Here is a 52,312-nt window from a genome sequence, read left to right on the forward strand (position 1 = left end):
TGTGGCTGAAGCCGCGCACTCGCTCCAAGGCGACTGAAGTCGCTAATCGGCTAGACCCCAGCCTTAAAAGGACGGGGCTTGCGCCTCGTTTTTCGGTCATTTTCAGTGTAACCTCCGACTCGGAAAAAAAGTCCGCCTTTTGACCCCCCGATCGCCTGGAGGATCAGATTAGGCTTTGAAGAACTGAGTTTGACGCCGTTCGATCGTCGGTTGTCAGTTGCAGTTTTTTTGCAGTTTTGGGCATTGAAACTGGTTTTTTAAATCTCCATATTTCCTTCAAACCGTTTGGGAGACTCGGAACGGTGAGTAAAAGAAGAGCAAGAAGACTTTCGTTATCTATCGCGATGAAGTCAGAAGACATACACAGCAAGCTCGATCGCGATTCATATTTTACGTCAAGTAAAGGTGGATTTACTGACAAGACTATTTTTGATTGGTGATTCGGGAGCAATGCTGCTACTTTGAGGGTTTGGCCGACTGACTTTGGCGCAATCCGGCGGCTTCGACGAGTAGTGATTCGGCAAAGGCGATCGCCTCATGGGCCGATCGACCGCTGGCGAGTTGGGCGAGCTCTTCCCGGCGCTGCTGGCTGTTGAGGACTGCAACTCTGACTACAGTTCGTTCGCCCGGTTCGGAGTTGGCTGCTTCGCCGATACTTGATTCTGCTGCGATCGTCTGTTTGTTGACGCGAAAATGACAATCAGCCATCGCGGCGATTAGCGGCTGGTGGGTGACGCACAAAACTTGGTGTTTGTCGGAGAGTTGATAGAGCTTTTTGGCGATCGCACCGGCGACTCTCCCGGAGACTCCGGCATCGATTTCGTCAAAAATTAGGGTTCCGGCGCTTTCAATTTGGGAAAAACAGGCTTTGATGGCGAGTAGAAAGCGGCTCATTTCTCCCCCGGAGGCGATCGCCCCTAAAGGTTGCAGCGGTTCCCCCGGGTTGGGGCTGAAACAAAAGGCAATTTGGTCAGCACCGGTGGCGGTTGGGCTACAGGGCGAGATCTCGACTTGAAATTGGACTTTTTCCATAGCTAAGGGCTTAAGTTCTCCCACGAGGTGGGTTTCGAGTTTCAGGGCTGCGGAGCGCCGCAGGATGGTGAGGTGGCTGCAAGCGTCTTTTAATTGCTCTAGAGCAGTCTGATATGCGAGTTCTAAGGCTTCCATTGACTCGCCTCCTTCTAAAAGTTCGTTTAGTTCGTTTTGGATGCTGTGGTAGTAGGCGATCGCTTCTGAGAGCTGCCCGTATTTGCGGCAAATTTGTTTGAGTTCGCGAATCCGATCTTCTACTTCTTCGAGTCTTTCGGGATCTGCTTCTAATTGTTCGCCGTAGCTGCTAATTTGGCTGCTGGCTTCTGTGGCTTGAGCTAGGGCGTCGCTGACCATTTCTAAAATTGGTTGCAACTGGACATCGTAGACTACCATGTCGTTTAAAATTTCCTCGGCTTTGCTCAACAAGTCGGCGGCTGAGGCGCTATCGCCGTCGTTTTGGTAAAGGGCCTGGTGAACTCGGTAACTCTGCTGCTGCAATTCGACGACGTGGCCGAGGCGGATTGATTCTTGTTCTAGCTGTTCGAGTTCCCCGCCGTCTTCGATGTGGGCTTCGCTAAGTTCTCGGACTTGGTATTCTAATAAATCCAGTCTTTGCAGCCGCTGTTGTTCCGACTGACGCCTGCGGTTGAGGGCTGTTTTGGCGCTGGCAGCCCCCAGCCACGCGGTGCTGGTTGTCGATCGCGCTTGAGTGAGTTTTTTACCACCGTACAAATCCAGCCATTCTCGCTGGAGAGTTTCTTGGCCGAGGTGGACGGTTTGGCCTTGGGCCGTAATTTCCACAAGCCGATCGCGCAGTTGCTCCATTAACTGGCGGTTGACGAGAATTCCGTTCAAACGCGATCGACTCCGCAAAGCACCGCTAGATACGTTAATTTCCCGGCTGCAAACGGCTAAATTGCCATCTATGGGTTCGATTTCTTGCTCGAAGAGCCACTTGGCGGCGGATGAGTCTAATTCAAAGGTAGCTTCCAATATTGCCCGCGTTGCTCCGGTGCGAATCGATCGGCGATCGACTTTCCCGCCCAAAACTACATCGATCGCATCTAAGATAATCGATTTTCCAGCCCCGGTTTCCCCTGTAAATACGTTCAAACTCGGGCCAAAGTCTAGATCCAGGCGGTCAATTAGGGCAAAGTTTTCTATTCTGAGGGATAGTAACATGGGGAATTGGGAATGGGGAATTGGGAATGGGGAATGGGGCATAGGGAATGGGGAATGGGGCATTGGGAATGGGGCCCGCGCAGGGCATTGACTCCTCCCCTATCGGGCGCGTCGAATTTCCCGAGTCTTCTTTTGATTTTCAACTACAATACTTGTAATTTTGCCATTATCGATCGAGTCTCAACATCAATGCAAAGTAAATTACTGCTGCCCGTTGCTCTCTTAAGCTTTGTCCTGATTGGAGCTTTTGGCTGGAAGCTTCACCAAGACAAGGAGCGAGTCTATCAATTAACACTGGCCACGGGAACAAAAACTGGGAATTATTACCCTTTCGGACAGGCACTTGCTGATGTCGTCGTGAAACACAATCCGCGCATCCGCATTCAAGTTATTGAAACTCAAGGTGCTGAGGAAAATATGCGGAAGCTTGAGTCGAATGAGGCTCAGTTAGCGATCGTACAAAACGATACGGCTGCGGTACCTTCTGCTCGGGTAATAGCTTCGTTGTTTAAGGAAGTTTTTCATTTAATTGTTTCCGAACAGTCGGGGATTAAAAGTATTTCGGATTTAAAAGGCAAACATATTGCACTGATGGCAAGAGGCAGTGGTTCTTACAGTTCTTTTTGGTTGATGAGCGAACATTATGGTTTAAAAGAAACCGATTTTATGTTTACTCCAAATTCTTGGACAGAGGCTAGTAAATTATTTAGTAATGGGGAGGTTGATGCTATTTTCAGGGTACTGCCTCCCGGCAGCGATCTGGTTAGAAACTTGCTGCAAAATACGCAGGGAAAGCTAGTACAGATCGACCAAGGATCTGCCATGAAAATAAAGTTGCCTTATTTGGAAGCCGATATGATTCCTAAGGGTACTTACAAAGCCGATCCGGCTGTTCCCGATGCAGATTTGGCGACCGTGGGAGTGCAGGCTACTCTGTTGGCCCGGAAGGATGTCGATCCGGAGATCGTGCGGGAAATTACGCGGATTGTGTTCGAGTACCGCCGCAATTTGGTAGCTGCTAATTCGCTGGCGGCAATGATTAGTCAGCCTGGAGGAAATGGGGGTTTGGCTTTGCCCCTACATGAGGGCGCTCAGGCTTATTACGATCGCGAAAAGCCGGATTTTTGGGCTGCTAATTCCGATCTTATGGCTTTATATTTATCTATCGGAACGCTTTTCGCCTCTTGGGTTTGGCAGTTGCGCTCGCGCTTTGTAGAAAAACAAAAAAATCAAGCCGATCAGTTTAATTTGGCGATTTTAAGTTTGATTCAAAAAATTCGTCAAGCGAAAACTTCGCATGAAATTCATTTCTTGCAAGAAGAGTTATTTGAGATTTTTAACCAGGTGATTGTAGATTTGGACGAAGATCGGATTGATTCTGATTCTTTTCAATCTTTTACTTTTACTTGGGAAACTGCTATAAGAATTGCGCGCGAGCGAGAAAAGATGTTGCGGGAGTTGCGTCTGGCTTCGGATAGTGTGTGATTGATTGTGATAGACATATAGCCTTTACCAAAAAGATGAGGTATGTTGTTGGGATGCGAGCCCCAAGAGCGCTTGCATCGCAACTACGTACCAAGAAAGGTATGTTGTTGGGATGCGAGCCCCAAGAGCGCTTGCATTCGCAACTACGTACCAAGAAAGGTATGTTGTTGGGATGCGAGCCCTCTTAAAATTTGTTAGATAGCAAGTTATATCAATTTCGGTTGTACTGTCAGGTGATGTTGAATGTTAACTGTTGACTGCTAATTGTTTACGTTTTAAAGAATACCGATGCAACCGGAAACGATATAATGTATCAATCAACAACATGATGAGTTTCGTGCAGGGCTTTGTGATAGAATTTTCAGTGATGATTGAGAATTGCCTTTCCTGATGCACTGTAGCGCTGTTTGTCAGGTGCGTCGCTGTAAGATTATCGATATTTCTTTGGGAATTTTCGAGGGCGACGCACCCTACGACTGTTCCATCGCAATTATTTAAGCACGCTCCATCTAACGCACCCTACAATAATTTAGGTGAGACAAAACCTAGGTGTTTCCAAGCAGCGGCTGTGGCAATTCTACCCCGACTTGTTCGCTGCAAAAATCCGATTTGCATTAAATAAGGTTCGTACACATCCTCAATTGTTTGAGTGTCTTCTCCTGTAGAAGCTGCGAGGGTTTCTAAACCCACGGGGCCGCCGTTAAAGTTTTCGATCATTGCTGTCAAAAGAGACCGATCTGTCCAATCCAAACCTAGCGGATCGACGTTGAACAATTCGAGGGCGACGGAGGCAACTTCGGCGTTGATTGGCTTTAAATTTTTGACTTCGCTGTAGTCTCTGACTCGGCGCAGCAAACGGTTGGCAATCCGGGGTGTTCCGCGAGCGCGGCGGGCAATTTCTTCGGCTCCTTCTGGGGTAATTTTAGTGTCGAGAACTTGGGCGGTTCTTTGGACAATTAGACTAAGTTCGTCTATTTCGTAATATCGCAGTCTTTGGATCAAGCCGAAGCGATCGCGCAATGGAGATGTCAGTGACCCAACTTTGGTGGTGGCGCCTACTAAGGTAAAGGGTTTCAGCGGAATGCTGCGGATTTTGGCGCTTTTTCCTTGACCGATCGTAATATCTAAGCGGCAGTCTTCCATCGCCGGATACAGGATTTCTTCTGTAACTTTCGATAATCGGTGAATTTCGTCGATAAACAGCACGTCGCCTGCTTTCAGGTTGATTAGCAATCCGACAATATCTCGCGGTTTTTCTAGGGCTGGGGCTGTGGTGATTTTGCATTCTACTTCCATTTCTGCGGCTAGAATTAGCGACATTGTGGTTTTGCCCAATCCCGGCGGGCCGTAGAGTAACAGGTGATCCATCGGTTCGCCGCGGGATTTGGCTGCTGCAATTGCGATCGCCAAAACTTCTCTCAAGTCTTTTTGCCCGATATATTCAGCTAACCGCTGGGGCCGGATTTTGTCTTCTTGTTTGCTGTTGATTTCGTCGGGTAGTTCTTGCGATTCTAGTAGCGATTCCGTCTCGGGTTTGGCGGCTTTTTTCCGGGGTGCCGGGGCTATGTCTTCGGGTAGATTTGGGTCGGGTGGTTGTTGTTTGGAGGAGATAATTGCCATAGTTATTTGCGATCGGGCAATGGGAATTGTTTACAATTGTGAGCGGAATCATTACCAGTATTGAGTTCGCTATGAGTATTCCATCTTCTTTATTAGCGTCGGAAAGCATAACTTTTGAGGGGGCGATCGAGCTGACTCAATCTTTATTGCCCCAAATTGAGGGTTCACGACTTTCAGAGGCCCAGATCGAGCAAGCAGTGGCCTCTCTGGTGAAAACTAAGAACGGTGCTCGGGGTTTTTTTGTTACTTATCTGACGGACGAGGGACAGGTGGCAGACCGGCCTTCACCCGGAGTTATCGAGGCGCTGCGATCGGCTCCTGAGATCGTAGCAGAACTGCTGGTGAAAAATTTAGCGATGTCGTCGGCGATGGTTGTGTATCATTCGCGCCATCAAAGCGAGGAAAGAGCCGCGGGTTCTGCTAGAGTGCAGGGGCGATCGCACAATTTGATTCAAATCCTGCAAATGCCCGCCTGTAAAGCTGTAGCGTCCGAAATGCTGGAAAGTTTGCAGAATGCTAGCGGCGAGTACGAGGAATTTTTTGAACGGTGGGGCTACGACGACGAGCAAAAACTGGCGATACGTTCAGCAGTGAGTCAGGCGATCGGGTAAAGTAGACCTCTAGCAAAAATAGCTAGGATGGGCTACAGTCCCGCTCAAAAAATTGATTAAAAGGACTTTTGCAATTTTGTCTCTTATTTTCTTCAGTCTGCGGAGGCAGACTTCGTTTGTCTAGACGCGGTTTCAACCGCCGAGTCCGATCTTTGCCAGCAGATGCTTGATCAAAGCGGCGGGGCTGTGGAATAATTGCGGTTTAGCAAAAGCTGCACAATCGTAGCTGGAGTTGATTTAGGTGTGAAGGTTAGTGAACGAGGGCGAAAAAATTGCTGAGAACGGTGAAAGGAGTTGCCCAAAAAGCCCGATCGGCTCGCGGCAGGATGCCCGCAAGCAGCCAACGGTGGACGAAGCTGCATCTACTGACAACATTGGTGCGCCGGGACTTGGAAGCTCAATACAAAGGTTCGATTCTGGGCAATTTGTGGCCGCTGCTGAATCAGCTATCGCAATTGGTGATTTACACTTATGTATTCTCGATCGTCCTCAAGGTCAAGCTCCAACTTGCAGGGTTCCCCGAAAACAGTGACATTACCTTTGGAGTCTGGCTGTTTGCAGGTTTATTGCCTTGGAGTGCCTTCACCAGCGGTTTGATTAAATCGGGAGTATCCGTGGTTGGGCAGCCAAATTTAGTCAAAAAAGTGGTATTTCCCCTCGGTTTGCTGCCGCTAGTGCCGATTTTGACCGCTTTTATTGAAAGTTCTCTCGGTTTAGCAGCTTTGATTCTGATCGTAGCAGTGTCCACGCAAAAGCTCAACGCTACTTTATGCTTGCTGCCACTGGTTTGGGCGCCTCAGTTGCTGCTAACAGCGGGCTTGGGATATTTGACAGCGGGCTTGACAGTGTTTTTGCGAGACATTCCTCAGACATTAGGTGTTATTCTAAATTTTTGGTTTTATTTGACGCCGATCGTCTATCCAGCATCAATCATCCCCGAAGAATGGCGAGCGTGGATATTTTGGCTCAATCCAATGGCCGCCATCTCCGAGATTTACCGAGATCTGATACTGCTTGGAGAAGTCAAGCATTGGGGTGAATGGGGTGTCGCCACCCTGATTTCTGCTGCTATATTTTGTGCAGGTTTTGCAGTTTACCGCCGTTTGCGCCCCGCTTTTGCTGACGTGCTTTGACAGTTGACAGTTGACAGTTGACAGTTGACAGTTGAGGGCGACCTCTACCTGGAAGTCCGAGGATTCGAGTAATGAATCGTCTTTTTTTGATTTCTCCCTACAAGGGTTCCGGCTTTAAACCAATTTCTCCTGGTAAACTTATTTGAGATCGCAAGTCAATCTAAAATCTAAAATTCCAATAAAGGTTTGTAGTGAGGACTCGCATTCCTCATAAAAATCTGAGGACTAAAGTCCTCACTACAAACCTATTTTTAGTGAGATCGGACATAATATCAATCTAAAATCTAAAATCTAAAATCTAAAATCGGATGACAGAAAATGTAATTTCACTAAAAAATGTTTCTAAATGCTTTAAGCGATACGATCGTCCAGGAGACCGCTTAAAAGAAATTATTTACCCCAGCAAAAAACTCGCTGACGAATTTTGGGCTCTCCACGACATCAATCTGGAAATTCCTCAAGGACAAACTCTAGGAATTGTCGGCCGCAACGGTTCGGGAAAAAGCACTCTTTTGCAAATAATTGTGGGGACGCTGACGCCCACCACCGGCAGCGTGGATGTGAAAGGACGAATTTCCGCTTTGTTGGAACTTGGAAGCGGATTTAACCCGGAATTTACCGGGCGGCAAAATGTATTCTTCAACGCTCAAATACTGGGATTCAGTCAAAAAGAAACTGAAGCAAAGTTTGACGAAATAGCTGCTTTTGCTGATATTGGAGATTTCATCGAACAGCCAGTCAAAACTTATTCCAGCGGTATGTTTGTCAGGCTGGCTTTTGCTGTTGCGACTAGCGTCGAACCGGATATTTTGGTGGTTGACGAAGCACTTTCGGTAGGCGACGAAGCTTTTCAGCGCAAGTGTTTTGCCCGCTTGCAAAGCATTCAAGAAGGTGGCGGCACGATTTTATTTGTCTCTCACGCTGCTACTTCGGTGGTGCAACTTTGTACGTCAGCAATTTTAATGGATAGCGGAGAATTGCTGCTCGCTCACACGCCGAAGGTGGTAATTTCTAAGTATCAAAAGTTGATCTATGCAGATCCAGATAAAGTATTGGGGCTGAAGTCAGATATTCGATCGCTAAATCAACTCACAAAGCAAGAAAGTGACAACAATCTTCAGGATGCTAATTTAGAAAGCACAAAGACGGAGGTGAAACCCGAGCAATATCACTCGAAATCCCAGGAACATTATGATGAATTTTACGATCCGGGGATGATACCGTCGAATACGGTGAGGTATCCGTCTCGCGGAGCGGAAATTATCAACCCCCACATCGAGACTCGGTCGGGAACTGTGGTAAATCACTTGATTGGTCGTCAAGATTATGTTTACACTTACTCTGTCACTTTCTCGCGGTCAACTTCCAAGGTGAGGTTTGGAATGTTGATTAAAACGATTAGCGGTTTTGAGTTAGCTGGTGCTTCTTTAAAGGCTTCCAGTCAGTCCGTTAGGTATGTGGAAGCGGGAACGACAATTGTCGTGAAGTTTCAGTTTAAATGTTTGCTAAATCCTGGGGTTTATTTTTTGAATGCGGGGGTTGTGGGAACGGTAGATGAGGATTTAACTTATCTGGATCGCTGCGTTGATGTGGCGATGTTTAGAGTTCAGTCTTGTACTGAGTCCTGCGGTAACGGCATCGTTGACTTGCTGATCGAACCGTGTTTAACTGTTGTTAATTCTGATTCTCTGGTGAAAAAGGCGTCAACCGAAGTCATCTAAAATTCTGTGAAAACAATGAGCGAGAGCAATTTAGATTTAGTCCAAAATCCGGTAATCGAAGCATTTATTCGAGAGCAAACTAAGTTTCCCGAAGATTTTAAACTAAATATCTGCGAAAACGATGAAATGTATTTGTTTGCGTTGAGCAATGTCAAGGACGATCGCGATCGGGCTTTGGTGCGCTATTATTCGCTGGGGCGCCGCATCTTGGATACTGTTAAACAGGTTGTGGATTGGCATTTTGGCAGTTTTGAGAATGTACCGTCTTTTCTAGATTTTGCCTGCGGTTACGGTAGATTTACACGGTTTTTGATTCAGGAAATACCGCCGGAACAAGTTTGGGTTTCTGATATTTATGCTAATGCGGTTAAGTTTCAAACTGAATACTTCGGCGTTAGCGGTATTGTTTCGACTGGAAAACCAGAAAATTATTTAATCGATCGCAAATTTGACTGCATTCTGGCTAATTCTTTTTTCAGCCATATGCCGGAAAGAACTTTTACAAGTTGGTTGCAAAATTTGTACGATTTGTTGACTCCTAACGGTATTTTGATGTTCAGCGTTCACGATGAGTGTTTGCGAGCTCCTAATGTAGAAATGCCTGCTAATGGTATTTTGTTCAGCGCCCTCAGCGAAAGTCAGTCTTTAGATAAGGAGGAATACGGCACAACTTATGTAACTGAAAAGTTTGTCAGAGAAGTTGTCGATAAAGTTAGCGCAGGTAAGGCTTTTGTTCACCGCATCGAAAAAGGTATATGCAGGTTTCAGGATTTGTATGTTGTCACAAATCAACTATCTAGAGATTTTTCGGAGTTGAAATTCAATCAGCACCCGGAAGGATATGTTGATGTTGCTGCTTTTACAAATAAGGAGAATTTGTATCTGGAAGGATGGGCGGCAGATCTGAATGGCGGCGGTAAAATTGAGGATTTGCAAGTGCTGGTAAACGGTGAGTTTGTGCAGAGGTGCGAGCCTTTTTACGATCGCCCGGATGTGGCCGGACACTTTGAAACTGATGTGGCTTTGCAGTCGGGTTGGAACTGTTATTTACCGAAAAACTCTGTGGCGCCGCAGGATGTGTTAACCGTTAAAGCAATCAATAACTACGGTTTGACATGGATTTTGGAAACTTGCACTGTGCAATCGCTGGTAAGGCAAAAGCAATCGCGGTCTTTGTTGGGGTCTACTCAACTCAAACTTCAATTGGTTGAAACTCAGCTAGCTGGGGCTAAGATAGAATGGGAGCAAAGTCAAAGTAAGTTAATGATTACTGAAACTCAGTTAGAAGAATCTCATACTAAGTTGGAAGAAACTCAAAATCAATTAATTTCAGTTCACTCGCAGTTGGAACAAACTCAAAGTCAGTTAGTGTCTCTGCAAATGCAGTTGGAGAAGACTGAAAATCAGTTGATGAATGTCAAGCAAGAACTAGAGAAATCGCAATGTCGAGTTGTGGCGATGGAAAGTAGCAAGTTCTGGAAGCTGAGAAGCACGTGGTTTCAAGTCAGGCGAGCGCTCGGTTTAGCGGGAGAATAAGACAAGACCATTTTAGATTTTGGATTTTGGATTTTGGATTTTAGATTGTGGATTGGAGATTGGAGATTGGGAGAGATGAGGGACTAAGTGTTGGGATATTACCTATAAGTTGCATTTTGGGCTAAATCGTGTAGCGAGTAAAAATGGTGTGGGAATTAGGGCGAGGGAGAGAAATTGTGAATATGAATGACAGCAAACCGTCGGTTTTTATTGTTACTGGAATGCACCGTTCCGGTACATCTTTAACGGCTTCTTTGTTTCAGAAAGTCGGAGTTGATATTGGCAAACAGTTGGTGGGCCCGGCGGTGGGAAATGTGAAAGGTCATTTCGAGAATGTTGATTTTGTTGAGTTTCACAAGAGTGTTTTACGATCGCACGGCATAGATGAACTCGGCTGTACGTTTGAACAAACGATTTCGGTAGCAGCGGAATATGTGGAAATTGCCAAACGGGCGATCGACCAAAACCAACAAACTCACAACCATTGGGGCTGGAAAGACCCGCGAACCGCCCTGTTTTGGGATTTTTGGCTAAATTTGCTACCGCAAGCCAATTTCATCTGCGTTTATCGATCGCCCTGGGAAGTCGTCGATTCGCTGTACCGCCGGGGAACCGATGTCAGCTTGCTGCAAAACCCCGAAATGGCAGTAAAAATGTGGATTCACTACAACCAAAAAGTCTTAGAATTGTCCGAACGTTTTCCCGATCGCTGTCTGTTGGCCAACGTTTACCCGATCGGCAACACTCCGGAATTTTTTATCGATCGAGTCAACGACAAATTTAACGTTAATTTAGGGGCGATACCTGCCGACAATTTTGAAGAATCTTTATTAGTCAACGATATTGTCAAAAGTCACAGACCAAGTTTAATAGAACAATATTTTCCCGAAGCCTTAGAACTATATCAAGTTTTGGAAACCCAAGCTGGCAATCTGGGCAGCGAATCGAATTCTGCCAGCGATAAAATTATTCATTTTCCAGCATCTTCTGTCGGGCCTTTTGAAGATTGGCTAAAAATCCGCTTGCTGGAAAAACAGCAAAAAACCAGCAATTCCGAAATCAAACAGTGGCAAGAAGAATTTCACCAAGCCCAGGCGAAAGTGTTGGGATTGGAGGCAGAATTAGGAGAAACTCAAGTACAACTTGCAGGCAAAGAATCAAATTTTCAAGAAGCTTTAGCAAAACTGCTCGGATTAGAAACAGAATTAGGACAAACTCAGGCACAGCTTGCCGGTCAAGAATCGCAATTTCAAGAAGCTTTAGCAAAAGTCCTGAAGTTAGAAACAGAATTAGGACAAACTCAGGTACAACTTGCAGGCAAAGAATCACAATTTCAAACAGCTTTAGCAAAAGTCTTGGAATTAGAAGCAGAATTAGGACAAACTCAGGTACAGCTTGCCGGCAAAGAATCGCAATTTCAAACAGCTTTAGCAAAAGTCTTGGAATTAGAAGCAGAATTAGGGAAGAGTCAGGTAAAATACGAAGAAAAAGAATTCAAATTGGAGCAAAAGTTAGCTGAGTTACTGTGGTTGGAAACAATACAGAGTCAAACTCAGGAAAAATTAAATGAAAGTCGGGAAGACTTAGAAAAATCGCGCCAGGAAACAGAAAGAGTGCGGGCAGAAATTGAGGCAATCAAGTCTTCTGACTGGTGGCAAATCCGAGAAAATTTGTGGGGTTTTAGGCGCCGAATCCGTGACCTCTTCCCGAAATATATTTTTTCGTTAGACCAACCCACTACTTGGCAAATTAGCGATTCTAATTTACTAATCGTGGGCTGGGTATTTAACACAAAAATTGAGATTAAAGCAGTGCGCGCCCGAATTGATGACAAAATATTTTCGGGCGTTTACGGCATAGAAAGAAGCGATATAGCGATAGCACATTCTAATATTCCGGCTGCGAGGAAAGCGGGTTTTACTATTGAATTGCAAGCGCCTGCCGGACGGCACGAAGTGGTACTAGAAGCCCAAGAAGCAGGCGGAAATTGGCATCTCTTGGCAACTTATCCGCTGTTGGTTTCAACAATTCAAGCATCGTTAGATGTACCCGTAGTGTGGGAACAGCGTCAGGGTCAAATTTTGTTCGCAGGTTGGTGCTGTCACCACGATCGCAAAATTGCTAAATTAAGCTTTGTGTGCGGAGATATTTCTGTAGAATGCGCCTACGGTTTGCGGAGAAAAGATGTCGGCGAAGTGTTTCCCGACTGGGTTAACAGTTCGGAAAGCGGCTTTGAGGCACTTGTCGATTTGCCGCCAGGGGAATGGCAAGTTTCGCTGCAAGCTGAGTTAGATACCGAGGAAATTTTGTATTTTCAAGCGCCACAAATATTGACTGTGCGGCGCTACCATATTTGGCAGCGAAGTGCTGATAAATTTGAGGAGTTTTCGAGTTTTGTAGAGGCAATCCGGCAGCGGGCTAGGGAGAGAAAACAGCGTCTGGGCAGAATTGTGCCGATGCCTTGGGAAATTGTCAAGGTGATGCGCCAGTTGGGGAAGATTTACCAACAGCAAAAACAGTTGACTGCGCCGGGGGATTTGCTACCGCCTGCGGGTTTTGTGGTGCCGAAACCGATTGATAGGTATGACGCTTGGTTGGAGGTGAATCAGTGGAATAGTCGATCGCGCGATTACTTGATTTCTCGGTTAAAATCCTGTGGGGAAGCGCTGCCCAAGATTTCGGTGGTCATGCCAGTGTACAATCCGCAGATAGATTTTCTCGAAAGTGCGATCGACAGTGTAATCAATCAAGTCTATCAAAACTGGGAACTCTGCATCGCTGACGACTATAGTACCGACGCCACGGTTGCTGACACCTTGAAAAATTGGGCCGAAAAGGACGATCGTATCTGCATACAATTTCGCACAGAAAACGGCAACATCAGCGCCGCAACTAACAGCGCAGCCGCCCTCGCCACAGGCGACATCATCCTATTTTTAGACAACGACGACGAACTAACTCCCGACGCCCTAGGCGAAGTAGCGCTATATTTTGCCACCCATCCAACCACCGATTTTCTCTACTCAGACGACGACAAAATCGACACCAAAGGTCGCCGTTTCGCCCCACAATTCAAACCGCAATGGTCGCCAGAACTGCTGCTTTCCTATATGTATCTCGGTCATTTGTGCGCCGTCAGAAAACAGATTTTTGAAGAAATAGGTGGCTTGCGCCTCGGTTTTGAAGGCTCGCAAGATTACGATTTTGCCTTAAGAGCAACCGAAATTTGTCGCCACGTCGCGCACCTGCCTCTAGTGCTGTATCATTGGCGAACTGCACCCGGTTCTACAGCCATATCTGGGGCCGCAAAACCCGCCAGTTTTGGCGCAGGTCAAAAAGCAATCCAAGATGCACTAAACCGCCGACAAATTAATGGCAATGTCGCTCAGCACGCCTGGGCTACCAAAGAAAATTTGGGCATCTTTGCCCAAGATTTCCCGGATGACGGCCCGTCAGTAACGGTAATTATTCCTACTAAAAATCAGGTGAAATTGCTGAAAGCCTGTCTAGATTCTCTGGAAACTACAACCTACAAAAACTTTCAAATTGCTGTCATAGATAATGAAAGCGACGATCCGAAAACTCTAGAATATTTAAAGCAATTAACTTGCCAAGTTTTGCGAATCAAAAATCCTGGTGGCAAGTTTAGTTTTGCAGCAATCAACAACCGCGCCGTCGAGAAAGTTGACAGCGAATATGTATTGTTTTTGAACAACGATACTGAAGCAATCAACCCGCGCTGGCTGAGTCAAATGGTGGGATACGCTCAAATTCGCGGCGTTGGTGCAGTCGGCGCGCGACTGTTATATCCCGACGGTAGAATTCAGCACGCGGGAGTAATTCACGGCCTCCATCACGGTTTGGCCGGTCACGCTTTTAAGCTGATGGATAAGGAGAATCGAGGCTATCTTTCTCAAGCGATGGTAACGCGAAATTACTCGGCAGTAACTGCTGCTTGCACGATTACTCCCCGTCAATTGTTCTTAGAATTGGGCGGCTTTGATGAGGATGATTTTGCTGTTGCTTACAATGATGTCGATTACGGATATCGATTGTTAGAACGGGGTTATCGGTGCGTGTATTGTCCCGATGCGGAGTTGTTGCACAAGGAGGGAACTTCGAGAGGTTTTACTGACAATCCTCAAGAAGTTGCGGCTTTTCGGCGCAAGTATGCGGGGAAAAATGACAGCTTTTACAGTCCTCATTTGTCTTTAGAAGATGAGTATTTTCATATTCAACCCCGACGGGTTTTTATGAAAGGAGAGGGAAAGAAGAAGGAAGAAGGAAGAGGGAAGAAGGAAGAAGAAAGAGGGAAAAAGGAAGAGGGTTATACATTGGAAGTTTCGGATTCTGGTTTGTTGGTAGCCAATACAAACAATTCTATTCATCCTCTTAAGGTTTTGATGTGCAGCAATTCGCTGGATTTTACGGGGGCACCGCTGCATCAGTACGAAATTGCGGTGAAATTGGCGGCTGAGGGTGTGATTTTGCCGATCGTACTTTGCACGACAGACGGCCCCCTGCGCCAAGCTTACGAACAACAGGGAATTGAAGTCATTGTACGCGACAATCCCCTCGAACACATCTACCAGCGCGATGCTTACGATGAAGCTATCCGGAGTTTTAGTAAGGAAATTGAAAGTTTAAAAGTAGATGCAATTTATGCCAATACTTTAGAAAACTTCTTTGTAGTTGATGCGGCGCGAGAAATCGGAGTTCCGGCGGTGTGGAACGTGCACGAAAGCGAACCTTGGCAAACTTATTTTAACAGGTTTGGCTCGGAGATTGCGGCGAGAGCTTTGGAGTGTTTCCGCTTTCCTTACAAGGTGATTTTTGTGGCGGATGCAACGCGTGACAGGTATTTGCCTCTCAACAGCCACCACAATTTTACAGTGATTCACAACGGCTTAGATTTGAGCAAACTGGAAAATTCCGAGAATTCTGAAGACGCTAGAAACACTTTAGGTGTGGCAGCGGAAGATGTGGTATTGTTGCTGCTGGGAACCGTCTGCGAACGTAAAGGCCAGCAAGATTTAGTTCAAGCACTTTCACTTTTGCCTGAAAAATGGCACAATAAGATTAGGTGTTTCATTGTGGGCGATCGGCCGAGTATTTACAGCAATAAATTAGCCGATATGGTGAACGCATTGCCGGAAGAGTTGCGACAAAGGGTGACAGTAGTCCCGGAAACCGGGGAACCAGGAAAATATTACAAAGCGGCGGATATTTTTGTTTGCACTTCTCGTGTCGAAAGTTTTCCGCGAGTGATTTTGGAAGCGATGGCCTGCGATTTACCAATTATTACATCGCCAGTCTTTGGAATTAAGGAACAAGTGAGGCCGGGAATTAACGGTTTGTTTTATACGCCGGATCGTCCGGATCAATTACTTGCAGCTTTGATTAGTTTGTTGGAGGATAAATCTTTGCGCCAGCAGTTAGCTGGAAATGCTAAATATGTCTTGGATTCACTCAATACTTTTGAGGAGATGACTCAAGCTTATGCAGACATTTTCTGCGAAGCATATTTCAGCAGTCATTAATCATGGGCCAAACAGGTCATTGGCCAAACAGGTCATTGGCCAAACAGGTCATTGGGCAAACAGGGCATTGGTAGAACAGGTAATTGGTAATATCAAATCTGGCTGTACCGGAATTATTAAACCGCAGAGAACACAGAGGACACAGAGGAAGAGAATGGAGAGATGAATCATTCCAATGAAGACCGGATTTGATATAATTGGTAGCACAGGGCAAGGAGAAACGAAGACTTGCGGAACATATTCAAAATCCAGACATCTATACTATAAAATAATCAAAAATGAACGATGAAAAAATGACCGATCGCCCAAGAGTAGATTATGAAACAGCCTGGGACAGTTACGCCCAACAGTGGGAAGAAACTAATCCCGAACTTTCCCATATTGGGGACGAATGGATAGGTAAAGCTGCTGGTGCGGCCAACTCCTTAGCCGAATACGAAGCACTGATAGAACAGGAGTTTGTTGCACCGTACATCAAAAAAGAACATACGGTTTTAGAAATTGGTATCGGTGGCGGAAAAACTGGTTCGCTGTTGCTGAAATATTGCGATCGCCTAATTTGCGCCGATATTTCCAGTCAAATGCTGCAAGCCGCGCGATCGCGCTTGGGAGTCGATCGCGTTTCCTACGTCAAACTCGACGGTTTAACATTAGACGGCATCGCCGAGGGTGCAGCCGATGTCTGCTTTTGCTACGATACCATGGTACACGTAGAAGCCGTAGACATATTCAACTACCTAACTCGCATTCCAAAACTGCTGCGGGGCGATCGCATTTGCGTCTTCCACCACGGCAATATTCTCAGCGAATTAGGGTGGCAAAAATTCGCCGGCGAGTGGGACAAAAACTTGCTGGGACGCAGAGATGGCACTGCATTCTCAATAATGACAGATACAATTATGGAAAAATTTCTCAACCATTTAAACTATGAAATCCTCCTGAAAAATACATCTTCAGTACCGCGAGATTGCGTCTGGATTTGCAAAGCACCATTAAACAGTTGACAGTTGACAGTTGACAGTTGACAGCGATGTTTTTAAAGCAGTCTCACACCTGCTGGAATTATAACTAATCGATCGAACATCATGTAAATCCTGTTCATCTTCCTTCCTTTTTCCTTCTTCCTTCTAAAATGAAAGCATTATTTCTCCACCCCAACTTCCCCGCCCAATACCGCCACATTATCACGGCTTTAGGCGCCAATCCCAAAAATCAAATTGTTTTCGGCACTAAAAACGAGCGTCCAGAATGGGACATTCCCGGAGTTCGCAAAGCAGCATTTACCCCCAGCCGCGAACCCCACGCCCAGACTCACCAATACGTGCGCCCTTTAGAAAGTGCCGTCATCTACGGACAAGCCGTATTTAGAATGGCCGAACAACTCAAAGCTGACGGTTTTGTACCCGATGTGATCTGCGGACATTCAGGTTGGGGGCCGACACTATTTGTCAAAGAAGCTTTTCCAAATACGCCACTTTTGTGTTATTTCGAGTGGTTTTATCACGCCATTGGTTCCGACGCAGATTTCGATCCGGCGGAACCTTTAAGTGTTGACGATATGGCGAGAATTAGAATCAAAAATGCGCCGATTCTGATCGATTTATATTCTTGCGATTGGGGTTTGTCGCCGACTTATTGGCAGCGATCGCAATTTCCGCCAGAATTACAACAAAAATTATCCGTACTCCACGACGGCGTAGACACCGATTATTTTAAACCAGATCCCGGTGCTAAACTAATTTTACCGAACTTAGATTTGTCCGGCGTTGATGAAATTGTCACCTACGTATCGCGGGGAATGGAACCTTACCGTGGTTTTCCAGAGTTCATTGAGTCGATCGCCTACGTGCAAGAACGCCGCCCCAACTGTCACGTTGTAATTGTTGGTTCAGACAGAGTTTGTTACGGCCGTTCTTTACCAAATGGCGAGTCTTACAAAGACCATATGCTCAAAAAAGTGCCGCTAGATATGTCGCGAGTACACTTTGTCGGGCCGCTACCTTACGGACTGTATTTAAAAGTAATTCAAGCATCCGACGTACACGTTTATTTAACCAGACCTTTCGTGCTATCTTGGTCGATGATTGAATCTCTATCGGCAGGATGTTTAGTAATCGGTTCCGATACGGGCCCGGTGAGAGAAGTTATCCGCGATGGAGAAAACGGTTTAATCGTCGATTACTTCTCGCCGAAACAAGTAGCCGATCGCATTGACGAAGTTTTAGACCATCCTACCCGCATGGCAGAAATTCGGGTCAAGGCCCGTCAAACCGCCCTAGAACGCTACAGTTTAGCTAATATGTTACCGCAGCAATTACAACTAATCGAGCAGGTTGCAAGTCGATCGATGCCGCCGACAGTTGGTATGCAGCCAGAACGGGAATTGGCCGCATCTTTTGGAGTGAGAATTTAGTGCGATCGTAAGGTACGCCACAAGCACCCTTAGGTACGTTGTTGGGCTTCAGCCCTCTTTCCTAATATTATAAAGAGCGCTGAAGCGCAACTACGTACCTAATTTGTCTGACGACAATAAAACCACCCTGCTGATTAAGGGGGGTTAGGGCGATCGAGTCAGGTACACAGCGGAAATTCTACATAATCTTAGGCACTTTAAAAAACTCCCCATCGCGATCGGGAGCACCCGCCAAAATACTCTCGCCGTTAGCAAACGGTTGCAAATCGTCCGATCGCATAACATTGCTAACATCGATCGCCCGAGTTGTCGGTTTTACCTTACTCGTATCCAGTTCGCTCAACTGCTCAAAATAATCCAAAATACCGTTCAGTTGACCAGTAAACTGCTCTTCTTCTTCCGGCGTTAATTCCAATCGGGCTAAATTCGCTACTTTCCGAACTTCTTCTTTGTCAATCATAAAAATTGGGAATTGGGAATTGGGAATTGGGCATAGGGCATAGGGCATAGGGCATGGGGCATGGGGCATGGGGCATGGGGCATGGGGCAAAGAGGCCAAACAAGTTATGTGTTATTTGTTATTTGTTATTTGTTATTAGAGAAACTACTAACTATTAACTACTAACTATTAACTATGCCCGATGCCCCATTCCCTATTCCCCATTCCCTATTCCCCATTCCCATCATAGTTAAAAATACACATCAATTTGCGATCGCCCTGTCGTCTTCAGCCAATTCTGCACCTCAATGTAATTGTTCGGCGCCAAACGAATAGCCTCCTTCCAGTAATCCGCAGCTTTATCAAACAGCCCTTCCGCCCCTTCAACATTGCCAGCTTCCTTTTCCCTTTCCCCTTGATAGTGGTAAATCACAGCAATATTGTTCAGCGCTTGCGGCATTCTGGGATTCAGTTCAAGCGCTTCGCTGTAATACTCCAAAGCTTTATCGTGTTCGCCGTTGCTAGTATGGATCAGACCCATATTGTACAATACATAACTGCGATCGTAAGGATCTTCTTCCAGCTTCAGCGCTTCAGTATAATTGTCCAGCGCTTCAGCATATTCGCCATCAGCTTGAGCCGACATACCATCCCGATAATAAGCAAAAGCTTCCTTCGCCTTCTTTTTCGCGGGCATAATCTTCAGGATGATATCAGCCATTACCGTGAAACTTTTGTCAATAAAGTTATCGTTGCGTTGAGTTCTTGGCATATGCGATTCTTTTGGTTAGTGGCTAATCTCAAAAATTAGCGGGTAAAGTTTTCCTATGAATACTTGCACAACAATTTTAGTTGAGAGTTGTGCTGAGAATGCGAAAAAGACTTGTGAGACACAAGGACAAACTTGACAACACGCGCAAGTCCTATCTATTGTAGATAACTATTGCAAGACTTGCAAAAAAAACATATTTTTTTTACATATTTAAACTTTTATTAAGTTTTCAAAGTTCAGCCAACACTGAAAAGCTTTTGGGAAAAAAGTAGGGTACGGTTCAATTGAGGGTAACAGTTTGCGAGCGATCGGTGTAAGGTGAAGGCTGTCGCCTTAGTCCTAATTCGCCCCCCAAAGCATGAGTCCGAGCCAATCAGTCTTGGGGTTGGCATTTGCTAGATGCGATGGCGCAGGGGTTTCAGCCAGATTTCACCATTGCTGATGTCGGGACGGGATTGAGAGCAGGTCAGAAAGAAGTCCTGCCTGATACTCCTTGTCATGGAGATATTTTTCAGCTCCAACAACAATTTGAGACAGTTGTTGACAATTGCTAATTAGCATGGTAATGTCAGACTATTCCAGCGTAAAAAATGTTAATTTTTCAAGCAGGACTAAGCAGTCGGGGTAATTGTATTCATTTGTAGTAAAAATAAGTTGGAAGTATTAATTAGGTAATGTCGTATCGTATTGTTGCTTATATCACTGCCTATTCAGATAAAACTGCCCTTGAGCGGTGTATCGCTTCTCTTAAGTGTCAAACTTATTCGATCGAGAAAATCTTAATAGTCGATAACTCGCCTCATGTGTTGTTGTCTCCTGAAGAATTAGACGAATCTATTATCGTCAAATCTTATCCCCAAAACATCGGCATTTCTGGCGGTTTACGAGTGGGTATTGAATGGTCTATTAAAAATGAATTTGATTTTATTTGGACTTTCGATCAAGATACTGAACCTTCACCAGATGCTTTAAAAAGATTAATTGAAACCTATGATAATCTCAAAGAAGCTCATCAAAAAATTGGAATTATTGCTCCACTTCCTGTTGATAGAGTCACAGGACAACAATGGAATGGAATGATCTTAGATAAGTATCAACTAAAACAATTTCTTATAAACGATCAAATCCCTGAAATTTATAAATGTGATGCCGTTATTACAGCAGGTTCTCTTATTTCCATTCAAGCCGCTTACAATACTCCCTTTCCTAATGAAAATTTATTTATTGAAGCAGTTGATTGGGAATATTGTCTAAAATTAAAGAAACAAAATTATTCTATATTTGTCAATAGAAATATTGTTCTAAAACAACGATTTGGAGAGACTCAAGAAGTTAATTTATTTTATCCTAAAATAAAAATAATGCGATTGAATTGTTCTCCGTTGCGTTACTACTACCGATGCAGGAATAACACCTTTGTCGAACTTAGTCTCGCTATGGAGAACAAACTATTGATTATGTTTAGTATTCATAGAATTAAAATTATGATTAATTTAGTTATTAAAATCTTGCTATTAGAAAACTTATCAAGAAGATTGAAAATTTGGGCTTGTCTGCGCGGAACTTATGATGGTTTCAGAGGGAACTTAGGAAAAACCTGGGTATAATCTACAAGAATGAGTCCGAGCCAATCAGTCGCAGCCAGTTTACCGCTTGATGCTCGCCAGAAAATAGCGATCGTGATATTGGCAAAGACAAAGTACGCACCCACACTATTAGTAGCGTTGGCGATCGGTTACCAGAGGTAACGCACCCTACAGATAGATTCTTTGCGTAAGTCCTGTACTCTTTACCCCTTCCCCCTTCCCCTTCCCCCTTCCCCCAACAGCAGTAACAAAAATACGTGGGGCAATGCGTGAGATATGTTATAGTAAACAGTCAGCCTAAATAGTTAGGTTTCAAATTGTTGTCTATTATCTCAGGAAACCGAAATGCTCAGAACCGATGTAATTCAAAAAATAATCGACAAGAAAAAAGCCCTGAGGTATTTAGAAATCGGCGTAAATAATGGCGATAGTTTTTTCCCGATCGAGATCGCTCAAAAGGTGGGAGTAGATCCTAGTTTTGCATTTTCTGAAGAACGTAAATTGGAATGGGCTAGTAAAAATCTATGTAATGCAACAGCGGAATATATAGACGCCACTAGCGATGCTTTTTTTGCAAGTGCCAATCCGATCGAACGGTTTGATGTAGCATTTATCGATGGATTGCATACCTACGAACAATCATTGCAAGATGTCCTGAATACCTTGGACAACCTCAATGAAAATGGCGTAATAGTCATGCATGATTGCAAACCACCCCATGTCCTCGCAGCCTGTCCAGCTCAGTCTCTGCAAGCTGCGATCGACATGAATTTACCTGGATGGGATGGCAACTGGTGTGGTGATGTCTGGAAAACGATTTGTTATCTAAGAAGTAATCGCAAAGATTTGCGAGTCTTTGTGTTGGATTGCGATTTTGGCTTAGGCATAGTTATGAAAGGAAAGCCTGATATCGATCTCAACCTGAGCAAAGATGAATTGGATAAAATGACTTATGAAGATGTTCTCAATGGTAAAGAAAATTTTCTTAACTTAAAAGATGAAAACTATTTGTTTGAGTTCTTAGAAACAATCTAATTCACTATCCACTATCCACTACTCACTATTCACTAATTTAATTATGCAAGCTGATATTTTTTATTAAGATGGCATTCGTCGCAGGTGGTTATATTCCGACACCCCCTGTATCTAGTTCAATTTTGACTCTGATCCAAGAATACAAATACCACTCAGAAACAAATGAGAATCAAGTAGATGTTTTCAATTGATCGACGCGACGAATTACTGGCGATCGCCGGTATTCTCGACCCAAAGCTGACAGCAATCGCTATCAGCTTTGATGTACCTTTAATGATGGCAGAATTTGCCGTGCAGTGCTACCTTAAAACTGCCATTTTTGAACCATGCCAAAAGTAGCAATGTTTTGCCCCAAAATCAAGGTCAGCCACAAAAAAAGCCTAAATTCTCCAGGTCTAAACCAGCTTTAATGCCCGCAACCTATAATTAAAAATAACCGCGTAATTTTCACAAAGAGAAACACATGGCTCCAAATCCCGGGATTATGCAAGCCGTCGAGCAACTTGGCTACCGCGTTACGGTTGGAGACGTGGCGGCAAAAGCTGGACTAGATGTCAATTTTGCCCAGCGAGAACTGTTAACGCTGGCCTCCGAAGCAGGCGGCAACCTGCAAGTAGCAGAATCCGGCGACATTGCCTACATATTTCCCAACAACTTTCGAGATATTTTGCGAAACAAATTCTTGCGCTTGCAGTTGCAGGAATGGTGGCAAAAAATCTGGCGAGTTCTATTTTACTTGATTAGAATATCTTTTGGCTTAGTGCTGGTAGCTTCCATCCTTTTAATTGTTGTTGCTATTACGCTTTTACTCTCCAGCATGAACAGCGACAATAACGGTGGAGGAGGCGGAAGCGGAGGCGAAAGTGGAGGTGGCGGCGGAGGCTTTTTCTTTTTTCCCTACTTCTGGAACGACTTAATCTGGATCTTTTACTGGAACCATGATGAACCATACTACCAGCAGCGATCGCGCGATCGCGGTCAAAAACCCCAAATGAGTTTTCTGGAAGCAGTTTTCTCCTTTATATTTGGAGACGGGAATCCCAATAAAAATCTAGAAGAGCGCAAGTGGAGCGATATAGCCACCGCAATTCGCAACAACCGAGGCGCAGTCGCAGCCGAACAAATTGCGCCCTATCTCGACAATCTCGGACAGGGATACGCCCGAGAATACGAAGAATATATGTTACCAGCCCTGGCCCGTTTTGACGGCCGCCCCGAAGTCAGTCCCGAAGGGCAAATCATCTATCATTTTCCGCAATTGCAAACCACAGCCCTCCTGCAAAATCCTCAACCAACAGGAACTTATTTGCGAGAAATGCTGTGGCGTTTCAGTCACGCCGACTCCGGCCAAATCATGCTCGCAGCAGGTTTAGGAGCCGTCAATCTTGTCGGTGCGCTGGTTTTGGGGAATTTATTAACGAAAAGTGCGATCGCAGGTGGATTCATCGGCTTCGTCAGCGGTATTTATCCACTGCTGCTGATTTACGGCGTCGGATTTCTGACAATTCCCTTAATCAGGTACTTCTGGATTCAGTGGAAAAATAGCAGGATAGAAGCTCGGAATCACGATCGGCAGCAGCGAGCCATGTTATTAAACCAACCCGATGCCAACTTGCAGCAAAAACTGGCCTACGCCCAGGAATTTGCAGGCGAAAACGTTCTGAGTGGAGAAGACTTAGCTTATACCACAGAAAGCGAATTAACTCAACAAGAACTAGAACAGTCAGCAAAAATAGATGCTGAATGGCAGCGGCGAATTGGGCGATCGGACAATTAATTTATAACCCGAAGAATCAGGAATGCAGCACACAGATTTTTTCTTAGTCCACGGAGGTGGACTTTGTTTTTGTAGTCGCGGTTTCTAACCGCCGGAGACTAGAAGTCTTCTGAGAATTGATCTTAGGTACGTAGTTGCGCTTCAGCGCTCTTAGCTTATATTAGGAAAGAGCGCCCAAGTGCAACTACATACCTTCTATTGGCGTTGCTGCTGCAACAGTATGAACGACTCAATGTGAAAAAATGAAACAAACCAGTCAGTCAATATAGCTGAATTTTCAAGTTACCCATTTTCATCCCCTGATTAAACAACGCCAAAATCATTTATTTTGAATACTAGAATCTGTTGTTTTTCTCATCTTTTTAACAATCTTAGGGCGTTTAAAAATCAAACAATTTTGGTCGTATTTCGAGTCATGTCGCAGAGCCACAAGTTCCCACCCATCCTCCCCCAATTGATTGACAAATAGATGTAGCGAGCCTTGTTTCCAATCTCGCAGCTCCTCACCATTTACATATAAACTAATTAGCTTATTTCCAAAAGGATACATATTCGCATCCACAAATAAATACTCCCACTTTTGCATAGCAATCCTTAATTTAGTTAGTCAGTAGTCAGTTGGCAGTTGGCAGTTGGCAGTGGACAGTTAGTTAGTTATTCGTTATTACTTGTTATTGGTTATTTGTTATTTCTTACCAATGCCCCATGCCCCATGCCCCATGCCCCATGCCCCATGCCCCATCCCCCATTCCCAACAGTTACTGCACAGCAATTCTAGCCAAAGCAGCACCCCGGTAATAGTGCAACAAAATCTGCTGGTAGCCGTATCCCTGCCTAGCCAAATTGTAAGCCCCCCACTGACTCATGCCCACAGCGTGACCGAAACCTTTGCCAGCAACTTGAAAACCCGTAGGAGGCTTCCCCCTATTTTGGCCGCTAAAAATCCCGCCGTACTGAGGAATCACAGTAAAGCGGGTACTCCTTAAATTTAGAACCCGACGCAAATCCGCGCCAGTCATCACCCTAGAACCGCCATCCCCGACTACTTTCATGGACAAAACGCTGCCGTAAGCGGTAGTACGTTCTGGCTTCATCGAGATTACATTACCCACACCAGAAATCTTGCTGCTGATTTGAGCGCGGGAAAAATTTTCTTTCCATTGGTAAACCGGCGCCCCTTGGTCGAAGTCAGGAACAGCCCGCAAATAAGGCAGGGGTTCCGTCCAAACATCCTCGACATTTTCCGTATGTCCGCCAGAGGCAGAGTGGAAAACGGCTAAAATAATCTGACCGTTGTAAGTCAGAACTTGACCGGCGGTGGCATCCACTGCGGCATAAGTACCCGAAGATTCTGTTTGCAATCCTTTGTAAACCTGGGAAGACTGAGTGTCATCCACATCGTAAAGGTCGGTTTCGCTTTTGAGGCGCTTGTGGAGAGCGTAGGAACGGGCGGCGACTGCTTGGGCTTTCAAAGCCTCTTGAGGCCAATTGCCACTCATTTCGGCACCGAGAACGCTGTAGAGATACTGTTCGATATCGACATAGTTGACGGCGGTTAAGGCTCCTTTTTCGGGAACTAGAAGCGTGCGTCCCCGATACCATCGATCGCCAATCCAAACATAACCGTTTCCGGTCGGCTCGATCCAAATTTGATTGGCAGCCCAGCGGCCAATTGCCACAGTTCCCGATCGAAATTGAGCAGACTGAGAACTGTTGGCGGGCAGTTCCCCCAAATTGCGCCCGCTGCTGTCGCGGATTGCAGCCTTAGTAGAACTGCCGACTTTGATCTGACTCGTCCCGTCTTGTACCGCAACTCGCAAAATCAGCGCCGCCTGTGCTGGGGCTACCATTACCAGCCAAAACAACAGCGAAATCCAAAAGTAGCGTTTTTTTAATGTCGAAACAACGGAAGTAAAGAACACTCCTGACTGCATTTTAAAATTTTCCTCCTGTGCTGTATGAGTTTGAGAATTTTTAAGAGTTCGGGAAGGTTCGGGAAAAAGGAAGGAGAACGGCAGAAAGAAAACGTTAGAATTGGGGGTGCATCTCAATGCAAGCAAATATATCTGTAGGGGCGAAGCATGACCGCAGTCAATATGGGATTATAACTAATAACTCATATACGGTCATGCTTCGCCCTCTTCAAAAACCAGATGCACCCAGAATTGGGTTTGGCACTTTGTGCGTCAAAAATGATTGGAGCGACTAGATCCTGGCAGCAACAGCGATTTATCCCGGTTCCTGCCTGCGAATAATTCCTTTATGTCAGATTGGCCGCACCTGGATATTTGTAACATATTTTTTAAGATTTAATTGAGGTGATTTGACTCTTGCAGATTACATTTCTCGGAACTAGCTCCGGCGTACCCACGCGATCGCGCAACGTTTCCAGCATCGCCCTCCGCTTGCCCCAGCGAGCCGAACTCTGGCTATTTGACTGCGGCGAAGGAACCCAGCACCAATTCCTCCGTAGCGAGCTAAAAGTCAGCCAACTGAGCCGCATTTTCATCACTCACCTGCACGGCGACCACATTTTCGGCTTAATGGGTTTGCTGGCTAGCTGCGGTTTGGCGGGGAATGTCAAGCGTATCGATCTTTACGGGCCTCCAGGACTTGAAGAATATTTGCAAGCTGGCGTTCGCTATTCTCAAACTCATTTTTCTTACCCTGTGAAGGTACACAAAAGTCACGAGGGAGTTGTCTATGAAGATGACGAATATATTGTGAGTTGCGCTCCTTTAAAGCATCGAGTTACTGCTTTTGGTTATCGCATCACTGAGAAAGACCGTCCGGGACACTTTGATGTCGAAAAAGCGAAGGCTGTAGGGATTCCATCGGGGCCAGTTTATGGTGAATTAAAACAAGGAAAGACGGTCAAATTATCAGATGGGCGGGAGTTTAAAGGTACTGATTTTTGTGGCCCGGATCAAGTCGGGCGAAAGTTTGTTTACTGTACTGACACGGTTTTTTGTGACAGCGCGGTGGAATTGGCAAAGGATGCGGATTTGTTGGTACATGAAGCGACTTTTGCCCATCAAGATGCTCAAATGGCCTTCGATCGCCTGCACTCAACCTCGACAATGGCGGCTCAAGTAGCTTTGCTCGCTGGGGCGAAACAGTTGATCATGACGCATTTTAGCCCGCGTTACGCTCCGGGAAATGCGATCGTCCTGGATGACTTGCTCAAAGAAGCCCAGGCAATTTTTCCAAATACGAAAATGGCCTATGACTTTTTGACTTACGAAGTCCCCAGGCCTGTTGAAGAGTAGGGTTAATCTCACATCTTACACCATTCTCAAGAACAGGCAAGATGCCTGTTCCACAATCAAATTCATTCTTTGTGGAACAGGCATCTTGCCTGTTCAGGAATTAGGGATTCACACTGCTGTTGTGGAGTAGTTTAAATCTCAAGGGTGTGATAAAATGGAAAAACGAATTCAATGGCGTTTTATGTCAAATCTTGAATTATTAGCCCAACTTCAGCAATTGTCCCGCACTGATAAATTTCAAATAATGCTGTTTTTAATAGCAGAATTGGCGAAAGAAGAAGGAATTGTCATGGGCAATGAATCTGCTGAAATTATGTATTCCGTGCATACTTCTAATAGTGCAGCAGAGCAATTAATGCAGTTACTAGAAACAGAACAAAAACAAACTCAAAATGTTTAATGGTAGGCGATATTCTTTTCAACCTAAACGAGATGAGTCAGGTGTTTTAGCTGATGTTCCGTATCTGCCTTTAACACTAACTTATCAAAATCGTTCTGTTGAGGTTATGGGTTTACTGGATACAGGAGCTAGCGTAAATGTTTTGCCCTATAATGTTGGGGTGCAATTAGGGGCAATTTGGGAAGAGCAAAGATTTTCTGTTACTTTAGCGGGAAATTTAGCGAGTGCTGAAACGAAAGGGTTATTAGTCTTGGCAAAAATAGGGGACTTTGATCCAGTTCAGTTAGTTTTTGCCTGGAGTAGGGTGAATAATATTCCCATTCTTTTAGGGCGAACTAATTTTTTTACTGAGTTTGATGTTTGTTTTTATGGGTCACAATTAGCGTTTGAAGTGTCTCCTAAATTTAAGGATAGTTGAGATTATCAATTTTTTAAAATCCTGCGTTGCAGCCCGGTATAGACACTGGAAAATCCTAATTTTTTTTTTGATTCGATATTGACAGAAAAAAAAATATGCGGTAAATTATGAGATAAAATATACAATTATCACAATAGTTAGAGAAATGAAAAACGAGTTGATCGCTGGAATCGCTGCACTTGGTGGTTCGTCATTGGGTTCAATTACAATTGCCACTGTACCTATAGCCACTACTGCAACAGTGCCTGCTGCTGGTGTCGCAGGTTGGTTGGGCTTGACAACGACAGCAACAACTATTGTGGCTGCTCCTGTGACTCTCCCAGTTGCAGGAATTGTGGCAGCAGGGGCACTTTTAACCTACGGAGGTTATCAAGCTTATAAGTTCGTCAGTAAAACTGAGTAACCGTTTTGTTGAGTACAGGACTTACGCATCTATTGTCTGTCATTCCGATCCCGACCCGGAGTTTACTTGCAGAACGGAGTGAAGGGTTCTGCAAGTAAACTCCGGGAAGAATCTCGCTCGATTCTTCGCAGTCCTGAGCCTTGCGAAGGATTCAGAAGGACATAATTACAATGACTTCCCGTTGCTCTAAAATCTCCTCATCCGCCTTCGGGCTATACACCTAATCCACAAACTGCCCGCATAACGCCCTTACTCAATAGTTTGTGGAAATGATTTGCTGAATCAGCAAGGGACAAGAGAAGTCACTTCTTCAATCCCAAATCCCAAATCCCAAATCCCAAATCCCAAATCCCAAATCGCCCCCAAGGGCGCCTTCGACCGCCTAGGACGGCAAATGGTTGCTACAATCGGGGAAGGTAAACGTTGTGGCTGACACTACAGCCCCTAATTCTGCAAGCTACTAGCTAAATTATTAAAAATCTGCCTCTCCTGCCATGTTTAAAAATCTACTCGGCGACCCCAACGCTCGCAAACTGAGAAAATTTCAGCCTTGGGTAGCTGATATCAATATCTTGGAAGAAGACTTACGCGCCCTCTCAGACGACGACCTCAGAGGCAAAACAGCGGAGTTTAAAGAACGTCTGGCCAAAGCTAAATCTCTCAACGAAGAGAAAGAAATCCTCGATGAAATCTTGCCCGAAGCTTTTGCAGTGGTGCGGGAAGCGGGACAGCGAGTTTTGGGAATGCGCCACTTTGATGTCCAACTCCTCGGTGGCATCATCTTGCACAAAGGCCAAATTGCCGAAATGAAAACCGGTGAAGGCAAAACTTTGGTGGCGACGCTGCCGGCTTACCTCAACGCCCTCAACGGTAAAGGCGTGCACATCATCACCGTCAACGATTATCTCGCACGGCGGGACGCGGAATGGATGGGGCAGGTGCACCGCTTCCTGGGATTGACTGTGGGACTGATCCAGCAGGGCATGGATCAGGTGGAACGCAAGAAAAATTATAGCTGCGACATTACCTACGCGACTAACAGCGAAGTCGGCTTTGACTACCTCCGCGACAACATGGCTACTGTCATGGAAGATGTCGTGCAGCGTCCTTTTAATTTCTGCGTAATTGACGAGGTTGACTCGGTGCTGATTGATGAAGCCCGCACACCTCTAATTATTTCCGGCCAAGTCGAACGCCCCAGCGAGAAGTACATCCGGGCGGCTGAGGTGGCTGCTTCCCTGAGAAAGGAAAATGAGGAACATTACGAGGTTGACGAAAAGGCGCGGAATGTGCTGTTGACCGATGAAGGGTTTGGCGAAGCTGAGGATTTGTTGGGAGTGAAGGATTTATACGATCCGGCTGACCCTTGGGCGCATTACATTTTTAATGCGATTAAGGCGAAGGAATTGTTTATTAAGGATATTAACTACATCGTCAATCTCGATCGCGAAGTGGTGATTGTCGATGAGTTTACAGGGCGCGTGATGCCGGGACGGCGCTGGAGTGACGGTTTGCACCAAGCCATCGAAGCGAAAGAACACGCGGAAATTCAACCGGAAACTCAGACGCTGGCGACTATTACTTATCAAAATTTCTTTTTGCTATATCCGAAGCTGTCGGGGATGACTGGGACGGCGAAGACTGAGGAAACGGAATTTGAGAAGATTTACAGTCTGGAAGTGACGCTGATTCCGACTAACCGGATTCCCAGCCGTGGCGACCTTTCGGATATGGTTTACAAGGCAGAGGCCGGCAAGTGGAAGGCGATCGCCCAAGAATGCGCCGAAATGCACGAAATTGGTAGGCCGGTGCTGGTGGGTACTACCAGTGTGGAAAAATCCGAGTTGCTGTCGCGGCTGCTTCGGGAACTCAAGATTCCTCACAATTTGCTGAATGCGAAACCGGAAAATGTGGAACGGGAGTCGGAAATTATCGCTCAAGCCGGACGCAAAGGCGCTGTGACGATCGCCACAAACATGGCCGGACGGGGTACCGACATCATTCTGGGCGGTAATTCCGAGTACATGGGACGCCTGAAGTTGCGCGAGTATTTGATGCCCCGGATCGTGCGCCCCGATGATGAAGACGGGTTTTCCCTGGTACAAGCGCCCGGTATGGGCGGCCGCCCCGCAGCTCAAGGTTTTGGTCAAACTGCTAAAAAAGTCAAGTCTTGGAAAGCTTCGGCGCAGATTTTCCCGACACAGCTATCGAAAGAGGCCGAGCAACTGCTGAAAGGGTCGGTTGAATTGGCGGTGAAGGAGTACGGGGAGCGATCGCTCTCGGAATTGCAAGCCGATGACATCGTGGCTGTAGCGTCGGAAAAAGCGCCCACCAAAGACATCGTAATTCAAAAATTGCGGGAAGCTTACAATCTAACTCGCAGCGAATACGATGCCTTTACCAGCACCGAACACGATGAAGTTGTGCAGTTGGGTGGCTTGCACGTTATCGGTACTGAACGTCACGAATCGCGCCGGATTGACAATCAGTTGCGCGGCCGCGCGGGACGACAAGGAGACCCCGGTTCTACGCGGTTTTTCTTGAGTTTGGAAGACAATTTGCTCAGGATTTTCGGGGGCGAACGGGTGTCGAGTTTGATGAAAATGTTCGGTGTTGAGGAAGATATGCCGATCGAATCTGGAATGCTGACTCGATCGCTCGAAGGCGCTCAGAAAAAAGTCGAAACCTACTATTACGACATCCGCAAGCAGGTATTTGAATACGACGAAGTGATGAACAATCAGCGTCGAGCCATCTATGCGGAACGTCGCCGAGTCTTGGAAGGTTTGGACTCGAAGGAACAGGTAATTAAGTATGCGGAACAAACGATGGACGACATCGTTGGAGCATACATCAATCCCGATTTGCCTTCGGAAGAATGGGAACTCGACAAACTTGTCAGCAAGGTGAAGGAATTTGTTTATCTGTTAGCTGACATGACTCCGGATCAATTAGAAGATTTGTCAGTTGAGGAAATCAAAACTTTCCTCCACGAACAAGTCCGCAATGCTTACGACATGAAGGAAGCGGAAGTTAATGCGATCCGTGCCGATTTAATGCGAGATGCGGAACGGTTCTTTATCTTGCAGCAAATTGATACTTTGTGGCGGGAACACTTGCAGCAAATGGATGCTTTGCGCGAGTCTGTGGGATTGCGCGGTTACGGACAAAAAGACCCGCTGATCGAGTACAAAACTGAAGGTTACGAGCTGTTTTTGGACATGATGACGGATATCCGCCGCAACGTGGTTTATTCGCTGTTCCAGTTCCAGCCGCAGCCTGCAATGCCTGTTTCGGCTGAGATGGTTTAGAGGGATTTTGTCGGGACACAACAATGTTCGTTGGTGCCAAACAAACGTCAAACGCAGTCATAAACTGCTGTTTTGTGACTAAGATCCGATCCCCCTAGCCCCCCTTCTTAAGGGGGGGACAAGAAGCACTCAAAGTCCCCCTTTTTAAGGGGGATTTAGGGGGATCTAGACTAAGATAAGACGGCGGTTGAAACCGCGTCTACACAAACAAAACCCGCCTCCGCGGGTTGAAGACTGTATTAAGCCCAATCTTCTTGATCGCTTTTTTGTTTCCTGTAAACTTCACCATTAGCGTGAATTTTGCGGGTTTGTTCGTACAGAGTTTCTTCGGTATGATTCCATTGTTGCAGGGCTTTTTTTAAGTCTGCTTGGATATCTCTAGCGCCGGGAAATCCTTTATAGCGAATGATTAATCTTGCTAATTCTGATAAATTGTGGTCGGTTGGTTCTTTTCCTAATAAATTATCGACTGTGGCTCGATCGCGTTTGTATTGCGGGTGCTGTTGGTCTTGATTTTTTGTGTCTAAATCCATATTGTTTGTCCTGGTATATCTACTGAAATTTTGCTTGAACAATCTTATTTTATAATTTTTATAATAAAGAGAATGCTTTTTAACCGCAGAGGGCGCAGAGGGCGCAGAGTCAGAGAAAAGAGAGATTTAGAAGTTGTTTTGTTGCTCGTTTTTGGCTATTGATTTATGTGCCTGGTTTTTCTAAATTTGGCTGTAAGTTTAAAGCTTTTTGTTGATAAATTAAACCTTCATTGGTTCGCCCTTGCTGTTCTAATACTTTGCCTAAGTTCCAGTAAGCGGCTGCTAAGTCTGGCTGCATGGCGATCGCCTTTTGGTAGTATGTTATCGCTTCATCCAGCAAGCCTTGTTTGTAACACATACTGCCTAAGTTAACATAGGCTGCGACAAATCTAGGCTCGCATTCGATCGCCTTTGAGTACGCCCGCACCGCTGCGTCTGTCTTCCCTTGGGCTTGCAGGATATTCCCGAGAGTTTTGTAGGCGGGGGCGAAATTGGGTTGCTGGCGCAGGGTTTGGTAGCACTGGGCGATCGCCTCTACATATCTCTGTTGCGTATAATAAACTTCGGCTATCTTGCTGCGTGCCACCGCCACATCCGGTTCGAGTGCTAGTATTTTTTGGTATTGGGCGATCGCCTCCTCAAATTTTCCTGATTGCTGGAGTTTCTCGCCCGCTGACAAATACTGCTCTGTTAACTCGGAATTTACGGTCATATATTTTTAGTTTAACAGCCGAGTTTACTTTACCACAGGTGTTGGCTAGCAAGTGCAATTCCTACAGATATTCTGACTGTTTGAGATTTTAAATTTGTTTCTGTACCTGAATCTGAAACTACGCATGGGGGCTAGAAACCCGGTTTCTACGAATTTTGAATTGAGTTACGAGAAATCTCCGCAGAAACCCGATTTCTGAGGTCAGTCTGTATCGGCTTCCTAAAAAAATAGTATGATTGTTTAGAAGCAGCATCAACGCTAATTGGGGAGTAAATCTCATGGCATCACTAGCAGGAAAGGTTGCAATTGTGACTGGTGCATCGCGGGGAATTGGACGCGCGATCGCCCTCCGATTATCCCAAGAAGGCGCATCGGTTGTCGTCAACTACGCCAGAGGAACAGAAGCCGCTCAAGAGGTTGTATCCGCGATCGCACTCTCAGGCGGCACAGCATTAGCCGTACAAGCCGATGTCAGCAAAACCGCAGAAATTGGCAATTTGTTCGATCGCACTCTCGAAACCTATTCACAAGTCGATATTTTAGTCAACAATGCGGGAGTAATTCTTTACAAACCTGTAGCAGAAGTTACCGAAGCAGAGTTTGACAATCTGTTTGCAGTTAACGTCAAAGGCACATTTTTTGCTTGTCAAGAAGCTGCTAAACGCATGGCAGATGGAGGCAGAATTGTCAACTTTTCTAGTTCGACAACGGCGATAATGATGCCAACTTACGGGGCTTACGTGGCGACAAAAGGCGCGGTGGAACAGCTAACTCGATCGCTGGCGAAGGAATTGGGCGATCGGCAAATTACAGTCAATGTCATTTCTCCGGGCCCCACGGATACAGAACTTTTCACTGTCGGCAAAACCCCCGAACAAATTCAAAGATTTATGCAAATGACTGCTTTCGGAAGACTCGGAAAAGTTGAAGATATAGCAGATGTGACGGCTTTTTTGTGTAGCGAACAAGCCAGATGGATTACCGGACAAAATATCCGCGTTAACGGCGGAAGTGCTTGATTCAGTTGACAGTTGACAGTTGACAGTTGACAGCACTTGACAAAGGAAGGAAGAGGATTGGAGTAATGAATATTTTTTTTTATTTCTTCCAAAAAAGGTTCCGGCTTTAAAGCAATTATTTGTGATAAAGTAACGCGGGGCGGAGCGATCGAGATTGAAAACATCAGGAGAAAAAAACCGTGAAAGCTGCTTACTACGAACAACTCGGCAACGCGAAAGATGTCCTCAAAATTGGCGAAATCGATGTTCCAGAATTGGGCGCAAATGATGTGCTGGTTAAAGTACGCGCATCCGGAATTAACCCATCCGATGTTAAGCAGCGCAGCGGTTGGGGCGGACTCACAATGCGATACCCGCGAGTCATTCCCCACAACGACGGTGCGGGCATAATTGAAGCAGCAGGAGAAGGCGTGCCACAGTCTCGAATTGGGGAACGTGTTTGGATTTATGAAGCCACTTTGCCCCGCCAGTTTGGTACGGCGGCGGAGTATGTTGTTGTTCCCAGCGAACAAGCGGTTTTTCTACCGGAAAATACAGATTTTGCAGCGGGTGCTTGTTTGGGAGTTCCGGCTATGACTGCACACCATTGTGTTTTTAAAGATGGTGCTGTTACTGGGAAAATTGTATTGGTTGCGGGCGGGGCGGGCGCTGTTGGTAATTATGCGATCCAATTGGCAAAATGGGGTGGCGCGACGGTTATTTCGACGGTAAGTTCTGCGGAAAAAGCAGAAATTGCTAAAACTGCGGGAGCTGATTATATTGTTAATTATAAAGCTGAAGATGTGGTGGCGCGGATTAAGGAAATTGCGGGCGGTAAAGGGGTCGATCGCATAATTGAAGTTGATTTTGCCGGAAATCTGGAAATTAATCTCAAAGCGATCGCCCGTAACGGCACGATCGCCACCTATGCTTCTGATTCAAATGCAACGCCTCAAATTCCTGTGTACTCGTTAATTTACAAAAATCTTACCGTTCATTACGTCCTAGTTTATGCTATGGACAAAGCAGCGCACCAACAAGCGGCGGCAGATATTACGACTTGTCTGAAAGCTGGAGTTTTGCGACACGTTATTGCTGGGCGCTTTGGTTTAGACGAGATTGCGGCCGCTCATGAATTGCAGGAAAGCGGTAGTGCGATCGGCAATTTGGTTTTATTGAGGTAGATTTTTAGGCACGTAGTTGCGCTGTCTTCGCTCTTCGATTTGTTCAAAAGCGCTAAGAAAGAGCGCTTAAGCGCAACTACATACCTTGATTTAATTCGATCGCACCGAGAATCGATCGCCACAATCAAGGAGACAGTTGCCACACCTTGATCGTGTCGTCATAACTGCCGCTGATCAGAGTTTTGTCCTGAGGATTAAAAGCCAATTCCACCCAAGTAGAATGACCTTTCAGCGTGCCTTGCTCCCCGCCATCCATCGCCCACAGCTTGATAGTTCCGCTCAAATCGCTGCTGGCTAGCGTCGCCCCGTCGGGACTGAAAGCTACAGACTGAATTCGATCGGTATGACCGGCAAAAGTCACCTCACCGGACGGTTCGGGCCCGTGATCCGTGGTGATATCCCAAATCCTCACGGTATTGTCCCAGCCGCCGCTGCCCAAAATTGTACCGTCGGGGCTGATCGTAAGCGCCGAAACAGCATCAACATGACCAGTCAGAGTGGCTTGGAATGCCCCTGTTTTCCAATTCCACATCTCGATCCTACCGTCGCCTTTGCCAGCAAACAAAGTGTCTTTATAGGCACTGAAAGCTACCGAATGCACTTCGTCGGTTATCCCTTTGAGTGTTTGCAACTCGGCCCCGCCTTCGACTTGCCACAACTTCAAAGCATTATCTTTGCCTACACTGGCGAGGGCTTTGCCGTCGGGACTGAACACCACCGAGAACACGCCGTCTGTGTGTCCGTCCAATGTCCGAATTAACTGGCCAGAATAGAAATTCCACAGTTTAATCGTACCGTCAGCGCCACCGCTGGCGATCGTCCTGCCATCGGGACTCACTGCCACTGACCACACGGGCCCCAAATGTGCCGCCAAAACCTTGAGCACTTTACCGTGACGCTTGTGCAGCAGGTGAATTGTCCCATCGTTGTTGCCACTAACTATCACGCGGCCGTTGGGAGTGACTGCTACCGCCCACACCGGATTTTTGTCTTGCTCTGTCAAAGTCCGCACTGCGGGGTGTGACAGCGATGGCTCGCTGCTGAAATTCTGCATGGGGGGCGGGTCGAACCGAATGTCGGGAATGCTAGAAACAGGCTCATTGGAAGTGAAAGCCTCCGATACCGGAGATGGCAAGCGAGAACCGAGCACCAATGAAATCAGAGCAACTGCGGCTCCCCCCCACATAGCTAAAGTCCACTTGGGTTTGCTGACAATCACCTCTATCGGTGTCGGGCCGTATTTCATGTCTGTGAGAATTGCTTCGATCGATCGATAGCGTTTTGATGGTTCTCGCTGCACCATTTTGTCCAGGATGCGGCCGAGTCTGGCCGAAACTGGTACTTTCAAATAATCCCTCCAGGCCCAAGCGTCGGCTTTGATGTCAAACAAATCAAAGGGCGACATTCCCGTTAACAAGTGAATGCAGGTGACGCCCAAACTGTAGATGTCGCTGCTCTTAATTGCTTCACCTTTAATTTGTTCCGGCGCCGCGTATTCGGCAGAACCCGTCACTGTTTCTGTTTTCAGCGGCCCGCTGTTGGCAGGAATTGCGGAGCCGAAATCGACTAAAACTAGCCCGGATTCCTCCTCCCAAGAATCCAGATGCTCTTTCCCGACTATTGCTGCCGACGTTTGGGAAGATTTGCGGTGAACAATATTGGACGGTTTGATATCTCGGTGAATCAGTTGATTTTCGTGGACAAATTCCAGCACTGGTAACAACTCGCTCAGCAGATACCAAATGTGAATTTCTTTAAAAACGCCTTTTTCCGAAAGCCGATCGGCTAAATTGCGCCCTTCAATGTATTCTTGCACTAAATACTGGCAGCCTTCGACTTCAAAAGATGCCAGCAGTTTCGGTATTTGCTGGTGTTTGCCCAACTTGTCGAGAACTGAGGCAGAACCCAAAAATGTCCGGTTGAACTGGTTTTGACCGTCGGCGATTGACGGCATGGGGCCGCAGAACTGTTGAATGACGCAGCGGGGTTGCGCTGGTTGGTCTTCATCGGCTGCTAGGAAGGTGCGGCAAGCGATACTTTGACCGAGGGTGTGAAAGACTCGGTAGCGCCCTTTGAGCAGCAAGTTCGACTCGCAATTTGTGCAGGCTGTCGCGCGATCGAGATTTTTGGGATTTTGGCAATTGGGATTTATGCAGTAACTCATTTGTCTTGCCGCTGGAGACCCCCGTCCGATTTAAAGGGAGGAGTGGGGGAGGAAAGCGGGGCGGTGCGTGCCGCTTCCTGTGGACAAATTAAATAATTTGAATCTTTGCTTTATGATAATTGTTTCCTAGATTTTAGCCACAATTGCTTCGATCGATCGCGCGTAAATTATTGCTGAGACCTATTTTCCAAAATAATACAACTGTAGAAAAAATTTCCACCACTATCGAGTCAGTCATCCCCAAAATTCTTCAATCGTCCGACACTGCGGCAAGCAAGGGCGACCGCGCTGGCGACTTGTCAGTCAGCGTAGCCGAAGCAAGCCTAAGGAAGCCGTCGCAGTCTAAAATCTCTAATTGGTAGGACTTTTATTCGAGCGATGCTTAATAAGTCGATCGCACCGAACATGATTGCTCGGCTGGACTCGCTGTCAACGAATTACGGTATACTGTCGTTGTGGATACAGTAATTGCGGCGATGGAGTCAATTTCAAATTTCCAATCAACTGAAAAATTGAAATTTTGGCAACTTTCGCCAAACTAACTAATAACTTTTAACTATTACCTATGCCGTTAATTCGCGTTCCCAAACCTTGGGAAATTCTCGACTCACAAATTACCTCAGAAACAGCCTTTCTCAACCGCCGCCGTTTCATGACCAATTTAATTGGCGCCGGCGTGACGGCTTCGCTGCTACCACTTACAGGCTGTCAAAGCAATGACAGCTCAAAAACTGCTCTCGAAAAAAGCTCAACCCAAGCATATTCTGGCTTGAACCGGAATCCTGTCTTTGCGAAAGTCGATCGGGCAATTACCGACGAAGCCCTAGCTACCAAATATAACAACTTTTACGAATACGGAGGCACAAAATCTATTTGGCAAGCCGCCCAAGCTTTACCAACCGAAAACTGGAAAGTAGAAGTAACTGGTTTAGTCAAAAATCCCCGCACCTACGATATAGACGACCTCCAGAAAAAATTTCCCATCGAAGAACGAGTTTATCGATTTCGCTGCGTAGAAGCCTGGTCGATGGTAGTTCCTTGGGTCGGATTTCCCATGAAATTACTCATGGCTGATGTCGAACCGCAATCGAATGCTAAATTTGTTCGCTTCACCTCATTTTACGACTCAAAAATCACTCCCGGCCCCGGTTTGATGTCGCAATTTTATCCTTGGCCTTATACCGAAGGTATGCGAATCGAGGAAATGGCAAACGATTTAGCATTTTTTGCCACAGGATTGTACGGGCGGCGCTTACCCAAACAAAATGGGGCGCCGCTGCGGCAGGTGATTCCCTGGAAATACGGTTTTAAGGGCGCAAAGTCGATCGTTAAAATTGAATTTGTCGAAAAACAGCCCGCCACTTTTTGGAATACCATCGGCCCCAACGAATACGCATTTGAAGCCAATGTCGAACCCGACAAACCGCACCCCAGATGGTCGCAAGCCAGCGAACGGGTAGTCGGGCCCGGTAACAGTTGGTCGTGGGAAACTCGCCCAACTTTGCCCTATAACGGTTACGGCGAATATGTCGCAAGCCTTTACAGTTAGCGAAATTTCACACTCAGATAGGACGTATGGTTGAAACCGCGTCTACACAAACGATGTCCGGATGGTGCGCGGACAGAAGAAAAAACCTAATTTCAACCGCCGACTCTTCAACCCGCGCACCATCCGAGTTTTGCCTGTATAGACGCGATTTCAACCGCCCGATCTTATTCTATAGCGGTTCTCAAGCATGGTGAGATATGCCCCATGCCCTATGCCCTATGCCCTATGCCCGGTCTTATTCTAAGTTAATTTCCAGTTAATAAAAAAGGAAAATATGCAATGCTTGAAATTCCCGGCATTCAAACATTAAATAAAATACACGAAAATTCTATTTCAACAGTTTATCGAGGTATTAGAGAACAAAATCAACAGCCAATTATTCTCAAACTACTCAACGAAGACTATCCAACTCCCGGCGAAATCGTCCGCTACCGACAGGAATACAAAATTCTTCAAATCCTCAACCTGCCAGGAGTCATCAAAGCCTACGACTTACAAAAATATCGCAACACTCTCCTTCTAATCTTAGAAGATTTTGGCGGTTTCTCATTGAAACAAATGCAGGAACAGCAAAGCTTTAGCCTGTTTGAATTTCTCAATATCGGCATTCAAGCCGCCGCAATATTAGGACAAATTCACGCAGCAAACATCATCCACAAAGACATCAACCCCGGCAACATTATTCTCAACCCAGCCACAGGAAAAATCCAAATTATTGACTTCGGAATTTCCACCCTGTTAACCCGCGAAACTCCTACCATAAAAAATCCCAATATTTTAGAAGGAACTTTAGCCTACATTTCACCAGAACAAACAGGGAGAATGAACCGTTCTCTAGATTACCGTACAGATTTTTATTCCCTCGGCATTACTTTTTACGAACTGCTAACCAACCAATTGCCTTTTGAGACCAAAGATGCAATGGAATTGGTACACTGTCACATTGCAAAACAGCCATTGCCCATCAACAAAATCAATCCACAAATTCCTCCGGCTGTGTCAGCAATAGTCATGAAACTTTTAGAAAAAACTGCTGAAAACCGTTACCAAAGTGTTTGGGGAATTCAAGCAGACTTAGAAGAATGTCTGCGTCAATTACAGACAACAGGAACTATTTTAGAGTTTGCTTTAGCTAAAGAAGATATTTCCGATCGATTTCAAATCCCTCAAAAACTATACGGGCGGGCGGCGCCAGTCCAGGCTTTGCTAGCAGCATTCGAGCGAGTTGCGAACCCACAACATAGTTTTTCTGGAAGCGAAATGATGCTAGTTGCCGGTTATTCGGGCATGGGGAAATCATCGCTGGTACAAGAAATTTACAAACCAATTACTGAAAAACGCGGCTATTTTATTTCCGGCAAATTTGACCAATTTCAGCGCGATATTCCCTATTCAGGGATTATTAGCGCTTTCTCGGGATTGGCGCGACAACTGCTAACCGAAAGTTCCGCAAAACTCGATGAGTGGCGCACTAAACTTTTAATTGCATTGGGTGCAAACGGTCAAGTAATTATTGAGGTAATTCCCGAAATAGAATTAATTATCGGCAAACAGCCCCAGGTAGCAGAGTTGAGACCAAATGAAGCGCAAATTCGTTTCTATTTTGTGTTTGAAAAATTTATTCGCGTGTTTTGTTCGGCGGAACATCCACTGGTAATTTTTCTTGACGATTTACAGTGGGTAGATGCAGCTACTCTCAATTTAATTCAATTGATGGTAGTGGATAGTGATACACAATATTTATTGCTGATTGGAGCCTATCGAGACAATGAAGTTAGCGCCCATCATCCCTTAATGATTACTGTGGATGAAATGCAAAAAGAAGGCGCTACAATTGATTTTATTTATTTAGCTAATTTAACCATCCAAGATGTTAGTAATTTAATAGCTGACACTGTGCATAGCGATGCTATGTCTGTGCAATCTTTGGCTGACTTGGTGTTATGCAAAACTAATGGAAATCCGTTTTTTGTCAATCAATTTCTCAAAATGCTGCATTCTGAGAAATTGATTAATTTTAGTTTTCTGGAATCTTCCGAGCTATCGATTCGGGAACCAAAGGCTCTAAAAAATAGAGGTTGTGGAGGATTTTGGCAGTGGGATATTGCTCAAATTGAAGCAAGGGATATCACTGATAATGTGGTTGATTTGATGGTAAAAAAAATAAAAATATTGCCGGAAATAACTCAAAATATTTTGCGTTTCGCAGCTTGTGCTGGGGCATCTTTTGACTTAACTACTTTATCAAAAATTTGTGAAAGATCTCCGGATTTGGTGTTCTCAGATTTGAAGCCCGCACTGGAAGCTGGTTTGATTTTTCCGGTGTCTGAGTTGGATATTGAACTGTTGTTTGAAGAGTACAAGTTTTTGCACGATCGCGTCCAACAAGCTGCTTATGCTTTGATTGACGAAGGGCAGAAAAAAGCGGTTCATTTGCAAATCGGTCGCTTGTTATTGGATAATAGCGATGGTGAAGATTTGTCGGAGGAGCTTTTTGAAATTGTCGATCAGTTAAATCTGGCGGCAGGAAAGGCGATAGGGGCGATAGAAATGGCGACAGCAGGGGAGCTGCCCTTGGCGATCGATCGCACGGAAAGAGATAAAATTGCCAAACTCAATCTTTTGGCTGGGAAAAAAGCCAAAGCTGCTACAGCTTATGCGGCTGCTGTCAAGTATGTCTGTTTTGGGATCGAACTTTTGGCTGCGGATAGCTGGGAAACTGAATATAATTTGACGCGAGAGTTGTACCTGGAAGCTGCGGAATTGAATTATCTGATTGGCAATTTCGAGCAATCGCAATTTTTGATTCATTCGGCACTATCGCAGTTGCAATTGGCGGTGGAAAAAGCGGAATTTTTCGATCGCCTAATTACGCTGCATACCATGTTGGGGGAATACGAGGAAGCTATTAAATTTGGGCGCCAGGGCTTGCGTTTGTTGGGGGTTGAGTTGCCCCAAAAGCAGTTGCAGCAAGCTTGCAAAGCCGAATTTGCTGAAGCAACAGCGCAATTGGGCGATCGGGCAATTGGTGCTTTGCTGCACGTACCGGAAATGAAGATTTCGGAAAAAAGAACCGCGATGAAACTTCTGGATAAAATTATTCCCGCGAGTTTATTTTCCAATCCGATACTTTACCAATTAGTTGTTACAAAATCTGTCAATCTTTCTCTGAAATACGGCCCGGTGCCGGAATCATCTTACAGCTATGCTTGCTACGGCTTGGTTTTGTCGGCTGCGATGGCTGATTATCGCTCGGGATACGAGTTTGGGATGTTAGCTCTCAATTTGAGCGATCGCTTTCACGATTTGACGCAAAAATGCAAGGCATCGGAAATGCTTGTCGCTCATTTAAATCACTGGATACAGCCTCTGAAACTGTCGGATTCGATTAGCCATAATGGCTATCAAGCTGGCTTAGAATCCGGCGAATTGCAATTTGCAGGTTACATTCAGCTTTACAAATTGATGTATTCTATCCCCCAGGGCAAAAATCTCGAATCTCTGCGTGTAGAAGTGTGGAATTTTTTGCTATTTAACTTTAAAACTAACAATCAAATTGCTACTGATTACTTACTAGGCTGTCAGATAGCTTTGTTTAATTTACTGGGAGAAACTTCTAATTGTGAGGTATTTTCTAATGGCGAAATTAGCGAAGGACAATATTTAGAGCGGTGTGCCGATCGCGGCAGTTTTTTGGCAATCTGCGGCTATCAAATTTTGAAATGCCAGGTTTTGTATTTGTACGGAGAGTATGCAGCAGCTTTCAGCTATGCTGTGGAAGCTGAGAAAAAATTGAGTTTGGCGATCGGCACAATTATTGTAGCCGAACATAATTTTTATTATTCTCTAATTTTAACTGCGCTTTACCCGCAAGCTTCCAAGGGCGATCGCCAAAAATATCTGAGAAAGCTCAAAGCCAACCAAAAACAGATGAAAATCTGGGCTGATAGCTGTCCGGAGACCTTTGAGCATAAATACTTATTGGTAGCTGGGGAGATGGCGCGGATTGTGGGTAAGGAGATGGAGGCGATCGATTTGTACGATCGATCGATTACTTCAGCCAGAGACGGCTATTTTATCCAAAATGAAGCATTAGCCGCAGAATTAGCAGCCAATTTCTGGCTGAGCAAAGGTAAAGCAGAATTTGCCGAAATTTACCTAAAAAAAGCGCACTACAACTATCTAATTTGGGGCGCCAAACGCAAACAAGAAAAGTTAGAAGCAACTCACCCAAAATTATTAATAAAATCCACATCAGAAACTCAATTTCATGATGCCAGTACAGTAACTATAGCCAGCCAATTAAACACCCCTGGCTTAGGAAGTTCAGCTTTAGATTTGGCTGCGGTAGTGAAAGCCAGCCAAGCCATTTCTGGCGAAATACTCTTGGATAAGTTGCTGGCTTCTTTGATGAAAATACTGATTGAAAATGCCGGAGCACAACGAGGCTATTTAATTTTCCATTCCCCCTCAGATTCTGCCAATAACAATTCCGGGGAATTGCTAATCGAAGCTGCGGGTGCGATCGATTCGGAGAGTATTGCGGTATTGCAGTCAATTTCTATAGATAATAACCTACCAGTATCGATTGTTAATTATGTTGCCCGTACAGGAGAGACAGTAGTTTTAAGCCAAGCATTTGCCAGCAAAAATTTTAACAGCGACCCCTATATCAAACAGCATCAAAACAAATCAATATTGTGCGCGCCACTCCTGAACCAAGGTCAACTTATCGGCATAATTTACTTAGAAAACAACCTGATTGCTGGAGCATTTACATCAGACAGATTAGAACTGCTGAAAGTCTTATCGGCTTCGGCAGCCATCTCCATTGAAAATGCCAGACTTTATACTAATCTAGCAGATTCCAACCGCACCTTAGAAACAAAAGTAGAAGAACGCACATCGGAGCTCGCTCTTGCCAAGAAAAAAGCCGAAGTAGCCAACGAAGCGAAGAGCAGTTTTTTAGCCAACATGAGCCACGAATTGCGCTCTCCCCTCAACGCCATCCTCGGCTTTTCTCAAATCATGCTCCGCAGCCAAAATCTACCCAAAGAGCATCAAGATAATGTCGCAATTATTACTCGCAGCGGCGACCATTTACTAACTTTAATCAACCAGGTTTTAGATTTATCAAAGATTGAAGCTGGTCGGACTATTCTCAACTATAAAAATTTTGATTTGTATCAATTTATGGACGATCTCGAAGATATGTTCCATATCAAATCTGACGACAAACAATTGCAATTAGTAGTAGAATACAGCCCTGATGTTCCCAGATACGTTCGCACAGATGAAGTCAAATTGCGACAAGTTTTAATAAATTTGATCGGTAACGCTCTCAAATTTACTCAAGAAGGAGGAGTTGCAGTAAAAGTTAATCTCAAACCAGAAGCAAGCAGTCTAAAGCCCGCTAAAACTGTTAATATTGTGGAGAATAGCGAAAATTCAAATATTCCAGCAAATCAGAGTCTTGAAAAATGTAGTAAAATTAGCCCACTACAAAATCCTAACGATTTAGATTCTGGATCTTCGTACTTCCTGATTTTTGCAATCTCCGACACTGGGCCAGGTGTCGCCGCCGATGAATTAGATAGTCTTTTTGAAGCTTTTGTGCAAACCAAAACTGGTAAAAACTCCCAAGAAGGAACTGGTTTGGGACTGCCAATCAGCCGCAATTTTGTAGAGTTAATGGGTGGCAAGATGAGTGTCTATTCAGAATTGGGAGTGGGAACAACTTTTGTATTCGATACTAAAATTAGTGCGATCGATCCCAGGGAAATAGAAGGCAAAAAGACGGCGCTACAAGTGATTTGCCTCGCACCGAATCAACCTAGGTATCGCATTTTGATTGTTGATGACAAACCCAGCAATAATTTGCTGCTACTCAAACTGCTTTCTCCCCTCGGTTTTGAACTAAAAGAAGCTTGTAACGGCCAAGAAGCTGTTGAGATTTGGAATGATTGGGAACCGCATTTAATTTTAATGGATATGAGAATGCCCGTGATGGACGGGTACGAAGCTACAAAACAAATCAAAGGTACTCTTAAAGGTCAAGCTACTGCAATTATTGCTGTAACTGCTAGTGTTTTAGAAGAAGAAAGAGCGGTTGTTTCTTCGGCAGGATGCGATGATTTTATCCGCAAACCGTTCCGGGAAGCAGATATATTTGATGCGCTTCAAAAACATATTGGGGTGAATTTTATCTATGAGGAACCTGCTAGCAACAAGGATTTGACGAAACTGGATATCCAAGCTGCTTTGAGTCGGTCAGCTTTGGCGAATTTGCCTGCTGAATTGTTGGCTGATTTATTGGCAGCTTCCAGCCTCAGTGATATGGCTAAAGTTGATAGTTGCATAGAGCAAATCCGCAAGCTTGATGAATCTGTGGCTGAGGCTTTAGCTTTTTTGGCAAATGATTTTGATTATATTCAAATAGTTTCTTTAATTGAAACTTATTAGGTTTGATCGTTCGGAATTCAGTCCTTTCTTTTCTGCGGACTAAAGTCCTCACTACGAACCTTTGTTATTAGGTTCGATCGTTCGGAATTCAGTCCTTTCTTTTCTGCGGACTAAAGTCCTCACTACGAACCTTTGACCAGAAAATTTTGTATTCTTTGCCAAACTCGTTCCAGTAAATCAGGTACGCTAACATCAAACCATTCAATTTCAGGATATGCTCTAAACCATGTCCGCTGTCTCTTGGCAAATTGCCTCGTGTGCAAAATTGTTAATTCTTTAGCTTCCTCAAGCGTAATGTCGCCAGCTAAATATCGTTTGATTTCCTGATATCCCAGGGTGTTCAACAATGGTAAGTCGCCGCCGTATTTTTTGCACAAATATTCTACTTCAGCCAGCCAACCGCGTTCTAACATTTGTTCGGTGCGCTGTTGGATGCGATCGCCCAAAACATCCATCTCGCAGTCCAACCCAATCTGTAGAATCGGATAATTGGGAGGATTTTCGCCTTGCTGTTCGGAAATAGAGCGCCCGGTGACATAAAATACTTCCAGTGCCCGTAAGGTTCTGAATGAATCGTTGAGGTGAATTTTCTCGGCGGCCGGGCGATCGACCTGCTGCAACATCGCATAACATTGAGATTGGCCCAGATCCGCAAGTTGCGATCGCAATTCGGGCATCGGCGCTACCCTAGGCATTTTCAAACCCTTGACAATCGATTTGATATATAAGCCTGTCCCTCCCACCAACAACAGCGGAGGAGAAACGGGAAAATCGACATCAGCAATTATTTTTTGAGCTTGCTGCTGGTATTCTGCGAGTGTTAGAGTTTCTGTCGGCTCGCAAATGTCAATTAAGTGATGCGGTACAGAAGCGCGATCGCTCTTTGTCGGTTTTGCCGTTCCGATGTCAAATTCGCGGTACACTTGACGGGAGTCTGCGCTCAAGATCGAAGATTTCAGTCGATCGGCAACTTCCACAGCCACTCCAGACTTCCCCGTCGCCGTCGCCCCGCAAATTGTAATCAATCTAAACATAAGCCGTCGCACACTTAAAAAACATATTGCATTTCCCAAGAAAAACCCTCAAATCCTATCCCAGGCTCTATTCATCCCTACTTTCCCTTCTCTGGCTTCACTCATTCACCGCCCTGGGTGGGAAATCGCGAAGCAATCTCAAAACTCTTCCCCTCCGTCCCCCCGATAAATTTCCATTCAGAAAGCCCTAGCATCGCCATTAACGGTTTTGTGCTATAATTTTAGGAGTTTTCCCATTTTAGAAGCTTTTGGGGCTTTAGGCCTCATTATTGGAGCTATTTTTGTATGACCAGCAGCTACAGCGCCGACCAGATTCAAGTTCTCGAAGGTCTCGAAGCAGTCCGCAAACGACCGGGGATGTACATCGGTACCACCGGCCCGCGAGGACTCCACCATCTAGTTTACGAGGTTGTGGACAATTCCATCGATGAGGCGCTGGCTGGCCACTGCACTCACATCGAGGTTGACTTCAACGCCGACGGTTCAGTCACTGTCACAGATGACGGCCGCGGTATTCCTACCGGGATCGTTGCCAAGACTGGCAAATCGGGAATCGAAACAGTAATGACTGTACTGCACGCCGGCGGTAAGTTTGGCGGTGGCGGTTACAAAGTTTCTGGAGGTTTGCACGGTGTAGGTATTTCCGTGGTTAACGCGCTTTCCGAGTGGGTAGAGGTTACTGTTTGGCGCGACCAAAAAGAACATTTGCAGCGCTACGAAAGAGGCTTTCCCGTCAGCGAACTTGTGGCCAAGCCCTGCAAAGGAAATCGCACCGGTACTTCAGTTAGTTTCCTTCCAGACACTCAGATATTTAGCACTGGGATTGAGTTTGATTACGCTACGGTTTCTGGACGTTTGCGAGAGTTGGCTTATCTGAATGCGGGTGCGAAAATTACTTTTGGCGATCGTCGCTTGGAATTGCTCAAAAGTAGCGAACCGCGCGTCGAAACCTATTGTTACGAAGGTGGCATCAAGGAATATGTCATGTACATGAACCGCGAGAAGCAGCCACTGCACGAAGAGGTGATCTACGTACAAGGAGAACGCAACAACGTGTATGTAGAAGTGTCTTTGCAGTGGTGCGTCGATGCTTTTAGCGACAACGTTCTGGGTTTTGCCAACAACATTCGGACGATCGACGGCGGTACACACTTAGAAGGCTTAAAGGCTGTTTTGACGCGGACGATGAACTCGATCGCCCGCAAGCGCAACAAAATCAAAGAAAACGAGCCCAACCTCGCCGGCGAAAACGTCCGCGAAGGTTTAACAGCCGTGATTTCGGTCAAAGTTCCCGATCCCGAATTTGAAGGCCAAACTAAAACAAAGCTAGGAAATACCGAAGTCCGAGGAATAGTTGATTCCTTGGTAGGCGAAGTATTAACCGAATATTTGGAATTTCGGCCCCAAGTAGCAGACGCTATTTTGGAAAAAGCAATTCAGGCATTTAAAGCCGCAGAAGCCGCCCGTCGTGCCCGCGATTTAGTCCGCCGAAAATCCGTCCTAGAATCGTCTCCTTTGCCCGGAAAATTAGCGGACTGTAGCTCCAGAGACCCCGCCCTGTCTGAGATATACCTGGTCGAGGGCGATTCAGCCGGCGGCTGTTTTCTCTCTTCGGAGAAAATATTATTAGCTGATGGCACAACAAAAACCTTCAAAGAGATAGTTGACGAACAAGCAGAAGGTAAAGAACACTTTTGCTACACCATTCGCGAGAGTGGAAACATCGGGTTTGAGCGGATAACCAACGCTCGCATGACTAAAGCAAATGCTGAGGTTATCAAATTGACATTAGACAATGGGGAGACAATTACTTGTACTCCAGATCATCGGTTCATGTTGCGGGATGGCACTTACAAAGCAGCAGCCATGCTGACACCGGACGATTCCTTAATGCCTCTCAACCGCCAGTTGTCGAAAAAGAACCAAAACGGGCAGGGACTTAACGGTTACGAAATGGTTTGGAATCCCAGCAGTGACAAGTGGATTTACAGTCATTTGTTATCGGATTTCTACAACCTGAAACATGAGGTTTATCAAGCATCTGACGGCAATCACCGCCACCATGTTGATTTCAACAAACTCAACAACAATCCGACCAATATTCAGCGGCTACCTGCTCAGGAACACTTGGCTTTACACCGCGCCAACCTTGAGAAAACATTGCACAGGCCGGATGTCATTGAAAAGAGCCGTCAAGCTCACATGACTGATGAATTTCGGGCGATGATGAAAGAGCGGATGCAGCAGCCTGAAACCAGGCAAATTCTCTCAGAACAGGCAAAGGCTCAGTGGGAAGATGAAGAGTATAAAGCTTACATGACTAGCAAGTGGCGTGAGTTTTACGACACTAATGAAGCTTATCGCGAGCAAAATAATGAATTGCTCAACCAAGCCCAACAAGAGTATTGGAGTTCCGAAGAAAACCGCTTAGCTCAGTCTCAACGGGTTCGCAATCATTTTGCTAACAATCCTGAAGCGCGGGAGGCTAATTCACAATTGGCCAAAGAACAGTGGCAAAATCAGGATTTGTTGGACTGGCGACGGGAGAAAACTAAGGAACAGTGGACACCGGAGTTTCGCCGCCAACGCAAAGCAGCTTTGGACGAAACTTATTACCGCAAAACTCTGGAAGCATTGAAGACTGTTCAGATGAAAATGGGCTGGATTGATGTAGATTATTACAATTCTTATCGCCGCCTGAAGAATGATAAGTCTTTGTTGAAGTACGAGACTTTTTGTAAGCGCTACTTTAATGGTGAAGAATTATATGCTCGCCAAGCGGTTCGTAATTACAACCACCGTGTTGTGAAGATTGAAGCTGTAGAGGAACGGCACGATGTTTATGACATCGAAGTGCCTAACAGCCACAACTTTGCACTAGGTGCGGGAGTTTTTGTACACAACAGCGCGAAGCAAGGGCGCGATCGACAATTCCAAGCAATTCTGCCTTTGCGCGGTAAAATTCTCAACATCGAGAAAACCGACGACGCCAAAATCTACAAAAATAACGAAATTCAGTCGTTAATTACAGCCCTGGGTTTGGGTATCAAAGGCGAAGAATTCGACCCCGGTCAATTGCGGTATCACCACATAGTGATCATGACTGACGCTGACGTAGATGGGGCCCACATCCGCACGCTGTTGCTGACTTTCTTCTACCGCTACCAGCGCGCACTTGTAGAACAAGGTTACATCTATATTGCTTGTCCTCCTCTGTATAAAGTGGAACGGGGACGCAATCACTACTACTGTTACAGCGATCGCGAAATGAACAATCTCGTCCGCAACGAATTCCCCGCCAATGCGAACTACACTATCCAGCGGTTCAAAGGTTTGGGCGAAATGATGCCCACGCAGTTGTGGGATACCACGATGAACCCGGAAACTCGGACGCTAAAACGGGTGGAGATTGAAGACGCTGCTGAAGCCGATCGCATCTTTACCATCTTAATGGGCGATCGGGTCGCCCCCCGCCGCGAATTCATCGAAACCTACGGCCCCAAACTCAACCTCCTCGACTTGGACATCTAAGTTAGTTGACAGTTGACAGTTGACAGTTGCTGGCGAGGATGAGTCATTAGTCATTAGTTAGTGGCTGATGACTACTGCTTTCCTGTCAACTGCTTTCCTGTCAACTGCTTTCCTGTCAACTGACTACTGCTTTCCGGCCAACTGCAACTTTTGTTATAAAAATTAATACAATCTCTCATCAAATTGCTTTAAGGTAAATGCTTAGGTAAATTTTAGATTTTTGGCGCATCCATCAGCTACCACAAAAATAGAAGGTTGGACAATATAGCATGAGCATCAATTTAGCAACAAAATTGCGTGAGGGAACAAAAAAATCTCACACAATGGCAGAAAACGTTGGTTTTGTCAAATGCTTTTTAAAAGGCGTTGTAGAAAAAACTTCTTACCGGAAGTTAGTAGGAAACCTGTACTTTGTCTACTCGGCAATGGAAGAGGAAATGGAACGCCAAAAGCAGCATCCGGTTGTTTCAAAAATTTACTTTTCTGAGTTAAATCGCAAACAAAGTTTAGAGCAAGATTTATTCTACTACTACGGCGCCAATTGGCGGGAACAAATATCCCCGTCACCAGCAGCTAAAGCTTACGTGCAGCGGATTCATGAAATCTCGGCTACCGCACCAGAACTGTTAGTAGCTCAGTCTTACACTCGCTACCTAGGCGACTTGTCCGGCGGACAAATCCTCAAGGGAATTGCTCAGCGCGGCATGAATCTTACCGAGGGAGAAGGCACTGCTTTCTACGAATTCCAGGATATTCCTGATGAAAAAGAGTTCAAAGCTAACTACCGTCAGGCAATGAATGAATTGCCGATTAACGAAGCTACAGCAGAGCGCATTGTTGACGAAGCTAATGCAGCTTTTGGCATGAACATGAAGATGTTTATGGAGTTAGAAGGCAATTTGATTAAAGCTGTCGGTCAGATGCTGTTCAATACCCTGACGCGGAAGCGCGGCGCAGCCAGTACCGAATTGGCTACTGCTGATTAGTCAATACCCATTGGCAATAATTTGAGCCTCGTTTAAGAGGAAAACATTAAATCCTGGGGGTTTGATGGCTGCTTTTACAGTCACCAAAGCTCCGGGATTTTGCATGGCGGGCGATCGACTTTTTGACTCATATCATTTCCGGTTGCATCGGAATTACTGTAGTTTAGACTAACCAAAGATGAGAACGGTGGCAAAAGAAGAACTAGAGCCACCGCGCTAGGAGAGAATGAGGGTGAAAAAGAAAACCTATCCACTCCTTAAATGAACAGTGAACGATTAAAGGACTTTCGTCAAGCAGCATACGATTTATTAGTGAAAGCAAAAGATGCGACATTCGAGCTGATGGATGCAGTGATGACAACAAAAAATGCGTCGTGTTTAGCAGAATTTTCACTAAATCCATTATTCTCTTCGTCAATGGCAAGCGCGTCTATGAAGCCTTACAAGACTGTAGACCAGACCGAAAAAAACTGATGCTGCTCTATCTGGAGCAATTACAGAAAGAAGCAGCCCCAACGGAACATATATTAGTAGCAATCGACCACACTGCATGGGGCAGACGAGATGCCAAAACGTTACAAGATAGAACCCATGAATATCAAAGGGGTGTAATTGTGGGTCAGGGATACAGTACGATTGCGTGGATACCTGAAGCAATCGGAAGTTGGGCATTACCCCTACTCCATGAAAGAATTAGTAGTGGGTCTTCACCCATACTTCAAGCAGCTTCCCAACTCAAACTTGTCTGTGAACATAGCGTCAATCCAGTTTTAGCAGTTTTAGATCGAGAATATGGGAATGCAAGCTGGGTACTGGCGCTAACAGAAGCGGACATCCCTGCTGATTGTTTAATGAGAGTCCGAAAAAATGCCTGCTTATGGTCAGCACCACCAGCCTATAGTGGCCGCGGTAGACCACCCAAACATGGTCAAAAAATGAGACTCAATGACCCAACCACATGGCTCCAAGCGGATACAGAGATTGAAATTGACGAACATCCAGATTTGGGAAAAGTCCGAGTCAAACAATGGATTGACTTGCATTTTTATCGCGCCCCTGGACAAAAAGTCAATTTAATTCTGATCGAAAGAATGAAGCCCATGTCAAATGGTCAGCCGTTTCCACCCTTATGGTTGGCTTGGGTTGGAGAACGAACTCTACCTTTGGAAACAGTCTGGTTCAAATATTTACGACGTTTTGGAGTGGATCATTGGTATCGGTTTGCCAAGCAACGATTGCATTGGACATTGCCTAATCTGAGAACTCCCGAACAATCCGAGCGTTGGAGTGATTTAATGCCATTGATGAGTTGGCAACTCTGGCTAGCTAGGGATTTAGTGGTTGAGAATGTCTTACTGCAGGCAATCTGCTACCATTAATTTAACCCCTGGACGTGTTGCCCAATCAATGTTTTCGCTTTTAGTTGACATTGGTACTCCTACAAAAATCCCTAAACATAGGGGAAAATCCCCCGGC

The 52,312-nt window shown here is 45.5% G+C and carries 36 protein-coding genes; 26 read left to right on the forward strand and 10 right to left on the reverse strand.

The window, feature by feature from the left end; translation table 11 throughout:
• Positions 1–456 precede the first annotated feature (456 nt).
• Entirely contained in the window at positions 457–2,214 is a 1,758-nt protein-coding gene (gene recN / locus JGK16_RS10525) for a DNA repair protein RecN (protein ID WP_293190494.1), read from the reverse strand.
• A gap of 189 nt (positions 2,215–2,403) precedes the next feature.
• On the opposite strand from recN, the gene JGK16_RS10530 reads away from it, so the two are divergent.
• Positions 2,404–3,699, forward strand: coding sequence for a TAXI family TRAP transporter solute-binding subunit (locus tag JGK16_RS10530; RefSeq protein ID WP_293203048.1), 1,296 nt, complete (start codon positions 2,404–2,406; stop codon positions 3,697–3,699).
• Between the two features lie 519 nt (positions 3,700–4,218).
• On the opposite strand, the gene ruvB is transcribed toward JGK16_RS10530, so the two are convergent.
• Positions 4,219–5,319: a Holliday junction branch migration DNA helicase RuvB gene (ruvB, locus tag JGK16_RS10535; protein WP_293183310.1), complete on the reverse strand. Its 1,101-nt coding sequence runs from the start codon at positions 5,317–5,319 to the stop codon at positions 4,219–4,221.
• Between the two features lie 71 nt (positions 5,320–5,390).
• On the opposite strand from ruvB, the gene JGK16_RS10540 reads away from it, so the two are divergent.
• The 7 genes from JGK16_RS10540 (at position 5,391) to JGK16_RS10570 (ending at position 18,273) form a co-directional block, all read left to right on the forward strand.
• Positions 5,391–5,930, forward strand: coding sequence for a hypothetical protein (locus tag JGK16_RS10540; RefSeq protein WP_293183312.1), 540 nt, complete (start codon positions 5,391–5,393; stop codon positions 5,928–5,930).
• Positions 5,931–6,256: 326 nt separating this feature from the next.
• Positions 6,257–7,063 carry an ABC transporter permease gene (locus JGK16_RS10545; RefSeq protein WP_293190518.1) on the forward strand — a complete coding sequence of 269 codons (807 nt, stop codon included), beginning with the start codon at positions 6,257–6,259 and terminating at the stop codon, positions 7,061–7,063.
• Between the two features lie 308 nt (positions 7,064–7,371).
• Positions 7,372–8,784, forward strand: a complete 1,413-nt coding sequence (locus JGK16_RS10550; protein WP_293183314.1) for an ABC transporter ATP-binding protein — start codon at positions 7,372–7,374, stop codon at positions 8,782–8,784.
• Between the two features lie 15 nt (positions 8,785–8,799).
• On the forward strand, positions 8,800–10,320 hold the full coding sequence (locus JGK16_RS10555) for a class I SAM-dependent methyltransferase (protein WP_293183316.1): 1,521 nt from the start codon (positions 8,800–8,802) through the stop codon (positions 10,318–10,320).
• Between the two features lie 176 nt (positions 10,321–10,496).
• On the forward strand, positions 10,497–15,860 hold the full coding sequence (locus JGK16_RS10560; protein WP_293190519.1) for a glycosyltransferase: 5,364 nt from the start codon (positions 10,497–10,499) through the stop codon (positions 15,858–15,860).
• Positions 15,861–16,138: 278 nt separating this feature from the next.
• Positions 16,139–16,864, forward strand: coding sequence for a class I SAM-dependent methyltransferase (locus JGK16_RS10565; RefSeq protein ID WP_293190496.1), 726 nt, complete (start codon positions 16,139–16,141; stop codon positions 16,862–16,864).
• A gap of 128 nt (positions 16,865–16,992) precedes the next feature.
• Positions 16,993–18,273, forward strand: a complete 1,281-nt coding sequence (locus JGK16_RS10570) for a glycosyltransferase family 4 protein (RefSeq protein ID WP_293183320.1) — start codon at positions 16,993–16,995, stop codon at positions 18,271–18,273.
• Between the two features lie 178 nt (positions 18,274–18,451).
• Here JGK16_RS10570 and gatC read toward each other — a convergent pair whose 3' ends face one another.
• Positions 18,452–18,733 carry an Asp-tRNA(Asn)/Glu-tRNA(Gln) amidotransferase subunit GatC gene (gatC, locus tag JGK16_RS10575; RefSeq protein ID WP_293128462.1) on the reverse strand — a complete coding sequence of 94 codons (282 nt, stop codon included), beginning with the start codon at positions 18,731–18,733 and terminating at the stop codon, positions 18,452–18,454.
• Positions 18,734–18,962: 229 nt separating this feature from the next.
• Positions 18,963–19,484, reverse strand: coding sequence for a photosystem I assembly protein Ycf3 (locus tag JGK16_RS10580; protein WP_293183322.1), 522 nt, complete (start codon positions 19,482–19,484; stop codon positions 18,963–18,965).
• 674 nt (positions 19,485–20,158) lie between these two features.
• On the opposite strand from JGK16_RS10580, the gene JGK16_RS10585 reads away from it, so the two are divergent.
• The 5 genes from JGK16_RS10585 (at position 20,159) to JGK16_RS10605 (ending at position 23,882) form a co-directional block, all read left to right on the forward strand.
• Positions 20,159–21,091, forward strand: coding sequence for a glycosyltransferase (locus JGK16_RS10585; protein ID WP_293183324.1), 933 nt, complete (start codon positions 20,159–20,161; stop codon positions 21,089–21,091).
• Positions 21,092–21,100: 9 nt separating this feature from the next.
• Positions 21,101–21,232, forward strand: coding sequence for a hypothetical protein (locus JGK16_RS10590; protein WP_293152510.1), 132 nt, complete (start codon positions 21,101–21,103; stop codon positions 21,230–21,232).
• A 183-nt stretch (positions 21,233–21,415) separates the two neighbouring features.
• A complete protein-coding gene (locus JGK16_RS10595) occupies positions 21,416–22,105 on the forward strand; it encodes a class I SAM-dependent methyltransferase (protein WP_293152513.1) in 690 nt (229 codons plus the stop codon).
• 177 nt (positions 22,106–22,282) lie between these two features.
• Positions 22,283–22,444, forward strand: coding sequence for a hypothetical protein (locus JGK16_RS10600; protein ID WP_293183326.1), 162 nt, complete (start codon positions 22,283–22,285; stop codon positions 22,442–22,444).
• 124 nt (positions 22,445–22,568) lie between these two features.
• Positions 22,569–23,882 carry a hypothetical protein gene (locus JGK16_RS10605; protein ID WP_293190497.1) on the forward strand — a complete coding sequence of 438 codons (1,314 nt, stop codon included), beginning with the start codon at positions 22,569–22,571 and terminating at the stop codon, positions 23,880–23,882.
• 319 nt (positions 23,883–24,201) lie between these two features.
• Here JGK16_RS10605 and JGK16_RS10610 read toward each other — a convergent pair whose 3' ends face one another.
• Entirely contained in the window at positions 24,202–24,468 is a 267-nt protein-coding gene (locus tag JGK16_RS10610; RefSeq protein WP_293183330.1) for a hypothetical protein, read from the reverse strand.
• Between the two features lie 172 nt (positions 24,469–24,640).
• Complete coding sequence (locus tag JGK16_RS10615; RefSeq protein ID WP_293190498.1) at positions 24,641–25,816, reverse strand: SpoIID/LytB domain-containing protein; 1,176 nt, start codon at positions 25,814–25,816, stop codon at positions 24,641–24,643.
• A gap of 396 nt (positions 25,817–26,212) precedes the next feature.
• On the opposite strand from JGK16_RS10615, the gene JGK16_RS10620 reads away from it, so the two are divergent.
• From JGK16_RS10620 to secA, 5 genes are all read left to right on the forward strand, one after another.
• Positions 26,213–27,151 (forward strand): ribonuclease Z, encoded by a 939-nt coding sequence (locus JGK16_RS10620; protein ID WP_293190499.1) that lies wholly within the window; start codon positions 26,213–26,215, stop codon positions 27,149–27,151.
• Between the two features lie 154 nt (positions 27,152–27,305).
• Positions 27,306–27,551 carry a hypothetical protein gene (locus JGK16_RS10625; protein WP_293203051.1) on the forward strand — a complete coding sequence of 82 codons (246 nt, stop codon included), beginning with the start codon at positions 27,306–27,308 and terminating at the stop codon, positions 27,549–27,551.
• Positions 27,544–27,969 carry a retroviral-like aspartic protease gene (locus tag JGK16_RS10630; RefSeq protein ID WP_293190501.1) on the forward strand — a complete coding sequence of 142 codons (426 nt, stop codon included), beginning with the start codon at positions 27,544–27,546 and terminating at the stop codon, positions 27,967–27,969. The genes JGK16_RS10625 and JGK16_RS10630 overlap by 8 nt, the downstream gene beginning before the upstream one ends.
• 145 nt (positions 27,970–28,114) lie before the next feature.
• On the forward strand, positions 28,115–28,372 hold the full coding sequence (locus tag JGK16_RS10635) for a hypothetical protein (RefSeq protein WP_293190502.1): 258 nt from the start codon (positions 28,115–28,117) through the stop codon (positions 28,370–28,372).
• A 494-nt stretch (positions 28,373–28,866) separates the two neighbouring features.
• Entirely contained in the window at positions 28,867–31,683 is a 2,817-nt protein-coding gene (gene secA, locus JGK16_RS10640) for a preprotein translocase subunit SecA (RefSeq protein WP_293184889.1), read from the forward strand.
• A 239-nt stretch (positions 31,684–31,922) separates the two neighbouring features.
• On the opposite strand, the gene JGK16_RS10645 is transcribed toward secA, so the two are convergent.
• Positions 31,923–32,216 carry a DUF3288 family protein gene (locus JGK16_RS10645; RefSeq protein ID WP_293190503.1) on the reverse strand — a complete coding sequence of 98 codons (294 nt, stop codon included), beginning with the start codon at positions 32,214–32,216 and terminating at the stop codon, positions 31,923–31,925.
• Between the two features lie 163 nt (positions 32,217–32,379).
• Positions 32,380–32,928, reverse strand: a complete 549-nt coding sequence (locus JGK16_RS10650) for a tetratricopeptide repeat protein (protein ID WP_293184891.1) — start codon at positions 32,926–32,928, stop codon at positions 32,380–32,382.
• Positions 32,929–33,206: 278 nt separating this feature from the next.
• Between JGK16_RS10650 and JGK16_RS10655 the strand changes: the two genes are divergently transcribed.
• Together JGK16_RS10655 and JGK16_RS10660 are read left to right on the forward strand one after the other, a co-directional pair.
• Entirely contained in the window at positions 33,207–33,947 is a 741-nt protein-coding gene (locus tag JGK16_RS10655; protein WP_293184892.1) for an SDR family oxidoreductase, read from the forward strand.
• Between the two features lie 179 nt (positions 33,948–34,126).
• The gene (locus tag JGK16_RS10660) at positions 34,127–35,110 is read left to right on the forward strand and encodes an NADPH:quinone reductase (RefSeq protein WP_293184893.1); all 984 of its coding nucleotides are present in this window, start codon (positions 34,127–34,129) and stop codon (positions 35,108–35,110) included.
• Between the two features lie 124 nt (positions 35,111–35,234).
• Here the strand turns inward: JGK16_RS10660 and JGK16_RS10665 are convergent, their stop codons facing one another.
• On the reverse strand, positions 35,235–37,274 hold the full coding sequence (locus tag JGK16_RS10665) for a protein kinase (protein WP_293190504.1): 2,040 nt from the start codon (positions 37,272–37,274) through the stop codon (positions 35,235–35,237).
• A 565-nt stretch (positions 37,275–37,839) separates the two neighbouring features.
• On the opposite strand from JGK16_RS10665, the gene msrP reads away from it, so the two are divergent.
• Together msrP and JGK16_RS10675 are read left to right on the forward strand one after the other, a co-directional pair.
• Positions 37,840–38,823, forward strand: a complete 984-nt coding sequence (msrP, locus tag JGK16_RS10670; RefSeq protein ID WP_293184895.1) for a protein-methionine-sulfoxide reductase catalytic subunit MsrP — start codon at positions 37,840–37,842, stop codon at positions 38,821–38,823.
• Positions 38,824–39,102: 279 nt separating this feature from the next.
• Complete coding sequence (locus tag JGK16_RS10675; RefSeq protein WP_293190505.1) at positions 39,103–45,285, forward strand: AAA family ATPase; 6,183 nt, start codon at positions 39,103–39,105, stop codon at positions 45,283–45,285.
• 122 nt (positions 45,286–45,407) lie between these two features.
• Here the strand turns inward: JGK16_RS10675 and miaA are convergent, their stop codons facing one another.
• Positions 45,408–46,319, reverse strand: coding sequence for a tRNA (adenosine(37)-N6)-dimethylallyltransferase MiaA (gene miaA / locus JGK16_RS10680; RefSeq protein ID WP_293190506.1), 912 nt, complete (start codon positions 46,317–46,319; stop codon positions 45,408–45,410).
• 285 nt (positions 46,320–46,604) lie between these two features.
• On the opposite strand from miaA, the gene gyrB reads away from it, so the two are divergent.
• From gyrB to JGK16_RS10700, 4 genes are all read left to right on the forward strand, one after another.
• The gene (gene gyrB / locus JGK16_RS10685; RefSeq protein WP_293190507.1) at positions 46,605–49,850 is read left to right on the forward strand and encodes a DNA topoisomerase (ATP-hydrolyzing) subunit B; all 3,246 of its coding nucleotides are present in this window, start codon (positions 46,605–46,607) and stop codon (positions 49,848–49,850) included.
• A 269-nt stretch (positions 49,851–50,119) separates the two neighbouring features.
• Complete coding sequence (locus JGK16_RS10690; RefSeq protein WP_293190508.1) at positions 50,120–50,836, forward strand: heme oxygenase (biliverdin-producing); 717 nt, start codon at positions 50,120–50,122, stop codon at positions 50,834–50,836.
• A gap of 261 nt (positions 50,837–51,097) precedes the next feature.
• Positions 51,098–51,310 (forward strand): hypothetical protein, encoded by a 213-nt coding sequence (locus tag JGK16_RS10695; protein ID WP_293203054.1) that lies wholly within the window; start codon positions 51,098–51,100, stop codon positions 51,308–51,310.
• Positions 51,310–52,215 carry a transposase gene (locus JGK16_RS10700; protein ID WP_293203057.1) on the forward strand — a complete coding sequence of 302 codons (906 nt, stop codon included), beginning with the start codon at positions 51,310–51,312 and terminating at the stop codon, positions 52,213–52,215. The genes JGK16_RS10695 and JGK16_RS10700 overlap by 1 nt, the downstream gene beginning before the upstream one ends.
• Positions 52,216–52,312: the final 97 nt, after the last annotated feature.

It is taken from the genome of Microcoleus sp. PH2017_09_SFU_O_A, from assembly GCF_020738625.1.
Lineage (GTDB): Bacteria > Cyanobacteriota > Cyanobacteriia > Cyanobacteriales > Microcoleaceae > Microcoleus.

Bases quoted from the DNA above. Each gene is read 5' to 3' on its own strand.
- msrP (WP_293184895.1), top strand. From the start codon at position 37,840: ATGCCGTTAATTCGCGTTCCCAAACCTTGGGAAATTCTCGACTCACAA.
- JGK16_RS10570 (WP_293183320.1), top strand. From the start codon at position 16,993: ATGAAAGCATTATTTCTCCACCCCAACTTCCCCGCCCAATACCGCCAC.
- secA (WP_293184889.1), top strand. From the start codon at position 28,867: ATGTTTAAAAATCTACTCGGCGACCCCAACGCTCGCAAACTGAGAAAA.
- JGK16_RS10595 (WP_293152513.1), top strand. From the start codon at position 21,416: ATGCTCAGAACCGATGTAATTCAAAAAATAATCGACAAGAAAAAAGCC.
- JGK16_RS10690 (WP_293190508.1), top strand. From the start codon at position 50,120: ATGAGCATCAATTTAGCAACAAAATTGCGTGAGGGAACAAAAAAATCT.
- JGK16_RS10655 (WP_293184892.1), top strand. From the start codon at position 33,207: ATGGCATCACTAGCAGGAAAGGTTGCAATTGTGACTGGTGCATCGCGG.
- JGK16_RS10600 (WP_293183326.1), top strand. From the start codon at position 22,283: ATGTTTTCAATTGATCGACGCGACGAATTACTGGCGATCGCCGGTATT.
- JGK16_RS10610 (WP_293183330.1), bottom strand. From the start codon at position 24,468: ATGCAAAAGTGGGAGTATTTATTTGTGGATGCGAATATGTATCCTTTT.
- JGK16_RS10625 (WP_293203051.1), top strand. From the start codon at position 27,306: ATGGAAAAACGAATTCAATGGCGTTTTATGTCAAATCTTGAATTATTA.
- recN (WP_293190494.1), bottom strand. From the start codon at position 2,214: ATGTTACTATCCCTCAGAATAGAAAACTTTGCCCTAATTGACCGCCTG.
- JGK16_RS10590 (WP_293152510.1), top strand. From the start codon at position 21,101: ATGAGTCCGAGCCAATCAGTCGCAGCCAGTTTACCGCTTGATGCTCGC.
- JGK16_RS10555 (WP_293183316.1), top strand. From the start codon at position 8,800: ATGAGCGAGAGCAATTTAGATTTAGTCCAAAATCCGGTAATCGAAGCA.
- JGK16_RS10650 (WP_293184891.1), bottom strand. From the start codon at position 32,928: ATGACCGTAAATTCCGAGTTAACAGAGCAGTATTTGTCAGCGGGCGAG.
- JGK16_RS10580 (WP_293183322.1), bottom strand. From the start codon at position 19,484: ATGCCAAGAACTCAACGCAACGATAACTTTATTGACAAAAGTTTCACG.
- gyrB (WP_293190507.1), top strand. From the start codon at position 46,605: ATGACCAGCAGCTACAGCGCCGACCAGATTCAAGTTCTCGAAGGTCTC.
- JGK16_RS10635 (WP_293190502.1), top strand. From the start codon at position 28,115: ATGAAAAACGAGTTGATCGCTGGAATCGCTGCACTTGGTGGTTCGTCA.
- JGK16_RS10605 (WP_293190497.1), top strand. From the start codon at position 22,569: ATGGCTCCAAATCCCGGGATTATGCAAGCCGTCGAGCAACTTGGCTAC.
- JGK16_RS10665 (WP_293190504.1), bottom strand. From the start codon at position 37,274: ATGAGTTACTGCATAAATCCCAATTGCCAAAATCCCAAAAATCTCGAT.
- ruvB (WP_293183310.1), bottom strand. From the start codon at position 5,319: ATGGCAATTATCTCCTCCAAACAACAACCACCCGACCCAAATCTACCC.
- JGK16_RS10545 (WP_293190518.1), top strand. From the start codon at position 6,257: ATGCCCGCAAGCAGCCAACGGTGGACGAAGCTGCATCTACTGACAACA.
- JGK16_RS10695 (WP_293203054.1), top strand. From the start codon at position 51,098: ATGAACAGTGAACGATTAAAGGACTTTCGTCAAGCAGCATACGATTTA.
- JGK16_RS10630 (WP_293190501.1), top strand. From the start codon at position 27,544: ATGTTTAATGGTAGGCGATATTCTTTTCAACCTAAACGAGATGAGTCA.
- gatC (WP_293128462.1), bottom strand. From the start codon at position 18,733: ATGATTGACAAAGAAGAAGTTCGGAAAGTAGCGAATTTAGCCCGATTG.
- JGK16_RS10530 (WP_293203048.1), top strand. From the start codon at position 2,404: ATGCAAAGTAAATTACTGCTGCCCGTTGCTCTCTTAAGCTTTGTCCTG.
- JGK16_RS10585 (WP_293183324.1), top strand. From the start codon at position 20,159: ATGTCGTATCGTATTGTTGCTTATATCACTGCCTATTCAGATAAAACT.
- JGK16_RS10540 (WP_293183312.1), top strand. From the start codon at position 5,391: ATGAGTATTCCATCTTCTTTATTAGCGTCGGAAAGCATAACTTTTGAG.
- JGK16_RS10700 (WP_293203057.1), top strand. From the start codon at position 51,310: ATGCTGCTCTATCTGGAGCAATTACAGAAAGAAGCAGCCCCAACGGAA.
- JGK16_RS10550 (WP_293183314.1), top strand. From the start codon at position 7,372: ATGACAGAAAATGTAATTTCACTAAAAAATGTTTCTAAATGCTTTAAG.
- JGK16_RS10615 (WP_293190498.1), bottom strand. From the start codon at position 25,816: ATGCAGTCAGGAGTGTTCTTTACTTCCGTTGTTTCGACATTAAAAAAA.
- JGK16_RS10565 (WP_293190496.1), top strand. From the start codon at position 16,139: ATGAACGATGAAAAAATGACCGATCGCCCAAGAGTAGATTATGAAACA.
- JGK16_RS10645 (WP_293190503.1), bottom strand. From the start codon at position 32,216: ATGGATTTAGACACAAAAAATCAAGACCAACAGCACCCGCAATACAAA.
- JGK16_RS10675 (WP_293190505.1), top strand. From the start codon at position 39,103: ATGCTTGAAATTCCCGGCATTCAAACATTAAATAAAATACACGAAAAT.
- miaA (WP_293190506.1), bottom strand. From the start codon at position 46,319: ATGTTTAGATTGATTACAATTTGCGGGGCGACGGCGACGGGGAAGTCT.